At 47.2% G+C, this 55,206-nt stretch carries 62 protein-coding genes, 3 tRNA genes, 1 rRNA gene and 1 riboswitch (1 of these 67 only partly in view); of the genes, 25 read left to right on the top strand and 41 right to left on the bottom strand.

Features of this window, described 5'->3' with window-relative positions; translation table 11 throughout:
• Window positions 1-105 carry the start of a response regulator gene (locus KNP99_RS12885; RefSeq protein WP_088838000.1) on the bottom strand. Its footprint begins 270 nt before the window's first position, so only the first 105 of its 375 coding nucleotides appear in the window; its start codon is at window positions 103-105; its stop codon lies beyond the left edge, outside the window.
• A 94-nt stretch (window positions 106-199) separates the two neighbouring features.
• On the opposite strand from KNP99_RS12885, the gene KNP99_RS12880 reads away from it, so the two are divergent.
• Entirely contained in the window at window positions 200-709 is a 510-nt protein-coding gene (locus KNP99_RS12880; protein WP_088838001.1) for a DUF2529 family protein, read from the top strand.
• Between the two features lie 197 nt (window positions 710-906).
• Here the strand turns inward: KNP99_RS12880 and KNP99_RS12875 are convergent, their stop codons facing one another.
• The 7 genes from KNP99_RS12875 to rpoE all read right to left on the bottom strand — a co-directional run bounded on the left by KNP99_RS12875 (window position 907) and on the right by rpoE (window position 7,933).
• On the bottom strand, window positions 907-2,229 hold the full coding sequence (locus KNP99_RS12875) for a PTS sugar transporter subunit IIC (protein WP_088838002.1): 1,323 nt from the start codon (window positions 2,227-2,229) through the stop codon (window positions 907-909).
• Window positions 2,230-2,241: 12 nt separating this feature from the next.
• Window positions 2,242-3,648 carry a glycoside hydrolase family 1 protein gene (locus KNP99_RS12870; RefSeq protein ID WP_214767805.1) on the bottom strand — a complete coding sequence of 469 codons (1,407 nt, stop codon included), beginning with the start codon at window positions 3,646-3,648 and terminating at the stop codon, window positions 2,242-2,244.
• Between the two features lie 14 nt (window positions 3,649-3,662).
• Window positions 3,663-3,971 (bottom strand): PTS sugar transporter subunit IIB, encoded by a 309-nt coding sequence (locus tag KNP99_RS12865; RefSeq protein ID WP_029331810.1) that lies wholly within the window; start codon window positions 3,969-3,971, stop codon window positions 3,663-3,665.
• Window positions 3,968-4,315, bottom strand: coding sequence for a PTS lactose/cellobiose transporter subunit IIA (locus tag KNP99_RS12860; protein WP_029331812.1), 348 nt, complete (start codon window positions 4,313-4,315; stop codon window positions 3,968-3,970). The genes KNP99_RS12865 and KNP99_RS12860 overlap by 4 nt, the downstream gene beginning before the upstream one ends.
• A gap of 150 nt (window positions 4,316-4,465) precedes the next feature.
• Window positions 4,466-5,176, bottom strand: coding sequence for a GntR family transcriptional regulator (locus KNP99_RS12855; RefSeq protein ID WP_088838004.1), 711 nt, complete (start codon window positions 5,174-5,176; stop codon window positions 4,466-4,468).
• A 383-nt stretch (window positions 5,177-5,559) separates the two neighbouring features.
• Window positions 5,560-7,155 (bottom strand): CTP synthase, encoded by a 1,596-nt coding sequence (locus tag KNP99_RS12850; protein ID WP_029331814.1) that lies wholly within the window; start codon window positions 7,153-7,155, stop codon window positions 5,560-5,562.
• Window positions 7,156-7,408: 253 nt separating this feature from the next.
• Window positions 7,409-7,933, bottom strand: coding sequence for a DNA-directed RNA polymerase subunit delta (rpoE, locus tag KNP99_RS12845; RefSeq protein WP_029331815.1), 525 nt, complete (start codon window positions 7,931-7,933; stop codon window positions 7,409-7,411).
• A 169-nt stretch (window positions 7,934-8,102) separates the two neighbouring features.
• Between rpoE and KNP99_RS12840 the strand changes: the two genes are divergently transcribed.
• The gene (locus KNP99_RS12840; RefSeq protein ID WP_088838005.1) at window positions 8,103-8,549 is read left to right on the top strand and encodes a GNAT family N-acetyltransferase; all 447 of its coding nucleotides are present in this window, start codon (window positions 8,103-8,105) and stop codon (window positions 8,547-8,549) included.
• Between the two features lie 65 nt (window positions 8,550-8,614).
• Here KNP99_RS12840 and KNP99_RS12835 read toward each other — a convergent pair whose 3' ends face one another.
• Genes KNP99_RS12835 through KNP99_RS12825 form a run of 3 tightly spaced genes read right to left on the bottom strand, consistent with a single transcriptional unit; the run spans window position 8,615 to window position 10,871 of the window.
• Window positions 8,615-9,076: a heme-degrading domain-containing protein gene (locus KNP99_RS12835; RefSeq protein ID WP_214811528.1), complete on the bottom strand. Its 462-nt coding sequence runs from the start codon at window positions 9,074-9,076 to the stop codon at window positions 8,615-8,617.
• The gene (locus KNP99_RS12830; protein ID WP_214811525.1) at window positions 9,073-10,113 is read right to left on the bottom strand and encodes an oxidoreductase; all 1,041 of its coding nucleotides are present in this window, start codon (window positions 10,111-10,113) and stop codon (window positions 9,073-9,075) included. Before KNP99_RS12830 ends, KNP99_RS12835 begins: the two co-directional genes overlap by 4 nt.
• Window positions 10,110-10,871: a DeoR/GlpR family DNA-binding transcription regulator gene (locus tag KNP99_RS12825; protein ID WP_088838008.1), complete on the bottom strand. Its 762-nt coding sequence runs from the start codon at window positions 10,869-10,871 to the stop codon at window positions 10,110-10,112. Before KNP99_RS12825 ends, KNP99_RS12830 begins: the two co-directional genes overlap by 4 nt.
• 137 nt (window positions 10,872-11,008) lie before the next feature.
• On the opposite strand from KNP99_RS12825, the gene KNP99_RS12820 reads away from it, so the two are divergent.
• The 4 genes from KNP99_RS12820 to KNP99_RS12805 all read left to right on the top strand — a co-directional run bounded on the left by KNP99_RS12820 (window position 11,009) and on the right by KNP99_RS12805 (window position 14,510).
• Window positions 11,009-11,851 carry an SDR family NAD(P)-dependent oxidoreductase gene (locus KNP99_RS12820; RefSeq protein ID WP_214767814.1) on the top strand — a complete coding sequence of 281 codons (843 nt, stop codon included), beginning with the start codon at window positions 11,009-11,011 and terminating at the stop codon, window positions 11,849-11,851.
• 91 nt (window positions 11,852-11,942) lie between these two features.
• Complete coding sequence (locus tag KNP99_RS12815; RefSeq protein WP_214767817.1) at window positions 11,943-13,511, top strand: GGDEF domain-containing protein; 1,569 nt, start codon at window positions 11,943-11,945, stop codon at window positions 13,509-13,511.
• A gap of 10 nt (window positions 13,512-13,521) precedes the next feature.
• Window positions 13,522-13,851 carry a potassium channel family protein gene (locus KNP99_RS12810; RefSeq protein ID WP_029331830.1) on the top strand — a complete coding sequence of 110 codons (330 nt, stop codon included), beginning with the start codon at window positions 13,522-13,524 and terminating at the stop codon, window positions 13,849-13,851.
• A 17-nt stretch (window positions 13,852-13,868) separates the two neighbouring features.
• The gene (locus KNP99_RS12805) at window positions 13,869-14,510 is read left to right on the top strand and encodes a hypothetical protein (protein ID WP_088838011.1); all 642 of its coding nucleotides are present in this window, start codon (window positions 13,869-13,871) and stop codon (window positions 14,508-14,510) included.
• Window positions 14,511-14,730: 220 nt separating this feature from the next.
• Here the strand turns inward: KNP99_RS12805 and mgtE are convergent, their stop codons facing one another.
• Complete coding sequence (gene mgtE, locus KNP99_RS12800; RefSeq protein WP_088838012.1) at window positions 14,731-16,083, bottom strand: magnesium transporter; 1,353 nt, start codon at window positions 16,081-16,083, stop codon at window positions 14,731-14,733.
• A gap of 229 nt (window positions 16,084-16,312) precedes the next feature.
• On the opposite strand from mgtE, the gene KNP99_RS12795 reads away from it, so the two are divergent.
• The 6 genes from KNP99_RS12795 (at window position 16,313) to KNP99_RS12770 (ending at window position 23,300) form a co-directional block, all read left to right on the top strand.
• Window positions 16,313-17,053, top strand: a complete 741-nt coding sequence (locus KNP99_RS12795) for a metal ABC transporter ATP-binding protein (RefSeq protein ID WP_214808921.1) — start codon at window positions 16,313-16,315, stop codon at window positions 17,051-17,053.
• Complete coding sequence (locus KNP99_RS12790) at window positions 17,050-17,901, top strand: metal ABC transporter permease (RefSeq protein ID WP_029331835.1); 852 nt, start codon at window positions 17,050-17,052, stop codon at window positions 17,899-17,901. Before KNP99_RS12795 ends, KNP99_RS12790 begins: the two co-directional genes overlap by 4 nt.
• Window positions 17,898-18,812, top strand: a complete 915-nt coding sequence (locus KNP99_RS12785) for a metal ABC transporter substrate-binding protein (RefSeq protein WP_088838015.1) — start codon at window positions 17,898-17,900, stop codon at window positions 18,810-18,812. The genes KNP99_RS12790 and KNP99_RS12785 overlap by 4 nt, the downstream gene beginning before the upstream one ends.
• 92 nt (window positions 18,813-18,904) lie before the next feature.
• On the top strand, window positions 18,905-19,408 hold the full coding sequence (locus tag KNP99_RS12780) for a PCYCGC motif-containing (lipo)protein (RefSeq protein ID WP_088838016.1): 504 nt from the start codon (window positions 18,905-18,907) through the stop codon (window positions 19,406-19,408).
• 193 nt (window positions 19,409-19,601) lie between these two features.
• A complete protein-coding gene (locus tag KNP99_RS12775) occupies window positions 19,602-20,624 on the top strand; it encodes a zinc-binding alcohol dehydrogenase family protein (protein ID WP_214846132.1) in 1,023 nt (340 codons plus the stop codon).
• 240 nt (window positions 20,625-20,864) lie between these two features.
• Window positions 20,865-23,300 carry a HAMP domain-containing sensor histidine kinase gene (locus KNP99_RS12770; protein ID WP_214846133.1) on the top strand — a complete coding sequence of 812 codons (2,436 nt, stop codon included), beginning with the start codon at window positions 20,865-20,867 and terminating at the stop codon, window positions 23,298-23,300.
• Window positions 23,301-23,381: 81 nt separating this feature from the next.
• Here the strand turns inward: KNP99_RS12770 and wrbA are convergent, their stop codons facing one another.
• Entirely contained in the window at window positions 23,382-23,984 is a 603-nt protein-coding gene (wrbA, locus tag KNP99_RS12765) for an NAD(P)H:quinone oxidoreductase (protein ID WP_088838019.1), read from the bottom strand.
• Window positions 23,985-24,123: 139 nt separating this feature from the next.
• Window positions 24,124-25,170, bottom strand: a complete 1,047-nt coding sequence (locus tag KNP99_RS12760) for a DUF2332 domain-containing protein (RefSeq protein ID WP_214770940.1) — start codon at window positions 25,168-25,170, stop codon at window positions 24,124-24,126.
• A 188-nt stretch (window positions 25,171-25,358) separates the two neighbouring features.
• Here KNP99_RS12760 and KNP99_RS12755 point away from each other — a divergent pair, with 188 nt between their 5' ends.
• The gene (locus tag KNP99_RS12755; RefSeq protein ID WP_215193303.1) at window positions 25,359-27,158 is read left to right on the top strand and encodes an LTA synthase family protein; all 1,800 of its coding nucleotides are present in this window, start codon (window positions 25,359-25,361) and stop codon (window positions 27,156-27,158) included.
• A 241-nt stretch (window positions 27,159-27,399) separates the two neighbouring features.
• Here the strand turns inward: KNP99_RS12755 and KNP99_RS12750 are convergent, their stop codons facing one another.
• The 6 genes from KNP99_RS12750 to groES form a co-directional block, all read right to left on the bottom strand.
• Window positions 27,400-28,338 carry a HEAT repeat domain-containing protein gene (locus tag KNP99_RS12750; protein ID WP_215193302.1) on the bottom strand — a complete coding sequence of 313 codons (939 nt, stop codon included), beginning with the start codon at window positions 28,336-28,338 and terminating at the stop codon, window positions 27,400-27,402.
• The gene (locus KNP99_RS12745) at window positions 28,325-28,900 is read right to left on the bottom strand and encodes a GNAT family N-acetyltransferase (RefSeq protein ID WP_088838023.1); all 576 of its coding nucleotides are present in this window, start codon (window positions 28,898-28,900) and stop codon (window positions 28,325-28,327) included. The genes KNP99_RS12750 and KNP99_RS12745 overlap by 14 nt, the downstream gene beginning before the upstream one ends.
• A 428-nt stretch (window positions 28,901-29,328) precedes the next feature.
• Window positions 29,329-29,925 (bottom strand): hypothetical protein, encoded by a 597-nt coding sequence (locus KNP99_RS12740; RefSeq protein ID WP_214770934.1) that lies wholly within the window; start codon window positions 29,923-29,925, stop codon window positions 29,329-29,331.
• Between the two features lie 183 nt (window positions 29,926-30,108).
• A complete protein-coding gene (locus KNP99_RS12735) occupies window positions 30,109-30,729 on the bottom strand; it encodes a LysE/ArgO family amino acid transporter (protein WP_214770932.1) in 621 nt (206 codons plus the stop codon).
• Window positions 30,730-30,866: 137 nt separating this feature from the next.
• Window positions 30,867-32,507, bottom strand: coding sequence for a chaperonin GroEL (gene groL / locus KNP99_RS12730; protein WP_159173269.1), 1,641 nt, complete (start codon window positions 32,505-32,507; stop codon window positions 30,867-30,869).
• Window positions 32,508-32,526: 19 nt separating this feature from the next.
• Window positions 32,527-32,811 (bottom strand): co-chaperone GroES, encoded by a 285-nt coding sequence (gene groES, locus KNP99_RS12725; RefSeq protein WP_029331860.1) that lies wholly within the window; start codon window positions 32,809-32,811, stop codon window positions 32,527-32,529.
• A 220-nt stretch (window positions 32,812-33,031) separates the two neighbouring features.
• On the opposite strand from groES, the gene KNP99_RS12720 reads away from it, so the two are divergent.
• From KNP99_RS12720 to KNP99_RS12710, 3 genes are all read left to right on the top strand, one after another.
• Window positions 33,032-33,724 (top strand): CPBP family intramembrane glutamic endopeptidase, encoded by a 693-nt coding sequence (locus KNP99_RS12720; RefSeq protein WP_088838027.1) that lies wholly within the window; start codon window positions 33,032-33,034, stop codon window positions 33,722-33,724.
• 21 nt (window positions 33,725-33,745) lie between these two features.
• Complete coding sequence (locus KNP99_RS12715) at window positions 33,746-33,979, top strand: DUF4305 domain-containing protein (protein ID WP_029331862.1); 234 nt, start codon at window positions 33,746-33,748, stop codon at window positions 33,977-33,979.
• Window positions 33,980-34,402: 423 nt separating this feature from the next.
• Window positions 34,403-34,486, top strand: a riboswitch (cyclic di-GMP riboswitch).
• A 25-nt stretch (window positions 34,487-34,511) separates the two neighbouring features.
• A complete protein-coding gene (locus KNP99_RS12710) occupies window positions 34,512-35,303 on the top strand; it encodes a hypothetical protein (RefSeq protein ID WP_215193301.1) in 792 nt (263 codons plus the stop codon).
• A gap of 80 nt (window positions 35,304-35,383) precedes the next feature.
• Here KNP99_RS12710 and KNP99_RS12705 read toward each other — a convergent pair whose 3' ends face one another.
• Window positions 35,384-36,439, bottom strand: a complete 1,056-nt coding sequence (locus tag KNP99_RS12705; protein WP_088838031.1) for an NAD(P)/FAD-dependent oxidoreductase — start codon at window positions 36,437-36,439, stop codon at window positions 35,384-35,386.
• Window positions 36,440-36,622: 183 nt separating this feature from the next.
• On the opposite strand from KNP99_RS12705, the gene KNP99_RS12700 reads away from it, so the two are divergent.
• From KNP99_RS12700 to KNP99_RS12685, 4 genes are all read left to right on the top strand, one after another.
• The gene (locus KNP99_RS12700) at window positions 36,623-37,414 is read left to right on the top strand and encodes an ABC transporter ATP-binding protein (RefSeq protein ID WP_029331864.1); all 792 of its coding nucleotides are present in this window, start codon (window positions 36,623-36,625) and stop codon (window positions 37,412-37,414) included.
• A gap of 4 nt (window positions 37,415-37,418) precedes the next feature.
• A complete protein-coding gene (locus KNP99_RS12695) occupies window positions 37,419-38,330 on the top strand; it encodes an iron-hydroxamate ABC transporter substrate-binding protein (RefSeq protein WP_029331865.1) in 912 nt (303 codons plus the stop codon).
• Between the two features lie 70 nt (window positions 38,331-38,400).
• Window positions 38,401-39,402 carry a FecCD family ABC transporter permease gene (locus KNP99_RS12690; RefSeq protein WP_215193300.1) on the top strand — a complete coding sequence of 334 codons (1,002 nt, stop codon included), beginning with the start codon at window positions 38,401-38,403 and terminating at the stop codon, window positions 39,400-39,402.
• Complete coding sequence (locus KNP99_RS12685; protein WP_088838034.1) at window positions 39,399-40,406, top strand: FecCD family ABC transporter permease; 1,008 nt, start codon at window positions 39,399-39,401, stop codon at window positions 40,404-40,406. The genes KNP99_RS12690 and KNP99_RS12685 overlap by 4 nt, the downstream gene beginning before the upstream one ends.
• A 96-nt stretch (window positions 40,407-40,502) precedes the next feature.
• On the opposite strand, the gene KNP99_RS12680 is transcribed toward KNP99_RS12685, so the two are convergent.
• From KNP99_RS12680 to KNP99_RS12640, 9 genes are all read right to left on the bottom strand, one after another.
• A complete protein-coding gene (locus tag KNP99_RS12680; protein WP_088838035.1) occupies window positions 40,503-40,988 on the bottom strand; it encodes a hypothetical protein in 486 nt (161 codons plus the stop codon).
• 14 nt (window positions 40,989-41,002) lie between these two features.
• Window positions 41,003-41,479, bottom strand: coding sequence for a hypothetical protein (locus tag KNP99_RS12675; RefSeq protein WP_214811493.1), 477 nt, complete (start codon window positions 41,477-41,479; stop codon window positions 41,003-41,005).
• Window positions 41,480-41,505: 26 nt separating this feature from the next.
• On the bottom strand, window positions 41,506-41,973 hold the full coding sequence (locus KNP99_RS12670; RefSeq protein ID WP_214811491.1) for a hypothetical protein: 468 nt from the start codon (window positions 41,971-41,973) through the stop codon (window positions 41,506-41,508).
• A 4-nt stretch (window positions 41,974-41,977) separates the two neighbouring features.
• Entirely contained in the window at window positions 41,978-42,457 is a 480-nt protein-coding gene (locus tag KNP99_RS12665) for a hypothetical protein (RefSeq protein WP_214846154.1), read from the bottom strand.
• 101 nt (window positions 42,458-42,558) lie between these two features.
• Window positions 42,559-42,717 carry a hypothetical protein gene (locus tag KNP99_RS12660; protein WP_034801002.1) on the bottom strand — a complete coding sequence of 53 codons (159 nt, stop codon included), beginning with the start codon at window positions 42,715-42,717 and terminating at the stop codon, window positions 42,559-42,561.
• Window positions 42,718-42,888: 171 nt separating this feature from the next.
• A tRNA-Ala gene (locus KNP99_RS12655) sits at window positions 42,889-42,961 on the bottom strand.
• A gap of 107 nt (window positions 42,962-43,068) precedes the next feature.
• Entirely contained in the window at window positions 43,069-43,848 is a 780-nt protein-coding gene (gene tatC / locus KNP99_RS12650) for a twin-arginine translocase subunit TatC (RefSeq protein WP_029331875.1), read from the bottom strand.
• Window positions 43,849-43,855: 7 nt separating this feature from the next.
• Complete coding sequence (locus KNP99_RS12645; RefSeq protein ID WP_088838039.1) at window positions 43,856-44,059, bottom strand: twin-arginine translocase TatA/TatE family subunit; 204 nt, start codon at window positions 44,057-44,059, stop codon at window positions 43,856-43,858.
• Window positions 44,059-44,718, bottom strand: coding sequence for a redox-sensing transcriptional repressor Rex (locus KNP99_RS12640; RefSeq protein ID WP_088838040.1), 660 nt, complete (start codon window positions 44,716-44,718; stop codon window positions 44,059-44,061). The genes KNP99_RS12645 and KNP99_RS12640 overlap by 1 nt, the downstream gene beginning before the upstream one ends.
• A gap of 168 nt (window positions 44,719-44,886) precedes the next feature.
• Here KNP99_RS12640 and KNP99_RS12635 point away from each other — a divergent pair, with 168 nt between their 5' ends.
• Both KNP99_RS12635 and KNP99_RS12630 read left to right on the top strand, forming a co-directional pair.
• The gene (locus KNP99_RS12635) at window positions 44,887-46,788 is read left to right on the top strand and encodes an ABC-F family ATP-binding cassette domain-containing protein (protein ID WP_215193299.1); all 1,902 of its coding nucleotides are present in this window, start codon (window positions 44,887-44,889) and stop codon (window positions 46,786-46,788) included.
• Window positions 46,788-47,180 carry a hypothetical protein gene (locus KNP99_RS12630; RefSeq protein ID WP_029331882.1) on the top strand — a complete coding sequence of 131 codons (393 nt, stop codon included), beginning with the start codon at window positions 46,788-46,790 and terminating at the stop codon, window positions 47,178-47,180. The genes KNP99_RS12635 and KNP99_RS12630 overlap by 1 nt, the downstream gene beginning before the upstream one ends.
• Window positions 47,181-47,677: 497 nt before the next feature.
• Here the strand turns inward: KNP99_RS12630 and KNP99_RS12625 are convergent, their stop codons facing one another.
• Complete coding sequence (locus tag KNP99_RS12625) at window positions 47,678-48,271, bottom strand: flavin reductase family protein (RefSeq protein WP_088838043.1); 594 nt, start codon at window positions 48,269-48,271, stop codon at window positions 47,678-47,680.
• An 18-nt stretch (window positions 48,272-48,289) separates the two neighbouring features.
• Window positions 48,290-48,688, bottom strand: a complete 399-nt coding sequence (locus KNP99_RS12620; protein ID WP_029331885.1) for a DoxX family protein — start codon at window positions 48,686-48,688, stop codon at window positions 48,290-48,292.
• 181 nt (window positions 48,689-48,869) lie between these two features.
• Between KNP99_RS12620 and KNP99_RS12615 the strand changes: the two genes are divergently transcribed.
• A complete protein-coding gene (locus tag KNP99_RS12615) occupies window positions 48,870-49,190 on the top strand; it encodes a winged helix-turn-helix transcriptional regulator (protein WP_029331888.1) in 321 nt (106 codons plus the stop codon).
• Between the two features lie 116 nt (window positions 49,191-49,306).
• Complete coding sequence (locus KNP99_RS12610) at window positions 49,307-49,762, top strand: flavodoxin (protein ID WP_088838045.1); 456 nt, start codon at window positions 49,307-49,309, stop codon at window positions 49,760-49,762.
• 87 nt (window positions 49,763-49,849) lie between these two features.
• Here KNP99_RS12610 and KNP99_RS12605 read toward each other — a convergent pair whose 3' ends face one another.
• Complete coding sequence (locus KNP99_RS12605; RefSeq protein WP_088838046.1) at window positions 49,850-50,497, bottom strand: TVP38/TMEM64 family protein; 648 nt, start codon at window positions 50,495-50,497, stop codon at window positions 49,850-49,852.
• A 160-nt stretch (window positions 50,498-50,657) separates the two neighbouring features.
• Between KNP99_RS12605 and KNP99_RS12600 the strand changes: the two genes are divergently transcribed.
• Window positions 50,658-51,323: a haloacid dehalogenase type II gene (locus KNP99_RS12600; RefSeq protein WP_088838048.1), complete on the top strand. Its 666-nt coding sequence runs from the start codon at window positions 50,658-50,660 to the stop codon at window positions 51,321-51,323.
• Window positions 51,324-51,381: 58 nt separating this feature from the next.
• Here the strand turns inward: KNP99_RS12600 and KNP99_RS12595 are convergent, their stop codons facing one another.
• From KNP99_RS12595 to rrf, 8 genes are all read right to left on the bottom strand, one after another.
• A complete protein-coding gene (locus KNP99_RS12595) occupies window positions 51,382-51,951 on the bottom strand; it encodes a hypothetical protein (RefSeq protein WP_088838050.1) in 570 nt (189 codons plus the stop codon).
• Between the two features lie 28 nt (window positions 51,952-51,979).
• Entirely contained in the window at window positions 51,980-52,987 is a 1,008-nt protein-coding gene (gene tsaD, locus KNP99_RS12590; protein WP_088838051.1) for a tRNA (adenosine(37)-N6)-threonylcarbamoyltransferase complex transferase subunit TsaD, read from the bottom strand.
• Entirely contained in the window at window positions 52,984-53,442 is a 459-nt protein-coding gene (gene rimI / locus KNP99_RS12585) for a ribosomal protein S18-alanine N-acetyltransferase (protein ID WP_029331901.1), read from the bottom strand. The genes tsaD and rimI overlap by 4 nt, the downstream gene beginning before the upstream one ends.
• Window positions 53,435-54,088, bottom strand: a complete 654-nt coding sequence (tsaB, locus tag KNP99_RS12580; protein ID WP_214767870.1) for a tRNA (adenosine(37)-N6)-threonylcarbamoyltransferase complex dimerization subunit type 1 TsaB — start codon at window positions 54,086-54,088, stop codon at window positions 53,435-53,437. Before tsaB ends, rimI begins: the two co-directional genes overlap by 8 nt.
• Window positions 54,085-54,534, bottom strand: coding sequence for a tRNA (adenosine(37)-N6)-threonylcarbamoyltransferase complex ATPase subunit type 1 TsaE (gene tsaE, locus KNP99_RS12575; RefSeq protein WP_088838055.1), 450 nt, complete (start codon window positions 54,532-54,534; stop codon window positions 54,085-54,087). Before tsaE ends, tsaB begins: the two co-directional genes overlap by 4 nt.
• Window positions 54,535-54,651: 117 nt before the next feature.
• Window positions 54,652-54,728 (bottom strand) — tRNA-Met (locus KNP99_RS12570).
• A 35-nt stretch (window positions 54,729-54,763) separates the two neighbouring features.
• A tRNA-Met gene (locus KNP99_RS12565) sits at window positions 54,764-54,840 on the bottom strand.
• 281 nt (window positions 54,841-55,121) lie between these two features.
• A 5S ribosomal RNA gene (rrf, locus tag KNP99_RS15565) occupies window positions 55,122-55,206 on the bottom strand; the annotation flags it as partial.

Here is a 55,206-nt window from a genome sequence, read left to right as displayed (position 1 = left end):
TCCATCGACCGCTAAATCCGTGATGTACCCTTGCGCCTTGAATAACTGTGCCAATAAATTCCGTATGCCCGGCTCATCTTCCGCGATGAGTAGTCTCCCTTTCATCCTTCACACTCCCCCTCTAGTTATTTCCATTCTACATTAAAGTAAAACTTGCTATATACTGTCTGTGATAGAAATTTAGAGAGGATGTTCACCCATGATGAAAATTTTAGCGACTCAATTCAACGGAAAGCTTCAAAGTCTCGTCAAACAAGAGGACGAATTGTTCGATGTCGTCCGTTTGCTGGCTCAAGCGCTCGTCGGAGAGGGTACCGTTTATGTTGATGCTTACGGCGAATTCGAAGGTCTTTATCCGATGTTGTCCGAAGGTCCGGACCAAATGAAACGTGTCTCACAGATTAAAAATCATAAAACACTCCATGCCGTCGACCGGATTCTCATATTTACACCGGATACGGAACGCCCCGACTTCCAAGCATCACTCGCCCGCTATGACTCGTGGCATACACCGTATGCAATTGTCACGCTTGGAGATGTAACAGAGACGCTCGAGCGCTCCATCGCACCACTCGCCTTAAAATTCAATAAAGGGTTGCTCCCGGCTGAAGACGGCTCGCGTCACGGGTTGCCAAGTCTTGCCCTCGGAGCCTTTTTGCTGACACATATCTTGACGCAACTGCAAGAGATGACGGAAGAGTGGGCTTGACGCTTTTCTTCTATAATAATGACTGCTGAATCCTAGATACGATCTTTGCAAAAATTTAACCGAGTATCACTCTTTCATGTCGTCCTCTTTCGATGGGTGGCGCACAAAATACATGGTTCCATACAAAACAATTAAAACCGACCGACTCCCCTATTGTTTCAAAAGAGGAATCGATCGGTTTTTCTATGAGCACGGTTTTATGCCGAAGCTTGATCTTCCTGTGCTTTGACTTCTTCTCCATATGAGATTTGATCCTGCATTCGAACGAAAGGCAAGTAAATCGCAACGGACATAGCGATCGTCGCAATCTGTAAGAGTGCTGCCCGCCATCCTCCTATCAAGAACCCTGAGATGATTGGCGGAGTCGTCCACGGAACTTGCAAGGCATTAAACGGTTCGACCCATCCCCACAAAATCGTGAAATAGACCATGAATGATGCAATCGCCGGAACAATGACGAACGGGATAAACATGACCGGATTGAAGACGATCGGCATCCCAAAGATGACTGGCTCATTGATGTTAAACAGACTCGGTGCAAGTGACAATTTACCGAGCTGCTTCAAGTGAGCTGAACGCGCAACCATAAGCGTGGCGATGATGAAACCAATCGTAATTCCAGTACCTCCAAGTTTCGTAAATACATCAAGAAACTGAATCGTAACGATCTTTGCATTCTCTCCGACGACAAGTTCTTTCCCCGAGTCGATGAGCGCTTGGTTCTGCAATGCATTTGCTGTCAACAATGGTCCCATAATCCCCATGATGATTGCCGCACCATGAATGCCGCACCACCACATAACAGACATCAAGACCATGATGAGCACTGCTCCGGCAAGCGTATCTGTTAAGTTTTGAATCGGTGCTTGAAGCACGTCATAAATGACTTCCGTGAACGTCCGATCAGCGAACGCCTGGAATACCGCAAACGTCACAACTGACAGTGTGATGACAGCTAATCCCGGTACGAGCGCTGAAAACGAATTGGCCACACCTGGTGGGACGCCATCCGGCATTTTGATACTGATTCCACGCTTGATGAACTGCGAATAAACGAACCCGACAACTAATCCAACAAGAATCGCTGCCATGACCCCTTGTCCGCCTGTCCAAACTTTTGGCACGACCCCGTTTACGACTTCTCCTGATTCCGAAAGGACTGAAGCTTGAGTAATGATTAAAAACGAGATAATTGCAAGGATACCAGCCGGCACCCCCTCAATCTTTTCATTTTTGACGTAGGAATAGGCAATCCCGAATACACCAATCAAAGCGAGGATGTCGAATGTCGCTCCAACGACCTGCGTCAGCGGTAACGTCCAATCTGCCCCAAATAACCCTGACATGAAATTTGCCCACCCCGGAATCGGAAGTGCCAAAATCAGTAGGAAAAGTGATCCGATGATAGTCATCGGCATTGTCAAAATAAATCCATCTTTAATAGCGAGAACAGGTTTTGCATTCGCAAAACGAGCAAAAGCTGGTGTGACTTTTTCGAATGCGGTTTCTAGACGGCTCATTCGGAAACCTCCTTATAGGTCTGCAGCGCGCGTGGCGATGATTTCTTGATACCAATGGAACGACTGTTTCTTTTTACGAGCAAGACCATTTACATGATCGACATAGATGAAGCCGTACTGTTTTTTATAGCCGTTCAGCCAGCTCAGAAGATCAATGACCGACCACGCATAGTAACCCGAGACGTTGATCCCTTCTTGAACGGCATGCTTCACCGCACGTAAATGACCTTCAATGTATTCGATTCGTGGTGTATCTTTGATTTCTTCGCCGACGATTGGATCGACGTCACCAAGTCCGTTCTCTGTGATGTAGATTTTGATATCGCCATAACGGGCTTTTAGCATCCGCATTCCTTCGAGGAAAGCATCCGGTGCAATTTCCCAGCCCCACTTCGTATACACTTTATCATCCATCAAGACCGTCTTGTAAACACCATCGAACGACGGATTCCCAGGGCGACCTGTCGAATTTTCACGTCCGCCTGCCATGACGAGTGCTGTATCATTTTTCATGACACGTTGCGGGCAATAATAATTAAGACCAATGAAATCATTCATCGGAGCTGTCCGTTTGAGCAAGTCGAGCTCCTCTTCCGTCCAGTCAGGAAGAAGATTTTGTTGGTCCAATTGTTTGACGACATATTCCGGATATGTTCCTTTTAAAATTGGATCATAGAACCAGTGTGTCGAAAATTCATTCGCATGCATCTCAGCAAACTTATTATCCGCCTCATTATCGATGCTGAACGCTGGATTAAACACATGTGTGATGCCAATCTCACCTTCATAACCCGCCTGCTTAAAGCTTTCGATCGTGCGCGCATGTGCGACGAAGACGTTATGCGTCGTTTGGAAATACGCCTTTGCATCTCCTTCGATTCCTGGTGGGTGTGCACCTGACAAGTAGCCGAGCGAACAAAAGATGACCGTCTCGTTAAAGGTGATCCAGTTGCGGACGCGATCCCCAAAAGCCTCAAAACAAGTCTCGGCAAAACGGACGAACGCAGCGACCGTCTCCTGACTCCGCCAGCCGCCTCGTTCTTCAAGTACTTGCGGAAGATCCCAGTGGTATAGCGTCACGAATGGTACAATGTTGTGTTTTAAGCACTCGTCGATGACGTTGTTGTAAAACTCTAATCCCTTTTCATTCACTTCCCCCGTGCCATTCGGGAAGATGCGTGGCCAAGAGATGGAGAAACGATATGACTCGAGTCCCATTTCAGCCATCAGTCCGATATCTTCTTTGTAACGGTGATAGTGATCAATCGCGACATCACCGTTTGTATTTTCAAATGTCTTTCCTGGAATTTTCGAGAAGACATCCCAGTTCGAGACACCCTTCCCGTCCTCGTTCCATGCACCTTCGACTTGATAAGAGGCAGAAGCAGCACCAAACAAGAAATTTTTAGGCATTTTCAAAGTCGTCACCCCGTTTATTTATTTGCGAGTTTGATCGCATGGTCCAGTACTTTTGTTCCGTTCATCATGCCGTAGTCAACCGTATTGATGACATCAATCGGAACACCTTTTGGTTCACAGATTTGTTTACCTTTCGCAAGTAAATATTTGACTTGTGGTCCAAGGAGCGCAACATCGATTGTATCCACATACGTTTCCATTTCCGATTCCGGGTACGCTGCGATTTCCGTTTCAAGACCACGTTCAGTAGCAACCGCTTTCATTTTTTCCACTAACATACTTGTTGACATACCTGCTGCACAGAAAAGTCCGATTTTCATCATTTTTGATCCATTCCCTTCAGTTGGTTGATTTCGTTTTGCATATTCATCATGTATCCGAGCATTTCTTTTACAAGAATCGTATTCATCAAATGATCTTGAGCATGTACCATCAAGACACCTACTGTAGCTGTTTTCCCTTGCGCTTCAAGCGTGACGAATTTCGTTTGGATGCCGTGCGCTTCTTTTAATGTTGCATCCCCTGTCTTGACCGCTTCATTCGCTTCCGCGACTTTCCCTTCTTGCATGAGGAGCATTGCCTGGTGGTAACTGGCTTTCGCGTCTCCCGAGAGGGCGATGAGACCAAATATATCTTCCGGTGTAATGTCAATCGTTTCAGAAACCATTGTATCTCTCCTTTTTGTATGGATAACTAAAATTCATAGGTACAAATTCTACAAGTTGATAATAGCACGCGTTAAATTTTATGTAAACCCTTTCTTATTGAATAAAATGTGAACAAAAAAACGTAAGCGAGATGACTCTCTCGCCTACGTTCATGATTTAATATTGGAGACTTTAAGCATTTTGACATGTCGAAAATGATGTGTAGCACGTGATACGTCAAAGATTTGACCATTCGTTAAATACACAGTGTTGTCGACGAGCAAGGCTGGATCATCTTCTTTCAGCTCGAGTAATACTGCGTCATCTAATTTCAAAAAATCAGCATAGATGACGCGATCAGCAAAGCCAATCGCGAGTTTTTGATCATTACGTAAATAGTTATAAATTGATTTCTGAATGATGTTTTCATCAAGGTAAATGACTAAACTTTTACGAAAATAGGAATCCTCGACTGAAAAAGGATGATCGTCGACCAGACGAAGACGCTTGACGTAATAAACGGGGGTTCCGACCGGACACTTCATTCGTTCTGCAACTTCTTCGTTTGCTGTCGTCTGCTCAAACGCAAGGACACGCGTCTCGACTTTCCGTCCACTAAAGTCACTAGTCAATCCTTGGAGTTTTTCGAGATTCACATAATCGCTGTTGTAATGATCCCGAACGAACACCCCACTCCCTTGTACTTGATAGACATATCCTTTATTCACAAGAATCTCAATCGCTTTTCGGACAGTATTACGGCTGATTCCATATTTTGTCGCGTATTCGTCTTCTGTGAGCAACTTGTTTGTATGTTGATAGACGTGATTTACGATATCCGTCTCGATTTGTTCTGCAACTTGCTTATACTTGGCGGTCATCGCTATCTACACCTTCCACTTAAATTTGTAGGAATGAATTCGCTATCATTATAGCAGATAAATTTAAAAAGCGTCCTTAAACTACGGAATCATTGAAATTTTAGAGATATGTCCCCTTCACAATCATAGATTCGTAGCCTGTGACTCCTACAGGGAAAGATGCGATTTCGCGCTAGCAGCGGCAAAAACGAAAAAAAACGCTTTTTAGGCAATATCGTAGGGAAAGACAAGTGATGCAGACGTTTTGAAGACGAGTCGAGACAGGAAAGCTTGTCATGACAGCAAGCTCATGCAGACTCTTGACGCTTCATAAGAGTTTGTCTACACGCCAAAACCCCCTGTTTCCGCTTGGAGACAGGGGGTTGATTTGCTCGTCCTACTTCTTATTCTCCAAGTGACGCTCGGATGAAGTCATGGAAGAGTGCTTGCGGACGTTCTGGACGTGAAATCAATTCCGGGTGGAACTGACACGCGACGAACCATTTATGTTCTGGAATCTCGATGATTTCAACGAGACGGCCGTCCGGACTCGTACCCGAGAAAATCATGCCGTTCGCTTCGAACTGCTCACGGAACTCGTTCCCGAACTCGTAACGGTGACGGTGACGTTCGTAGACAAGCTCGCTCGAATACGCCGCACGTGCTTTTGAACCTTCTTCAAGCTTACACGGGTACAGACCGAGACGAAGCGTTCCACCGAGATCTTCGATGTCCTTTTGTTCAGGGAGCAAGTCGATGATCGGATATGGTGTCGACGGGTCAATTTCAGCCGAGTGTGCCCCTTCGAGGTTCAAGACGTTACGTGCGAATTCGACTGTTGCAAGCTGCATGCCGAGACAGATGCCGAAGAACGGAACGTTGTTTTCACGTGCGAAACGCGTCGCTTCGATTTTTCCTTCGATGCCGCGTTCTCCGAATCCGCCTGGAACGAGAATTCCATCTGCTGAACCAAGTAATTCGGCGACGTTTTCACGCGTCACGTCTTCTGCATTGATCCAGTCGATGTCGATGTCACTATTGAAGGCGAAACCGGCGTGTTTGAGCGATTCAGCAACTGAGATGTACGCGTCACGGAGCTCAACGTATTTTCCGACGAGTGCAATCTTCGTTTTCTTCTCAAGATGCGTCACCGTATGGACGAGTTGCTTCCACGCTGTCATGTCAGCTGACGGTGTATCGAACTTGAAGTAATCGCAAACGAGTTGATCCATGCCTTGACGTTGCAAGTTGAGCGGTACTTCGTATAATGTCGATGCATCTTGTGCTTCGATGACGGCTTCCGGACGTGTATCACAGAAGAGTGCGATTTTATCTTTCATTTCTTGCGGGACCGCATGCTCTGAACGAAGCACGATAATATCCGGCTGAATTCCGTAGCTGCGGAGTTCTTTGACACTGTGTTGTGTCGGTTTCGTTTTCAATTCACCTGCTGCTGCAAGATACGGGACGAGCGTACAGTGAACATACATGACGTTTTCTTTTCCGATATCGTTCTTGACTTGGCGAATGGCCTCGATGAACGGAAGCGACTCGATATCCCCTACTGTTCCACCAATCTCCGTGATGACGACATCTGCGCCTGTCTCTTTACCGGCACGGAAGACACGATCCTTGATTTCATTCGTGATGTGCGGAATGACCTGAACCGTTCCACCGTTGTAATCACCGCGACGCTCTTTTTTGAGAACTGTCGAATAGATGCGACCGGATGTCACGTTTGCGTTTTGGCTCAAGTTGATGTCGATGAAACGCTCGTAGTGACCTAAATCAAGATCGGTCTCAGCGCCATCATCCGTTACGAATACTTCACCGTGTTGATATGGGCTCATCGTACCTGGATCGATGTTGATGTATGGGTCAAATTTTTGAATCGTGACGTTCAGACCACGGTTTTTGAGCAACCGTGCGAGTGAAGCAGCCGTGATTCCTTTTCCAAGCGAAGATACTACCCCACCGGTTACGAAAATATACTTTGTCATGAATAAAATGCTCCCTTCTCAAGTCCAAAAATCTAGCAGAGGTCTAATAAAATAAAAAAAGCAAAAGTGCCCCCATTTGCAGGAGACACTTTTGCTGAAATTAAGCACGTTGCTTAAAGAAGCCCATGACTAACTTACGTCATTCCGAAAACTTCGTCAAGCAGATTTTTAACAAATAAAAATCTTTCGTCCTTAGTCAGCCGTCAATGAAAAAACTACGATTTCTTACTCGAAATCGCAGCTGTACGGTTGTTTATACTTCTTCTTCATCGTCCTCGAAGTCTTCGAGATCGTCTTCTTCTAAATCATCTTCAAGATCGTCGATTGCTGCAACTTTCTTGAAAGAATCGTCTTCTGTGTCGTCAGCTGAATCATAGTCCGCTGTCTTCGCAAATGTATCGAGGTCATCTTCGATCGTCTCGAATTCATCTTCTTCTGCGTCATAGTTGAACTCTTCTTCGAACTCATCGAGTTCACCACGTTGACGTGCTTCGATGACGAGATCCTCGTCTGATTTATCAAACGGATACCAAGCACGGAGTGACCAACGGTTTGCTCCGACGTTAACGAAGTTTCCGTCGATGTTCATGTCTGTATAGAGTTGAGCAAGTTTCTCGAACTTGTCTTCTTCACCTGTAAACGAATGATACTTTTCAATTTCTTTCGTGATGTCATCGAAAGTGATTGGCTGTTCGCCAGCTTCTTGAAGCATTTCATTGACGAATTCAATCAGTGAAAGTTCAGTAATTTTTTCTTTACTCAAACGGCTGAGGCTCATTGTGACGGCCACTTCCTTTCATTTGCGTTCAATCCATTACTTCTCATTATACGCAAAATGGCTTTTAAAAATCCAGTCTCTATTCGAAAAAAGATTAATTTGCTTCATTTTTGTGTTTCTGTCCTCACTAAAAAAGGAATAATGGAGGGAGAAGAAGGAGGAATTGACGATGGAGATGACAGTTGAACGAGTAAACGATTTTGACAGCTATAATTGGTTGCCTTTACTTGCGAAAAGCTCGCAGGAAGGATTTCAATTTATTGAGTACATGTTACGAAATCGTCGCGATGAAACCTTTCAAGAGACCGGTGAGGCGCTATTCATCGTTCTTTCGCCGATGGGGCAACCCATCGCCTGTGGTGGTTATACGAAACAACCGCACGAAGCTTCGACCGGCCGGATTCGCCACGTCTATGTTTTACCTGAAGCACGGTCCAAAGGAGTCGGAACGAGCTTACTCGAGAAAATGATTCGGGAAGCTTTCTTAAGTTACGACCGGCTCGTACTCTTCTCTGATGCCGCAGATGGTTTTTATCGGCGCCTCGGATTCGTACCTGCATCCGGTGAGAAAGTCACCCACGAACTAGTAAAATCGAACAATCGGAAACAGATATAAGAAACATTTTTTATTTTTAACAATCGAAAAGACCGTGTTCCCTGAATCGGGGACACGGTTTTTCCTTACGCCATTCGTTGTTTTAAAAAAGTCAACGCATCGATCGCTAATTGATGATCGGCCTCTTGCGACAACCCTGACACGGTCAGTGTACCGATGATCCCGACGCCTGCGACCCGAATCGGAAACGATCCCCCCGCATCCGCATAATCGCCTGGCGCAACGGCGTACATCGTATGGTAGGACCGTTGTTTCAGTTTATTGTAGACACGCATGTAGAGCGAGCTATGTCCGTGACGGGTGACGACGTTTGATTTACGGCGAATCCATTCTTCTTGATCGGGAGCCGTTCCTTCGAGTGCCGCGTAATAGAGACGTTGCCCATTGCGTTTGATTTCGACGGCAACCGCTAACTCTTCGCGCAGTGCCCGCTCAATGACGTATTGTCCGGCAGCAATCGCCTCTTGATTCGTCAAACTCGTCAAGACGAGCTGTTTTTCTTGTTCGAGTAAAGTTTCGATGTTCATCTGTCCCACTCCTTCCGACAGATCGTCCGTCCATCTTCACTGCTTTTGCGGACGGCTTCGATCAGCTTCATTGTCTTCAAAGCATCATGCAAGTCGACCGGCAGTCGCCCTGTCGCTAACCCGTCCGCTAAGTCGCGGTAATAGCCGAGGTAGTTTCCGGATAGCGTTTCCAGCCGTTCTGCTGCCTGTTCTGCCAGCTGCAGATGACCAAAGTCCTCCGGGTCGTCCTCACCTAATGTCCCGTCCGCTTCCCGCCCTGAAGCAAGTCGCGCTTCTTGCGGGTCCATCCCGTATTTCACATAGCTTCCCCGCGTACCGTGCAACTCAAAACGTGGTGTCGGTCCTTGAACGAACGATGTCGAGCGAAGAATCACCCGGCGTTTGCCATAGTGCAGCGTGATATGGAAGCCGTCATCCGTCTCTGCCCCGTCACGTTGTATCAAGACGTCACCCGTCAATTCGTCCGGTTCACCGAACAAGGCAAGCGCTTGGTCAATCAAATGGGAACCGAGATCAAACAAGATGCCGGAACCCGCTCCCTGCTTCTCCCGCCAGCGGTCACGGACGACCGGACGGTAACGGTCAAAACGTGACTCGAGAAGTTGCCAATCACCGATTTCATTGGCTTCTATCAATTGCTCGACCGTCAGGAAGTCACCGTCATAGCGACGGTTGTGATACACGGCGACATGCACCCGATGTTGTTCGGCAAGTGCCAGTAGCGCCTCCCCTTCCTCAATCGTAACAACGGCCGGTTTTTCGAGTAAGACATGTTTGTTTGCTTCGATTGCTTGCTTCGCCATCTCGAAATGAAGACCTGTCGGTGTCGTGATGACGATGAGCTCTGTCGCTTGATCGTGCAAGGCCTCGTCGAGCGTCTTAACGACACGCGCTTCCGGAAAGACACGGTGGACTTTTCCTGCGTCACGTGAGACGACTTGTCGCACATGGAATTCGGGTAACGCCTCGAGTAACGGGGCATGGAACGTTACAGCTGAAAAGCCGAATCCGACAATCGTGGTTTGAATCGGTGTCATGTCAATTCCTCCTTCGCCACTTCAATCGTGACGTCTGCTTGATGTAGTCGTTCTTCCCAATCCGCAGATGGGCGCTCGTTCGTAATCAGAACATCGAGTTGTTCTAAGCTACAGACTTTATGGAAAAAACGTTTGTCGAACTTCGTCCGGTCGGCTAAGACAATCACTTCTGCCCCGCTCCGAATCATCGCCTTTTTGACAATCGCTTCTTCTAAATTTTCTGCGAACACCCCTTCACTTGTCAGTCCGCACGCTCCGAGGAACACGCGGTCGACTTGATAATGCAGGATGTCATCCGCTGTTTTGATACCGACGAGACTCTTCGCATGCGGATCGAACTTGCCACCCGTGACATACAAGTCGACGTTTGCCCGTTCGCCGATCTGCTCCGCGATTTCAAGTGAATTGGTGATGACCTGTAAGGAATAGAACGGAATATACGCCGTCATCTTCGCGACCGTCGTCGCCGCATCGAGTACAATCCGGTCATCCTGCTTGATTCGCATCGAGGCCCGTTTTGCAATCCGTTCCTTCTCTGGTTGCTCCGTCCGTTGATCGTACTTCAAGGTGCGCTTCGCCCCCGCACGAACAAGCCCGTTTTTGATGCGAATGATATCGCCTTCACTTTCCAGTTGAATGATGTCACGCCGTGCTGTATCCCGCGAAATTTGATACGTTTCGACCAGTTGATCGAGCGTCAGCTCCGGCGTCGTCTTAATCCATTCACGCATCTTTTGTAATCGTTCTGCTTGACCCATAAAGCACCTTCCTTATATTCAATTCTTTCCTTTATTTTAATTTTTTTCATTAAAAATTGCAATTTTAATGCAAATAAAACGTATCCAGATTCGGGTAAAGGAAACTAATGCCACATTAGATAAGGAGGGACGACGATATGAAATCCATGTTAATTACGGGTGCCTCGTCAGGAATCGGATTAGCGACAGCTCGTCGCTTTGCTGAATCCGGATGGACAGTTTACGCGGGGGTACGCGAACGAACGGAAACACTTGAAGACTTTAGTTCTACTCACCTTCGCTTCATTACACTTGATGTCACGGATACGAAAAGTTTGAAAGCAGCTTCTCACCAAATCGAACAAGAGGTCGGTCATCTCGATGTCTTGTTTTGTAATGCCGGCCAAGGCTTACTGCGGGCAATCGGGCAGGCGACGAGTTATGAGATCAACCAACTGTTTGAGACGAACGTCTTTGGCGTGATGCGAACGATTGAACAGTGTCTGCCCCTGTTAAAAGCGGCACCGCACGGGAGTCACTTGCTCGCGACTTCAAGTACGAGCGGACTCGTCGGACAACCACTCAATGAAATTTATTGTGCGAGCAAATTTGCCGTCGAAGGTTTACTCGAAAGCCTCGCGACCTATTACAAACCGTTCTTTTCAATTGATGTGACACTGATTGAGCCCGGTGCCGTCGAGACGAACTTCACGGCAAACGTTCTTGACCAGCTCGAGCAGTCAGGCGGCTTGCATGAGGATGATTTTAAACCAATCGTCGAAAATTATTTACGTCTGTACCGGAAACACCATGCGACGCGCCAAGCATCGCGTGAAATCGCTGAGTTGGTTTATGCCCTCGTCCACATGAAAGAACCAAAACCGCTGCGCGTCCGCACGACACCGGTCGACGAGGCTTTCGTCGCGCATAAGACATCTGCCGATCCGTCCGGATTAATCGGTATCATGAAGACACGTCAATTGACATTAAATCTTGAATGATTTCCCTCTTGTAAAAAAAACGCCGTCACCCTCTCGTCAGACGTCCTATACTGAGACTATATACCTACAGCTTAGAAAGGGCGGTCTTGTCATGACGACATTATTTTTGTTTACCGCGGTTTATCTACTACCCACGTTCATCATGTTTTATATGTCCGTCGACATTTTCTTACGCAATCCGAAACGAGCGGAACACCGCCTGTTAAGTCTGTTCACATTTGCTTACGGGATGATGTTCTTAGGCGAATTTTTCCGAAATGCTTCGCCGATTGAAATGAGTCCAGCTTTCGTGACGTACTGGTTCGGAAATGCCGGATTACTTGTATTTAGTACGTCTCTTCACTTTATCTTTCGTGTCTCAAATCTTCGAAAAAAAATCCCCCGTTTTTTGTATCCCGGGATTTTTTATGCACCGATGCTCATCGTCCTCGTAACTTATCTCTTTCAAACGAATGTCATCAACAGCCAACGTTTTGAACAAGTCGGTCTGTTCATCTACCCAGAATTCAATTCATCTTATTTAATTACAATCACCGTCGGAAACGTGTTTCACACCTTGGTCTTCACGTTACTTGTTTATACACGCAAACAATTAAACGATGCGCGGCGGGGGATTATCACCTTACTGATTTTCGCTGCTTCGTTCACACTCATCTGGAACATTTTGTTCGGTTACTTTTCGTTTTACGGCAAGATCCCACCGTATGCGTATATGTATGGCGGACTCTTTTGGGCGGCTGCCATCACGATGTCAATGCGTCGATTTGATTTCTTGGCTTCTTATCAAACACGCTTCGCGACACTCTACAACTTGAACCCATCAGCCATCGTTCTTCTAGACCGCAGTGGCGTCATCGAAAGTGCTAATCCGGCCGCCTATCAACTGCTCGAAGAAACGGAACTCGTCGGACAGTCGTTCCTTGATTACTTGCCGCAAAACAAGCGAACGGACTGGCTCGAACATTACACACACCACTTTGACTCTTCTAATCAATTCATCGAATACGAAACGAAAGTCGCGACGATTCAAAAACAGGAACGGTATGTCGTCATGGATGGGGATTTCGTTTTCATCGAACAAGAACTGCATGGGATGTTGCTCATTCGTGACATTCAAGCTTCGAAAGAGGCGGAACAAGCGATTCGTTTCTTCGCCTATAACGATCCCTTGACGAAGATTCCGAACCGACGCAGCTTTTACGAAACAGCCGCGGCGGAACTCTTACAACACGCGAGTTGCTCGATTGCCGTCGTCGATCTCGACGGATTCAAAGCGATCAACGATACGTTCGGTCATCAAATCGGTGATGAATATTTAATTCACATCGCACAGCTGCTAGAAGAACATGTTGCAGAAATCGGATTTGCGGCACGTGTCGGAGGCGATGAATTTTTCTTATTGCTCTATGACCAGACACCAGAACAGCTGCACCACTTCGCGACGTCCTTGCTCGAGCGGTTCCAAGTCAATCCTTTCACGCTAGCTGAAGAATTAATCGACATCCGAACGAGTATCGGGATCAGTTTTTCACCTGACCACGGGATCAACCTTGATACATTGATTCACCATGCAGACCAGGCGATGTATGACGTCAAAAACAACGGTAAAAATGATTACCGGATTCATGATACGATGGACAAAACATTGCGTCAGCATTAAGGAGATTTGTATGATTTCATTTTTAGCGATTTTTTCACGGTTGTTCAAAGGCATTCGACGAGCGTTTCAGATTTCTTATTTCCAGGGACTCCTGTTCCTCTGTTTGTTGACGTTAGTTTCCGGAACAATTTTCTATAGCACCGAAGAAAATTTATCGATCGTCGATGCTCTCTATTTCTGCATCACGACGCTCAGTACGATCGGTCACCCGACGTTCGTTCCGACGACGACACTTAGTAAAATCTTCACGATGGCCTACATTACGATTGGATGCGGTCTGTTCCTGACCTTGATTGCTACCCTCTCGTACGTATTGATTAAGCAACCCGACGAAGATTGATGAAGGGAGAACGTCCGATGCGACAAGCCGCGATTCAAAACAACTTCGACTGGTGTCGGCTCATCTGTGAGCTCCACGGCTGTACCGTAAAGGAAACGGACGATCAATGGATTGCGACCGGAGACGTGCCTGCACTGTATCCAGAAGTGATGATTCGGACGCCCCATCAACACTTGACGTTCGATACAGCAAGCAGTATCAAAGATTGTACGGCGAGCTATGATTTTTCAAAAGACGGTCTGACTCATCTCTTTACAGCAGAGTGGATTGCACGCCAACCGATTTATGATCGTCTGGCCCTGCCGCCTGACTGGACGGTCGTGACAAACGTGCGGCTTGCAGAACAGTTTTTCAAACTCGTCGACGTCCATGACTTACCACGTGACCTATTCAATCGAAAAGAGGTCCGCCTGTTTTTCTCCGATCAACAACAAGCTGCCTTTATCGCTTTTTCGAACGGACAGACGACGGGACTTTCGCATTTAACATCGGATTATCTAGACGAGCGCTTATGGGACGATGTCATTCGGCTCAGTTCAGCCCATTTTCCCGGGCAACGAATCGTTGGCTACGAGTATGGCGATCAACTGATCACAGCACTCGAAGCCGGATTTGATGATATCGGTCCGCTCGCTGTTTGGACACGGATGACGCCTTGATTCAGGCGATGTATCGCTTATCGAGGTCGAAGAGTTCATGTAGGTATACTGCCTTATAGCGCTTTCTCGTCTTCAAAGCGACACGCCTAAAAAGCATCATGTTTCGTTGACTCCTGCGGGGAAAGCAACGAAATGAACGACGCTCTCCTTTCACGACTACAACTTTGTCTACACGAAAGAAGCACGCCTGACAAATCGTCAGGCGTGCTTCTTCAATGTTTCACATCAAATGATTGATAAAGGCAGTCGCAATCCCGAAATAAACGAGTAACGACAAGATGTCATTGAGCGTCGTAATGAGTGGACCCGAGGCAATCGCCGGGTCAATCTTCAACCGGTGCAAAATCAGCGGAATGATTGTCCCGGCGAGCGTTCCGAAAATCAACGTGATGATTAACGAACTACCGACGACGAGACCAAGAATCGGATTTCCCTGCCAGACATAGGCAATGATGGCGATTAAAATTCCACACGTCACCCCGATGATTAAACCGACGCGGAATTCCCGTAAAATCAAACGCGTAACGACCTTTTTGTCGACTTCCCGTGTAATCAACCCCCGGACAACGACCGCAAGTGATTGCGTTCCTGTGTTTCCGGTCATCCCGGCAATCATCGGCATGAAGAAGGCGAGCGCAACGACTTTCGATAGTGTCTCCTCAAACTGACTGATGATCGAACCGGAAACGAGGCCGATGAACAGTAATAAAATCAACCAAGGCAACCGACGTGTTGCGGCAATCAGTGGTTTCGTCTCAAAATCAATCGACTTACCGGACGCTGCCAGCTTCTCGATGTCCTCATTCGCTTCTTCCCGTAAAACATCTAACGCATCATCGACCGTAATCAGACCGACGAGTACATCGCCTTCGACGACAGGTAACGAAACGAGGTCATAGCGTTCGAACATCTTCGCGACATCTTCCTGATCGGTTTCAGCCGATACACGGATGACTTTTTGATCCATGACGTCACCAATCTGCTCGGCATTATTCGCAAGAATTAAATTCCGGTATGAGATGACACCGACGAGTTCACTCAACTGATTGACGACGTAGACATAATTAATCGTTTCCGAATACTCGATATAGTCACGCATCTTTTCGACGGTCTCTCCGACCGTGAAGTCTTCCGGGACCCAAATAAAACGGTTTGTCATCAAGCGACCGGCTGTCTCGACTGGATAGGTCAGCAGGTTTCGGACGACGAGCGCTTCATCCTGACGCATACCGGACAGAAGGCGGTCGACTTCCTCTTCTTGCAGCTCTTCTAAGAGGTCAACTAAATCATCGTTTTCCATCAAGTCCATTACGTGACCTGCATGTTCGACATCGAGTCGACGCAAGACTTCTAATTGTTGTTCAAGCTCAAGTTCCTCAATGACATCTGCTAAACGCTCGTGATCGAGATAACGAAGCAGCCGTTCTTGCTCGACTGGTTCTAGCTCAACATAAAGCTTTGCTAAGTCATATGGATAGACTTCCTCAATCGCTTGTTGTGCTTGTTCACGACGCTCTTTTAACAGCGCATCCAGCAACAATAACTTCCACTGTTGTTCATTCGACTGACTCACGTTACCACCCCCACGTTTTCTCCTTCTATATCTTAGCATGAGATGTTCAAAAGCTCCCCCCTTTGAATCCAGTTGACATTTGCAGACAAACCCGTTAAAGTTTGCCCTAAGGAAACATTTATAGTTTAACGAATGATACATGACTTTATGCAATCTAATTTTTTTAGTTCTTTTTTTGCCCTAAGGAAACTTTTTATACCTTCATTAAAATTTGAAAGGAGCATGTACGATGTACGCCATAGAAGTAGAACAATTATCTGTCTCCTATTTTGAGACGACGGCACTTGAAGATGTGTCGTTAAACATTTTATCCGGTCAGCTCGTCGGCATCATCGGTCCGAACGGGGCCGGGAAATCAACGTTCATCAAAGCCTTAATGGAGTTGATTCCTGCGCAAGCTAAAAAAATCACCCTGCTCGGACAAACGATTGATGCGACGCGAACTCAAATCGCCTATGTCCCACAACGGAGTGCCATCGATTGGGATTTTCCGATTCGTGTCCTCGATGCCGTACTGATCGGTTGTTATCCGAAGCTCGGGTTGTTCAAACGACCGAACAAACACCACCGCGCTTTTGCGAGTGCTTGTCTCGAACGCGTCGGCATGAGCGAGTTCGCCGACCGCCAAATCGGTGAACTGTCTGGTGGACAGCAACAACGGGTCTTCTTAGCTCGTGCGCTTGCCCAGGAAGCTGAACTTTTATTACTCGACGAACCGTTCGTCGGTGTCGATGTCGTCAGTGAACGTGTCATCATCGATCTCCTGCGCACGTTGCGTGACGAAGGCAAAACGATCATCGTCGTCCATCACGATTTGAGTAAGGCAGCTGATTATTTTGACGAATTATTACTCCTTAACAAGACGGCAATCGCGTACGGTCGACCGGAAGAGGTCTTGCAAGCAGATACGATTGAAGGGGCTTACGGGAATCCACTTGCCTTCTTGAAGAAAGCGGAGGTCTCCTCATGAATTTCATCGAAGCGATTTTTCAATACGATTTTTTACAAAAAGCACTCATCACGTCCATCATGGTCGGTGTGATTTGCGGCGTGATCGGATGTTTCATCATTCTGCGCGGCATGTCTTTGATGGGCGACGCGATTTCGCACGCCGTCTTACCCGGTGTCGCGATTTCCTACTTGCTTGGAATCAACTTCTTCATCGGAGCGGTCGCAACGGGTCTGCTGACGGCACTCGGGATTGGATTCGTCAGCCAAAACAGTCGTATCAAGAATGATACAGCGATCGGCATTCTCTTCACGTCCGCCTTCGCTCTCGGGATTATCCTGATTTCATTTTTACGCAGTAGCAGCGACCTGTACCACATCCTGTTCGGTAACGTGCTCGCCGTCCGTCCGAGTGATATGTGGATGACCCTCATCATCGGTATCATCGTCCTCGGTGGCATTTATCTCTTTTACAAGGAATTACTCGTGACCTCGTTCGACCCGACGATGGCAGCTGCCTACGGTCTTTCGACACGATTCATCCATTATTTACTGATGATGATGTTGACGCTCGTCACGGTCGCCTCCTTACAGACCGTCGGCATCATTCTCGTCGTCGCGATGCTGATTACGCCTGCTGCGACAGCCTATCTGTTGACGAACCGGCTCTCACGGATGATTTTCCTGTCGGCCAGCTTCGGAACGATTTCCGCCATCATCGGTCTTTACTTGAGCTTCACGTACAATCTGTCTTCCGGTGCGTCGATTGTTCTCGTCGCAACCGCATTGTTTGCGCTCGTCTTCATTTTTTCCCCGCGCCACGGTTTGATGCGGAAATGGAAAACATCAACAAAGGAGGTTGCTTCATGAAATTAAAAACGCTCATTCCACTCGTCGGTCTCAGCGCGCTACTCGCTGGATGTTCAAGTGAATCAACAGACAACGATAAACTTCAGGTCGTCACGACCTATTCGATTTTAGAGGACATGGCCCGCGTCGTCGGCGGTGAACACGTCGAGGTCCATAGTATGGTCAAAATCGGAGCAAACCCGCATGAATATGACCCACTTCCGACGGATGTTCGAAAAATGGCAGATGCCGATGTCGTCTTTTACAACGGACTCAACCTTGAAGCTGGAGGTTCATGGTTCAACAAATTACGTTCAAGTACGAACAAAGACGATAAAGATGCTCCTGTCTATGAACTGAGTCAAGGTGTCGATCCGAAGTACCTGACATCTAAAGGGAAAGAACAGGAAACCGATCCCCATGCATGGCTCGATCTTCAAAACGGAATTCAGTATGTCGAAAATGTCAAAGACGGTCTCATTAAAGAAGACCCGGAACATAAAGCTGATTATGAAAAAAATGCATCGTCCTATATTCAAGAACTTGAAACACTCGATACGCGAGCAAAAGAACGCTTTGCCCGGATACCGGAAGAACAACGTCACCTGATTACGAGCGAAGGTGCTTTTAAATACTTTAGCGATGCTTACGATTTTAAAGCCGATTACATTTGGGAAATCAATTCAGATAACCAAGGGACGCCGGATCAAGTTCGCCGCGTCGTCGACTTGATTAAACAACAAGAGATTCCCGTCCTGTTCGTCGAAACGAGCGTCGATCGTCGGAGCATGGAAACTGTCTCGCGTGAAACCGGCGTCCCGATCGGTGGTACGCTCTACACCGATTCACTCGGTGCCGAAGGAAAAGACGGATCGACCTATTTGACGATGATGGAAGCGAACTTCGATACGATTGAACAACAATTGAAATGAGCTAGTCATTAAATCGTCATCATCCCCCTCTCAAATCGATTAAACGACACGGTATACTGACTGATAGAGGAAATCGATTTGGAGGGAAGTTCATGAAACGACAAGTACGTTGGTTTACACTAACGTTGACGGCAAGTCTAGCGCTCGGCGCTTGTGCCCCAGCGGAACAACATACAGACAAGCAGATGAGCACAGAACATGCAGAGCACGAGACGCACGGTGCAGGGGATCAACTCGAAAAAACGAGTGCCAAGACGATTGCACCCGCTTTCTTAAAAGAAACCGATGAATCGATCCAAACGATTTATCTTGCCGTCGCCAAGCATCAAGACTTACTTGAAAAAATGCCGTGTTACTGTGGATGCGGTGAGACAGCCGGTCATACGAGTAACTATGACTGTTTCATCGCCGATCAGACAGCAGCAGGTGAAACGACGTGGACAACACACGGCATCACATGCGGGACATGTCTCGATATCGCGGCACAATCCATCGTCGCCTACCAACAAGGAACACCGATCAAAAAAATCCGCCAAGACATCGATGCAACTTACGCAACTACTGGAGTCGCCCCGACAAAAACACCTGCATTATAATACTCATTCAAAAAGCCCCTTACTCACACGGCTGCGCATCTTTAAATGCGTCGTCTGATCGATGGGGCTTTTTTTGTTGACGCACAATTAGCATTCAAAGCGTTAGTGTTTCCTTCTTTCTGTAGACGTTTCATTTCAGCTACACGGTGGAACATTTTGAAGAGATACCTGAAACAGGAAAGGATGACGACAGATGACACAGATGAAAGCCGTTGGATTTCACCAACACTTGCCGATTACAGAAGAGAATAGTTTGATTAATCTTGAACTGCCACGTCCGGAAGCGACTGGTCATGATGTACTCGTCGAAGTCAAAGCCGTTTCCGTCAATCCGGTCGATACGAAAGTCCGGGCACACGGTCAAGATGAAACGGAACCGAAAGTCATCGGGTATGATGCTGCCGGAATCATCGTCGAAGTCGGGAATGACGTCGGACGGTTTGAAGTCGGTGACGAAGTCTATTATGCCGGTGCCATCGATCGTCCGGGATCAAACAGTACGTTCCAACTCGTCGACGAGCGAATCGTCGCGAAAAAACCGGAACGGTTGACGTTTGCTGAAGCAGCAGCCTTACCACTGACGACACTAACGGCATACGAAGCATTAACCGATCGCCTCCATATCTCGTTTGACGCCAAGTCGAACCTCGACAAGACGATTTTAATCGTCGGTGCAGCCGGAGGTGTCGGTTCCATCGCGACGCAACTCGCGAACAAAGCCGGACTGACCGTCATCGGGACGGCTTCGCGCAGTGAAACTATTGACTGGGCGAAAGCACACGGGGCACACCATACGATCAACCACCATGAGGACTTCCGCCCGCAACTGGAAGCACTCGGCTATTCGTACGTCGACTACATTTTTTGTTTGAATGCGACCGATCAGCATTTTGAAGCGATGGTCGATGTCATTGCGCCGCAAGGAAGTATTTGCAGCATCGTCGAGACCGACAAATTGCTTGATTTAAGTGCCTTGCAACAGAAGAGTGCGAACTTCGTCTGGGAATTCATGTTCACCCGGTCCCTGTTCCAAACGCCTGACATGATGCGCCAACACGATATCTTGACGCAAGTCGCGGCGTGGATCGATGCAGAGGAGTTAGAAACGACGGTCACCAAAACCTTGACCGACATCAATGCAGCAAACTTAAAAGAAGCCCATCGTCTCGTCGAAAGTGGGAAGACGATCGGGAAGGTCGTCGTCGCAGAAGCATGATCCGGTCACTTCACCCAAGCCATTCAAGTAAAACACTAACTTAACTAAGGTCAATTCTACGCTCAGGCATACTGTCAATCAGTATGTCTTTTCTAATGTTAATTTCTCATATTAAAGATATTTTAACTTTTCTTCTATATTTTTAAGTCTAAAAAATGTACGATTATGATAAGAAAAATATGTACACAAGTTACATCTAATGCATATATACGCTGACGTAAAGGAGCATTTAAAAATTATATGAATAAATGGTTAAATAAAAAAATCAGTCGGCAAATCATGTTCGCTTTTTATCTTATCTTACTTGTACTTTCAACGACCTCGATTGCTGCTTACTTTTATACAAATCATCAAGTCGCTAATGCCGAAAGTAGGATTGACGATATCAGCACCAGAGAAGACCGCGCGACGAAGCTCTGGGATACATGGCAGTCGCTTCAGTATGAAGTCAGGGGCTATGTCGTCTTCGGAGATGACGCCGTCATGGATGTGATCGAGTCGAAACAAGCATCACTCGAGCGCCAGACGAAATGGTTCGAACAAAATCGGATTTATGAAGCTGATCAAATTTATGCGACTGACATCCGATCGCTCTATACGTCGTATACGAAATTCGTCATGCCGAGTCTCATCCGTTACGTCCAAGCGAAACAGTCAGGAGCGATTGATGAAACGTTTCTTGAGATGCCGAGTTTAAAAGCAATGATGCCAGACATTCCGTCAGACCCTGACCGGAAATTTAAAATGGATGCTTCCGATAGCGAAACGATGCGCACGAGTGTCAACACGATGGAAAGTGTCTTTACGAGTTACCGAAACAGCTTAAACGCAAAGGAAGCAACAGCAAAAGACCAACTCGTTCAACAGACGAAATACGCCGGTTGGATTTGGTTAATCAACCTAGCAGTCCTGTTTCTCGTCGTGTTACTCCTCGTTCGTCCTTTCATCGAACGGACGACGCGTCAAATCCAACTGCTGAGTAAAGAAAGTAAATTGCTCGCGCAAGGACAACATACAGCACCACTGATTCCGATTGAACGCTCTGACGAAATCGGCGAACTTAGTAAATCGTTTCATCAGATGGCATCCGCCCTGATTGATAACAAGCATCGCCTGATGTCGACGAACGATAACTTGGAACAAGCACTCAAAGTGACGTTACGCAATGAAGCATTACTAAAAATACGGAACCAACTGACAGAGACGCTTGCTTCCCGTGACTCCGTGACGGCTTATCCTGCTGTCATCGAAAAAATGGTTGAAATTACAGGGTCGACGCATGGATCACTTATCTTTAAAGAAGGAACGACTGTAACCAATATCATCTCGCACGCGATGACAGATCAAGAACAGGACACCTTGATCGCGACGATTGAACCATTAATCCGTCAAGCGCGCCGTGATAAGATACCGCATACGGCACAAAATGCTGAATGCGCCTTAGCCGTTACTCCGGTTCTTGATCCGAGTACGGATGAAATCATTGCCTATATCTATTTAATGCGTCTAGACATGGCCTTCAACAAACAAGAACAAGAAGAACTTGCGACCTTCTCACGTCAACTCGCCCTATCCCTGCTTCGGATGCGAACGTTTGATGAGATCGACCGTGAACGTGAGAAGACATCCCGTCTTCTAAACTCAATCCGTGAGTCCGTCGTCTACATTGAACCGGACGGCTCCAATCAGTTAATTAACCGGCCGTTACTTGATCTATTCAACCATTCAATCGAACAAGATTCGGAAGTCGACTGGTTGCTTGATATTGATGAATCGATCGTCAATTTAAAATACCGGGTTGACCAACTGCCTGAGTTTGAGCGTTATTTGCATCAAACCTTTATTGAGCACGAAACCGGTGAAGGTATCCTGTTCTCGATCGATCAGGAAAAACGTTTCATCAAAACGTATTCTGAAAAAATCCACTACGGTGGTCAGTTCCGTGGCATCATGCTCGTTATGCGTGACGTCACGAACGAAGTCGAAATCGATCGTTTAAAAAATGAACTCGTTTCAACGATTTCGCACGAATTACGGACACCCTTGTCATCGATTTACGGATTTACCGAATTGATGATTGAACGTGAGCTGTCACCGAAGCGGCAAAAGACTTACCTCGAAGCCGTTCACTCAGAGACAAAACGCTTATCTCTACTGATTAACGATTTCCTGGATTTACAACGGATGGAAGCAGACCGTCAGGAATATGAGTTTGAATCGTTTGATTTAGTCGAACTGATTGAAGACCTGAAACAATTCCACGGTCTCTCTTCGACGACTCATGTGATTACCGTCTCACACGATGTAACGCATCTGTTAATCGAAGGCGATGCGAAAAAAATCCGTCAATTGTTCGGGAACCTAATCAACAATGCCATCAAATATTCACCGGCCGGCGGAGCCATCGATATCGAATTAGCGGTTCGCGATACGCAGGCTTCCGTCGCGATTCGTGACCACGGAATCGGGATTCCGACTTCTGCGATGGGTGAATTATTCCAAAAATTCTACCGGGTCGATAACTCGGATACACGCAAAATCGGCGGGACTGGACTGGGTCTATCGATTTGTCGCGAAATCGCCCGTGCTCATGACGGTGAAATCCACGTCGAATCCATCGAAGGTGAAGGATCGACTTTCACCGTCGACTTGCCATTGCGCCATCCGAATGCTTGATTTCAACTACACACTTCATACAAAAAGGACAATCGATAAACGCTATCGATCGTCCTTTTTTGATTGCTTGAATTTGCGCTCTTACTTCAGGAGACGGCTCGCCACTTCGACTGTCCGTTTTGCTTGATGACGGACGGCAGGTTCAACTGACTCAACCATCTTCCCTTCCTGGTCGACGGTGACCGTCGTTCCGTACGGGTTCCCTCCTGCTGCAAACAGCACCGGATCCGAATAGCCAGGTGCCGCAACGATTGCACCCCAGTGGAACATCGTCGCATAGACGGCAAGGACGGTCGTTTCCTGACCACCATGCGGGTTTTGTGCAGAAGACATTGCACTGACGACTTTATCGACAAGTTTTCCTTGTCCCCAAAGTCCTCCCGTCGTATCAAGGAATTGTTGGAATTGACCCGGGACATGTCCATAACGCGTCGGCACACTAAAGATGATTGCGTCCGCCCAGTCGAGTAAGTCGACGGTTGCTTCTTCGACGTCACGTGTCGCGTCCGTATGTTTTTGCCAAAGTGGATTCGAGGCAATCGCTTCCGCCGGTGCGGTTTCTTTAACTTTTGCAAGGCGGACTTCTGCTCCGGCAGCTTCCCCTGCCTCTTTCGCCCACGTGGCGAGTTGATGATTGGTACCGGTCGAACTGTAGTAAATGACTGCTAATTTCACATTAGACATGGAATCGCTCCTTTTCTACGACAGTGACGGACAATGGATGTACAGGTTATCTTTTCCCATTTTGTCTGTAAAAAAACGCCTTTATCTTGATCCTAAGATTTTTTGTGACTGAACTTCGATGCCTGCTTCTCTTTTTTTCTTAGTTCGGAAGAACGGATGCAGTCGGCAACAACCATTTGAACCAACGTCCGTGCCCGTCCGTTTCAGCAATCGTCTGTTCCTGGAGTGCCCCGTCCCGGTACAGATCAAGGTGCAAATAACGGTCCTGAACGTTATTGTACAGGTGATAGACGTCACGCGTTTGTCCAATCCGCTCGACGACGTGGAGCAGTTCTTTTTTCAGTGCAAGCGGTAACTGGTTTGCGACATGGGTATGGAAAATACAGAGGATATGCGCTGTCGGAATTCGCTCGGCACATGGTTCAAGGAGTTGAATCCCATCCCCTTCAATCAGTTCGAGTGGATGTTCGGCGACGTAACGTGCCGCCTGTTCAAACAGTTCAAGCCGCTCACGGTGTTCCGTCCAAATCAAGGCCTTTAACCATAATCGTTCGTCGTCATCCGTCAAATCAACGGTGTTCAAGTCAAGCCCGATTCGCTCGGCAATCGGTGGTGCTGTCCGTGCAAGCGGTGGGACATGCTCACCTTCAATCGTCGACGTCAAACGAAGACGCGACGCCGGATTTCCGAACGTCTCCCCCGTTCCGTAGTCATATGCGTACTGGTCGAACAGCAACTGCAGACCGGCACTCGTACCGATCTCAAGTAACGCGAGCGGACGCTGTTCGGCTTGATGAATCATCCCGAAGACCGGATAGAGATAGGTACAGCGCCGGACTTCGTTCGTTTGGACGAGACGCGTCGTCAGCAACTCAATCAATTCCGTTTCGTAGACCCGGCAAAAATCCTGAAAAGCCGGAAATGACTCATCGAACGGTGCGGCGTCCGTCGTCACACTCGGATAATACCGGGCTAACGGATGCTCGACCCCTTTTAGTAACAGATAATGGACGGCACCAAACAAGAGGTTCGGTACCGGTTGTCCGTCCCGTGCCTGTTGGCATATTGTCAAGATCGCTGTGTCACACGCGACGTGACGGGATAAGTACTCATAAAAAGGGCTCGAGTCCTTACACTCGCGTTCCGCGAACGTCTGAAACCGTACCGCTAATTCTTTGTTCGTCATCGCTATTCCCCCTACTAAATCGTTCTTTTGAATAAATTCACCAAATTATTCCAAACCCCTTTTTTATATTTTATAAAATAAACGAATATACCATTTCACAATTTTTAGCACATCGTGATGTTCCTTCGCTTTTGTTATAGGGTAAATAGCATCATACAACGATGATACAGACAAGGAGGTTGGCTTTGATGATCGGATTCGGTTACGCATTTTATTTACTGTTAGGTATGCTGAAATTTTCACTCTTCAGCTTTTATACGAACACAGAAGTTTCATTTAAGCTCGTCCTGTTGAACCTGGCCGGGATGTTGCTGTTATCGAGCTGGACCTTGCTCATCCAGTGGAAGAAACGGCGCTGGATTTGGCTTGGTCTGTTAGTGCTACATAGTTTCCTGTTAGTCTCAGATCTTTGGTATTACCGCTACTTTGACGATTTACTGTCCGTTTCCCTGATGTCGCAAATGCTGCAGATGAGTGATGTCGGCAGTGGTTTCATGGCACTGATCGTCCCGACCGATTTTTTCCTGTTCGCAGATAGCATCATCTTCGGACTCGTTTTAATCTTCTTACGGAAGAAACGGTTTACTGTTGCGAAGCGACAACAACGTCGTTCGGCGGTTGCCGCTTTTCTCGCCGGCATCGTGCTGTTCGCAGCACCGCTCACCTATGCCGTCGTCAAACAGGAGCAGCGGCTCGACCAGTCGATCTCCGACATGCGGGACTATTACCAGCTCGGGTTTTGGGGATATCACGGTGTCGATCTCGCCGGTGGAATCACGCGGGCCATCAGTCCGGACGAATCATTGACGGAAGCGGAGCGGCGACGGCTCGAACAATCCGCATCGGATGAAACGGCTGGTGCTGTCAACACACCGAACATCATCATGGTCCAGCTGGAATCCTTCCAAGGGTCCGTCATCGGACAGATGATTAACGGGCAGGAGCTGACGCCGCACTTAAACGAACTCAAACAGGAGTCGCTCTACTTCGAGTCGTTTTATCACCAAACGCACGAAGGACGGACGTCGGATGCGGAATTCATTACGAATACGTCGCTGTACCCGTTGAAGTCGGGCTCGGTCTACACCCGTTTCCCGGACAATGAGTTCGGCGCCTTACCGCAACTGTTAAAAGACAGCGGCTATGACACAGCCGCAATGCACGCCTACGACAAAGGGTTTTGGAACCGGGACAAAGTTTACGACAACCTCGGATTCAATCACTTTTTCAGTAATAAAGATTATCCGGACAACAAAGAAATCGGAATGGCCTTAAATGATAAACAGTTTTTGACGAAGTCGATCGAACATATGGAGACGTTACAAGAGCCGTTCTTCTCGTTCCTCGTCGCCTTGACGAGTCATACGCCGTATGAGATTCCAAAAGACGAACGCGAACTCGACTTAACAGGGTACGACGATCCGATGCTGAAACGGTATTACCAGACCGTTCATTATGTCGATCAAGGCGTCGGACTGATGATTGACGAATTGAAAGCGAAAAACATGTGGGATGATACCCTCGTGATCTTTTACGGTGACCACGACAGCGGCTTGACGAACGAAGGCAGCGAACTGCGGGAGAAAGCCGGAATCGACAACCCGGTCGACCTGTTCGAACTTGACCGGCAAGTTCCGCTGTTCATCAAGAAACCGAATCAACAGGACGGAAAGATCATCAAAGAAAACGGCGGACAAATCGATATCGCTCCGACGATCGTCGACTTGCTCAACCTCGAGTCATCCTACATGATGGGCAACTCGCTCGTCGATGATGAACCGAACGTGACGGCGTTCCGTGATGGTTCGTTCCGTTATCAAAACTATTATTATGAAGCGGACTTAACGGAAAAAGCCGGCAACGGTGTCTGTTATGACGTCTCGACGACAAGCGAAGTCGACCTTGATTTATGTAAAAAACAAGCGGATGTCCGGAAGGATTTACGCCTATCGGATGCCATCATTGAGAAGAACGGCTTGGAACAATAAACGAATTAAGAAATCACTTTTTCTTCACGCGCTTTCCTCAGGCGAGACACAAGCCAGTTTTCCTGTCCTCTCTGGACAGGAAAGCGGGTCTTGTTTGTCTCTGACAGCGCAAGTCACCTTGCGCTTTTTCCTGCAGGAGTCGCGTGATTCAAATGATTTCTGCAACACTAAAGGAGGAGCAGGACTCAACATCCGGCTCCTCTTTTTATGTGCTTTAGTCAATCCATCTTGAACGGATCATTTAGTGAGATGTCCGATATTTATTCAACCACTGTCGTTCCTCGTCAAACAGGACATCCCATCTTTTCGTGATGATCCAGTCAAACAACACCGGAATCGTCTTATCCGATTGTCGATAGCGATTCAAAAAACGCAGTGCAACCAGACCATCGTCGCTTTGAATCTGCCGCTTTCGCTTCAACATAGTCTTCAGCCGTTTGACGACCGGCTGAATGGAGGATGCATCCCCGTGTTTCGCAATTCCGAGCAACGCATATGCTTTGACGTCGACCGACCGATCCTCCAAACCTTTTATAAACATTGGCAGGAACGAGTCGTCTCCTAGTTCACTGATGGCATTGAGTGCCGAGTGCCGGACATCACCTTTCGGATGATCGAGGAGCGGTAACAGATGCGGAATCACCCGCTCCGTCCCGATCGTTGCCAACACAAAATTCGCACTCATGATCTCAAACGAATCGGTGGAGGTCGTAATAAATCGAATTAACGCCTCTTCTGCTAAAGCCCCCCGACAGGAGCCGAGTGCATCAATCGCCGAATTTCGAATAGCCGAACGGGAATCCTCGACATACTGGATGATATCCGTCGCGTCATGTACCCGTTCCTGTTTCGCCGGTTCATCGAGGATGCTGACAATTAGTGTCGGCTTCGTCTCTTGCGCCAGCCGTTCTAACAGAAAATCAGCAACACGTACGTCACCTGTATTCATCCCAATTGTCCCAAGCATAAAGTAGTAATACTGTTTCATTTCTAGTCGCTTAGTCTGTTCAAGCAGGTCCATTAACACAGGAAGCATTTGAATATCCTGAAAACGCCGTGCTGTTTCATAAGCCAAGTCAGACGGCGGCCCTTCACTCGTAGAATAACCCCATTCTTCATCGTACACATATTCATCAATCGACATCTGCCCCGCTAATGCGATCAATTCATCTTTGTTCATCGGCAGTTCCTTTAGTCTTCTCAAACAGTTTATACCAGTACAACGTGATATCAATTTCCGGATTAGCAGACTGTTTCAGCGTATCTACCCCACCAAGCACAAATCCTTCTTTGGCATAAAAACGGCAGGCAATCAAATTATCGTTTTGCGCTTCAAGCGATAAGCCGATCAACGACTGTTCCTTCGCCCAGGTTTCGGCTGCTTCAAGCAACAAATGGCCGACGCCACTTTTCCGAAAACTGCTTCGGACAGCGATATTTTCAATGTAGGCTAAACGATTCCAGTCTTTGACGAGACGGATTTGCCCAATGCATTCGTTCTCATGAAAAGCTAACAAAACAATTTTTTCACTGCTGTCGATATAAGTAGACCAATCCAGTGTGTCATCCGGGAAACGGATTTCTGATAGGGTATCGTATAACTGTTCTTCGTAAGACCAAATGCCATCAGAAAAACGAGGAAGGACTTTACCAATGATAGGGAACGATTCATTTGTGTCGTTGATGATAGTTATGGATTGTTCCGTTAAAGGTTGAATTGTGATTTCTGCGTTTTTCTTCATAGATTTCCACCTTTCACAACCTGTCTTATAATTTCTTAAAATTAATCTTTTTTTGGCACATAAAGAAAGACAGAAGTACTTAAAAATCATGTAATCATTGCAATTTGCAATAGGTGGAAAACTTCAATACTTATATTTTTAACCTTAGGAGGTTATCAAGATAAACCCTTAAAAATATGAATCGACCTATATGAATCAGATGCCAAACTTGAAGCAAAATTTTTACAGAATGACAACGATGCATGCGTCTAAAAAAGGGTTCTGAAATCAAAATGATATCTACAAGAACATCGATTTTAAGTACTTATTCAGCCAAAAAGATTATTCGAAAAAGAAAAAATCGGTATGGAGCTGAACGATTACTAGTTCTTCCTCGAATCGATTGATCATATGTATCCCCTGCAGGAACTGGTTATATTTCTTAAAATTCACTCTATTATCATGAAGTCTTTTTTGATTTTTTCAATGTCTCGACCAGTTGTTTTTTCCAAATACTTTAGGAAAGCATCATTTTCTTTAGTACCAATATACGTTTTAAATTTCTCAACATGCCCTTCAAACCCTTTGAAATAATTACTTTGATAATGTGGATCGTTGTAAATTTTAATGAATTCAAGATAATCTTTAGTACTCATTTTGTTTCGAATTTGCATTAAAAGAGAGTCCCATTTTTTTATTTTTTTCTCGTATAAAGGCTTTTTAAGTTTATTTTCTCTTTTTTCTTCTTCTTTTAATTGTTGAACATATTGTTCGATGTCGTCTATGTATTGAAAAAGTTCAAGTCGATTTTGACTATCTAATTTTGGCAGTATTTCATTCTCGTACTTCTTATACATTTGTTCTCTATAAGATAACTTCTTTTTTATTATTTGATTTTCTTTTTTATTTCCCGTATTCTCTTTTAATAATTTGATTCCCGTTTTGGCTACACCCATCCCAGCTAAGATCTCTTTTTGATTATCTTTAATTAACTTTCCAACTTTTTTCCCGCCTTCAACAATTGATGTAATTTCAATTTTCGCCATATAATCCACCTTTAATAAAATTAGTATTTATACCATTAAAGTAATTAAACAGTTTATTTTTCAACCTTTAAACTCTATACATAAAAAAATCAAAATAAGTTTCACTTTTCTATTCTAAAGTATTTTTAAATAGAAGTATTAAATCATTATACTTGTTAAAAGTAGTCGATAAAATATCAATTTTCAGAGAGTTTCTAGCGCAAACTGAATCAATTGATACGAGAGCCAAAACATCAAGCAACCTATTCCAAAATCTAAAACCTTCCATGCTATTGGTTTTTTAAATACAGGAATTAGCCATCTCGCCCCATAACCCAGACCCAAAAACCATACAAACGATGCAATCAAGGCCCCGATTAAGAAATTAACTTTTTGATCCAATGTCAAAGTCCCAGCTATTCCCCCTATCACGACGACTGTATCTAAATATACATGTGGATTTAAAAGTGTAATCGCTAATGTGAGTAAGATCGTCTTGTGAATAGGGATAATTTTGGCATCAGTTGAAATGTCGATTGCACTTGATGAAGACAACGCATTACGCAAAGATTTGAATCCGTATAAGAGCAGAAATAGTCCTCCGACAATCGCAAGACCGACATTCGCAAAAGTATTATTTTTAATAGCAGTACCGACTCCTAGTACGCCGGTACACATCAGTAACACATCGCATAAGAAACATACTAGGACTACCCAGAAAATATTGTTTTTCAATAAACCTTGTTTTAGAACAAACGCATTTTGAGCTCCGATTGCTACAATGAGCGTACCTGACGTCAACATCCCCTTTAAAATTTCATTCACTTGATGGCCTCCTCTCTTCTCACCTAAAAAAATGATACATACTGTTTATGTAGTTCTTTCAAATATTAAGTATACTATTGCAAATAAAAAGTACCGAACCCTATTTGCTAGGATTCGGTACTTAAAGATGAAATGTCTTACATCATGCCGCCCATTCCACCCATGCCGCCCATATCAGGCATTGCAGGAGCAGATCCGGCTGGTTCTGGTTTATCGGCGATGACGGCTTCCGTCGTCAGGAACATCGCTGAAACAGACGCTGCGTTTTGAAGTGCTGAACGCGTCACTTTCGCCGGGTCGACGATTCCCGCTTCAATCATGTCAACGTACTCGTCTGTCGCGGCGTTGTAGCCCATGCCTTGCGCTTCATGTTTGAGACGCTCGACGATGACTGAACCTTCTTGACCGGCGTTTTCCGCGATTTGACGGAGTGGTGCTTCGAGCGCACGAAGGACGATGTTGACGCCTGTCGCTTCGTCGCCTGTTGAGACAGCAAGAATCGATTCGACGGCTTTCGTCACGTGAATAAAGGCTGTTCCCCCACCGGCAACGATTCCTTCTTCGACGGCTGCACGTGTCGCATTCAGTGCATCTTCAATCCGGAGCTTGCGTTCTTTCAGTTCCGTTTCTGTTGCTGCTCCGACTTTGACGACAGCTACGCCGCCCGCGAGTTTCGCAAGACGCTCTTGCAGTTTTTCACGGTCGAAGTCGCTTGACGTTTCTTCGATTTGCGCACGGATGGCGCCGACACGTGCTTCGATTGAATCACTGTGTCCGTGTCCTTCGACGATCGTCGTGTTGTCTTTTGAGACGACGACTTTCGACGCACGGCCGAGTTGCATGATTTGTGTTTCTTTCAAATCAAGACCGAGCTCTTCTGTGATCAACTCTGCCCCTGTGACGATCGAGATGTCTTCGAGCATCGCTTTACGGCGGTCACCGAAGCCTGGTGCTTTCACCGCAACCGCGTTGAACGTACCACGGAGTTTGTTGACGACGAGTGTCGCGAGTGCTTCGCCTTCGACGTCTTCCGCGATGATTAAGAGCGGTTTATTTTGTTGGACGACTTGCTCGAGGACCGGCAAGATTTCCTGGATGTTCGAGATTTTTTTATCTGTGACTAAGATGTACGGGTTCTCAAGCACCGCTTCCATCTTGTCGGAATCCGTGATCATGTATGGTGACGCGTATCCACGGTCGAACTGCATCCCTTCAACGACGTCGAGTTCTGTCGTGAAGCCGCGTGACTCTTCGATCGTGATGACACCGTCCTGACCGACACGTTCCATTGCTTCTGCGATCAATTGACCGACTTCTTCGTCAGCAGCTGAAATCGCCGCAACTTGTGCGATCGCTTCTTTGCCTTCGATCGGTTTTGCGATGGCGTGGAGCTCTTCGACGGCACGGCGGACCGCTTTTTCGATTCCTTTACGGATGACCATCGGGTTCGCACCCGCTGTGACGTTTTTGAGTCCTTCACGGATCATCGCTTGTGCGAGGACTGTCGCTGTTGTCGTACCATCCCCTGCGATTTCGTTCGTTTTCGACGCAACTTCTGCGACGAGTTTCGCACCCATATTTTCAAAGTGGTCTTCGAGTTCGATTTCTTTTGCGATCGTCACACCATCGTTCGTGATGAGTGGTGAACCGAATTTACGTTCGAGGACGACGTTGCGTCCTTTTGGTCCGATCGTCACTTTGACTGCGTCTGCTAATGCGTCGACACCGCGGAGCATCGCGCGGCGTGCTTCTTCACTGAATAAGATATCTTTTGCCATGACTGAAATCCCCCTTTTATTATTGTGCTACTGCTAAAATATCGCTTTCGCGTAAGATTAAGTATTCATTGCCATCGACTTTGACTTCTGACCCGGCATACTGTGCGTAGATGACATGGTCGCCGACGTTCACTTCAAGTGGTACACGTACACCCTGCTCTGTCACACGGCCTGTACCGACAGCGATGACTTTACCCTCTTGTGGCTTTTCTTTCGCTGACCCAGGAAGAACGATTCCTCCGAGTGTTGTTTCTTCTTTTTTAACGACTTCGATCACGATGCGATCACCAAGTGGTTTTAACATGCGAAACATCCTCCTTGAAAATGACTGTTTTTTAGCACTCACTTTAATGGAGTGCTAACATATTTTTATCTTAAACGGTTTTCAATCGAAATTCAACCCTGAACCCTTATCCGTTTTCCCGAAATCGCCATCTTTGAACCATCACCATTCGTGCGCCCGGCCTGTTTGTTTGTTACAATCGGGACAGTACCTTCAATACAAAGGAGTTGTGTCCCGACCGATGAAAAATTCCGTCAATCTGCCGTTCAACATGGCTGATAAGTGGCAAATCCGTCACATCATTCCGATTGTGATTTATTTGATCGTCCAGCTCGTACCGGCAACATTCCCGAGCTTTCTCTCAAAAAGCCAAATTCCGGGTGTCCTCGGCTGGTGGCTTGCGATTGGCTTTACCGTTGCCGTCATCGTCTCGTTCTTCTGTCTTCGTCCTGACTGGCAGAAGTGGAAAGCAGAGGGCAATCAGACGGATCCGATCGACACATTAAAGTGGATTGGGATCGGAATCGTGTTGCTTTACGCCTTACTGATTAGCGTCAACCTTCTTGATGCCTGGATGTCTGGTGGACTCGAAAACGTCGCGAAATCACAAAATACGGATGACATCATGAAAGCAATCCAAGTCATCCCGATTTTACAGCTGATGGTCGTCTTACTCGGACCGATCATGGAAGAATTTTTATTCCGCCACATTATGTTCGGGAACTTGTCGACAAAACTGAACTTCGTCTTCAGCTTCGTTCTCAGTGGTGTTATCTTCGGGTTCATCCACGGAGACAACAAGTTTTTGATTTATGTCGCAATGAGTTTTGTTTTCTCACTCGTCTTCGTCAAAACGCGCCGCATCATAGCACCGATTGCGATTCACGTTTTCAATAACGGAATTGTCGTACTCGCACTCTATGCAATGACTTAACTTAGGAAAGGTAGTGTTTTCATGCGCCAAGGCTCAAACTTCATGGCATTATTTTATGCCCTGTTCGGTATTCTCTTCATGTACCTCGCGTACAGCAACTCGATCGAGGCAGGAACCGTCTTTAACTTTTGGACGATTCTGTTGACACTGTTCGCAGCGATCGACTTTTACCGTCTTTACTTGATTTTCCGCTTCCGGATGGCTGCGAAGAAGATGATTGAGAAGGAACAAAACAAAAAAAATGATAAAGAATAAGTAACCTGTCCGCCTCTTGACCGATTCAGTTCGTGAAAGGGCGGATTTTTTTGTCTCTTGCTCACTGTATCCTTATGGAAAATCAGGCGAACAGTTTTTTAGACGCGCTATCGTCAGCTTGTTCCCGTTTCGAAATAATCGAAGTGACAAAAAAGAGTTACTTCTCGTGACTCCTACGGGAAAAAGCGCAAGACCACTTGCGCTGTCAGAGGCAAGTAAGACCCTGCTTCTTGTTCGCTAGAATCAAGAAGCAACGGCTTACGCCTCGCCCGAGGAAAGCACGGGAAAAAAACTCGTTTCGAAAAACCGCTCTTTCGAATGTTACCCCCGCGAATGGAACATATATTTTACTGACTCATTATCAAAAACCCTTATCTATCCATAGAAACAAATCACTTATACTGAAGATACGGTTCTTCACCGGAATCGAACGGGCAAACCCACAGAAATGTGGTGACGCAAAACTATAGGGGCTACCGCTTCAAGCTATGCTTGCCAGTTACCGAAGTTCACAAAAGGAGACTACGTTCACATGAAAAAAATCAATTATGTCGTTACTGCCGGTCTTGCTTATGCGTTGATGCTGACGCCGCTCGGCTCAATCGATGCCAAGAGTAAAACATCGAAGCATGACCGCAACAAGAACGGAATCCATGACAGCTGGGAAAAGAAGTACAAGCTTAAAGGGAAAAAACTTGCGCAGCAAGATACGGATCATGACGGCTTAAGCAACTACACCGAATATAAGCTCAAACTCAATCCACGGAAGAAAGACAGCGACCGCGATAAGATCAGCGACGCACATGAAGATACGGACCGTGATGGCTTAACTAACGACATCGAACTCGAGCTTGGGACAAAACCATATAAACGGGATTCTGATGGTGATGGAATTCTCGATGGCAAAGAACGCAACAAGGCCGGTCACCGCTATGAAGATATGCTGAAAAAAATGAAGATTGCTCTCGCGACAGAGACGACGCAAAGTCAGATTAAATACCAGTTTAAAAAGAAGAAGAGTCAGCTGCGTGTCAAAACGAATGACGCAACGGTCGATGAAACCCGTGTCCGCCAATTGATTCAGTTCATCGAGTCACATCCGAAGATGACGGAAGAGGAATTACGGGCACAACTCGTCAGCTTATTCGCTCTCTCTGGTTCTTACGAGTTGGAGATTGAACTCGAGTACTTCGATCACGAAGAAACGAAATCAGAGCACCGTCACGTTGAAGAAGACGAGCAAGACGATGATCAAGGTCAGGACGAAGATGATGATTCAGATGATGACTCGGACGACGAGCATGAAGATGAAGATGAAGATTAATCCTTAAACAAAAAAAACACCTGCTCTAAAGACGACCGACGTCCATGTGACGAGGGGCGATCTTTAAGACAGGTGTTTTTTTACTTTTCGTTGACCATTTCTTGAATCAATTCACGGTTCCGTTTTTTGAAAACTTCATTGTGGGATGAGACCATCGCGACTTTGGCAGCATCCGGTTCAATGAACTGCTTCGCCCGGTTGACGGCGTTTGCCGCGTCCTGGAATGTACCCGAAATCAAGTTCACCTTGCCGTCATGCGTCAAAATATCTCCTGCTGCATACAATCCCGGTACACTTGATTCGCTCGACGCGTTACCGGCGATGTAAAAGTCGTCGACTTGTTTGATGTCGAGTTCCGAGTTCGCGAGCAACTCTGCTTCCCGTTCGTAGCCATGGTTGATGATGACTTCATCGACGTCAACGATGTTTGTCACGTCCGTCGCACAATCAATCAATTCGACGGACGCAATCCGGTGGTGATCGTCGCTTGCGATCAACTTATGAATCGTCGTGTTGAGGAGACAGACGGCTGAGCTTCGGACGAGTTGGTCGACTTGTGCCTCGTGACCTGTGAAACAGTCTTTCCGGTATGTGACGTAAACTTTTTTCGCAATCGGTTCGAGCTCGTTCGCCCAGTCGATCGCTGAGTTACCGCCACCTGAAATCAGGACCGTCTTATCTTTAAACCGCTCAATCGATTTGACGGTATAGTTCAAGTTCGACACTTCGTACCGTTCGGCCCCTTCAATCTTCAGTTTTTGGGGATTGAGTATCCCGCCGCCGACAGCGACGATGACTGTCTTCGAATAATGAATTTCTCCCGACTCCGCTTCGAGGACGAAGTTTCCGAAGACGTCTTTTGCGATTGAAATGATTTTTTCATTCAGGTGCACGGACGGATTAAACGTTAAGCCTTGTTCGACGAGTTGCTCGATCAGCTTCGCTCCGGTAATGGGTGGCTGTCCCCCGACATCCCAAATCATCTTCTCCGGATAAACATGAATCTTGCCACCAAGCTCTGCCTGGTATTCAATGATTTTCGTCTTCATCCCGCGTAATCCGCTATAGAAAGTCGAGTATAACCCGGCCGGGCCTCCACCAATTACCGTTACATCAAACAATTCCTGCTGTTCCATCTCACTCACTCCTCGCTCTCGACTACGACTGATTATCATTCTCATTCCCAATGATAACGTGAACATCTCTTGAAGACAAGAAAAAATGTTGACAGCGTTTTTATGAGACTGGTATGGTTAGGGAGACGATAGTGATAATCATTATCAATGAAAACAGCTTTAAACGAGAAGGAGCCTCTGCGTATGGTACGTCTAGCAACAGAAGAAATCAGTATCGGATACGGAGATCGTACCATCGTCAAAGACTTGACGGTTCAGATTCCGGATCGGCAAATCACGACAATCATCGGTGCGAATGGTTGCGGTAAATCGACCTTATTGAAAGCGATGACCCGGATCATCCCCCATCAGTCTGGTCGTGCCCTGCTTGACGGTCTCGATATTGCGAAGGAAAGTACAAAGCTGCTTGCCCGGAAAATGGCGATCCTGCCTCAGACACCGGAAAGTGCAAGCGGTCTAACGGTCGCAGAGCTCGTCTCATACGGTCGTTTTCCTTATCAAAAAGGATTTGGTCGTTTAACGAAACATGATTACGAGATCATTGACTGGGCGTTAGAGGCAACGGATACGACGGCATTCAAACACCGTCCGGTCGACGCCTTGTCCGGTGGTCAACGGCAACGCGTCTGGATTGCGATGGCGCTGGCGCAGGAGACGGATATCATCTTCCTCGATGAGCCGACGACTTACCTTGATCTCGCCCACCAGCTCGAAGTCCTCGAGCTGCTCGAGCATCTCAACCGGACGGAAGGCCGGACGATCGTCATGGTGTTACATGATTTAAATCAGGCCGCCCGTTTCGCCGACTACATCATCGCGATGAAAGAAGGCGAAGTCGTCAAAGCCGGAACGTGCGAGGAAGTCATTTCGCATGACGTCTTAAAAGAAGTATTTCATATCGATGCCGAAATCGGTCGTGATCCACGGACGAATAAGCCGATGTGTGTCACTTACAACTTAATCAAGGGAGATTAACCACATGAAGAAACTAGTACTCTTACCGATTTTATTACTCTTAGCACTCGTCATCGCCGCCTGCGGCAATACAGATAAAACAGAAGATACGTCTTCCGATACGAAAAAAGAAACGATCACCTATAAATCGGAAGAAGGTGACGTCGAAGTCCCGGCTGATCCGAAACGCGTCGTCGTCCTTGCCGGTTTCGCCGGAAACGTCATGGCACTCGACGTCCCACTCGTCGGTGTCGATTCGTGGTCAAAATCGAATCCGAAGTTTGATTTGAAAGACGTCCAGGAAGTATCAGAAGAAAACGTCGAAAAAGTCATCGAACTCGAACCCGATCTCATCATCGGCTACAATACAACGAAAAACATCGATAAATTTAAAGAAATCGCTCCAACCGTCACGTACACGTACGGCAAAGTTGACTATTTGACACAACATATCGAAATCGGTAAATTGCTCAATAAAGAACAAGAAGCACGCGATTGGGTCAAAGACTTCCAAACACGCGCAGCGGACGCCGGAACAGAGATTAAAGCTAAAATCGGTGACGATGCGACGGTCTCTGTCATCGAAAGCTTCGATAAACAGCTTTACGTCTTCGGCGACAACTGGGGACGTGGTACAGAAATCCTCTACCAGGAAATGAAATTGAAGATGCCGGAAAAAGTTACGGAAATGGCCTTAAAAGACGGCTATTACGCGCTATCACCGGAAGTCTTACCTGAATATGCAGGGGATTACCTCATCTTCAGTAAGACGGCAGAAGCAGATAACTCGTTTACAGAAACAGACACATACAAAAATATTCCTGCTGTTAAAAACAACCACGTCTTCGAAGTCGATTCGAAAGAATTTTACTTCAATGATCCATTGACGCTCGAACGTCAGCTCGAGTTCTTCAAGAAAAGTTTCCTTGGCGCGTAACAAAAATAAGGAGGGAACCGATTTTTCGGTCCCTCCTTTTTGACTATCTAATGAAAGTGAGACGATAACTATGTCATCCGGTCGATTCCCGTTCGGACTGAAAATCACGTTCGGTTTACTCCTGTTCGTCGTCATGTTCTGGATCTCGATGACGTTCGGTGCCGCCGACACGACGATACGTGAGGTCTGGAACGCTTTGACGTTCGGTCCCTTGAACGGTAAAGCAAAAATCATTCAGGAAATCCGGTTACCGCGCGAAGTCGCTGCGATGCTGGTCGGGGCTGCACTCGGTGTCTCCGGTGCGATCATGCAGGCGATGACACGTAATCCCCTTGCCGATCCCGGACTGCTTGGGCTGACAGCAGGCGCGAACGCGGCCCTTGCTCTTGCGCTCGTCTTCATTCCCGGTATCAATTACTACGGCATCATGCTCGCGTGTTTCCTTGGAGCAGCAGCCGGTGCCCTACTTGTCTTCGGGATCGGTGCCTCAAAACGTGGCGGGTTTTCACCACTTCGAATCGTCCTCGCCGGGGCCGCGATTTCTGCTTTTTTATACGCAATCGCAGAAGGGGTCGGCATTTACTTCAAAATCGCTCAAGACGTCTCGCAATGGACATCCGGCGGGCTGATTGGAACGACCTGGGGGCAACTGCAAATCATCACCCCCGTCATCTTGATCGGCATCGCGATTGCGATGATCTACTCACGTCAATTAACGATTTTAAGCTTATCAGAAGAAGTCGCACTCGGGCTCGGGCAAAACATCACCCGGATTAAAGGTGTACTCTACGTCGTCGTCATCCTGCTCGCCGGGGCCGCCGTTGCTTTAGTCGGTAACATGGCATTCATCGGCTTGATGATTCCGCACATCGTCCGCGCAATCGTCGGCACCGATTACCGCTTCATCCTCCCGATGACCGCCGTCTTCGGTGCAACGTTCATGTTACTCGCGGACACGATTGGCCGGACGCTGTATGCTCCATACGAAACACCGGTCGTTGCGATCGTCTCGATGCTCGGGCTGCCGTTCTTCTTACTCATCGTCCGCAAAGGAGGTCGTGCGTTCTCATGATTGAAACATCGCTCCGCCGCCGTCAGCGGTTGATCTTTATCGTCTTTAGTCTGTTATTGCTCGGAACGATCATCATCAGTATCGGGCTTGGGCCCGCCTCCCTCTCGTACGACCGGCTTCTGCCGACACTGTTCGGTCAAGGCTCGTTCAAAGAAGAGTTTGTTTTGTTCTCACTCCGCCTGCCGCGGATTTTAATCACGGTACTCGCCGGCATGGCACTCGCCTTATCCGGTGCGATTCTTCAGGGCATCACCCGCAACGAACTCGCAGATCCCGGCATCATCGGTATCAATACAGGTGCTGGTGTCGCCATCGCCGCCTTCTTCCTTTACTTCCCGGTCGATGTCGGTGCGTTCATCTATGGGTTACCGGTTGCTGCCTTCATCGGGGCATTGATCACAGCGATTGCCATTTATGCCTTATCGTATGACCGTGTCCGTGGTCTGCAACCGATTCGTCTGATTTTGACCGGGGTCGGATTCTCGATGGCGTTATCCGGCATCATGGTCGTCCTGATTTCATCCGCGCGCCGTGAGAAGGTCGACTTCATCGCCAAATGGCTCGCCGGGAACATCTGGGGAACGGACTGGACATTCGTCTACGCGTTATTGCCTTGGCTGCTTATTCTCGTACCGTTTACGTTTTATAAGGCAAACAAACTCAATCTGCTGGCGCTGAATGAACCGGTTGCGATCGGCGTCGGCGTCGCGATTGAAAAGGAGCGCATCCAACTGTTACTCGCCGCTGTCGCACTCGCTGCATCCGCCGTTTCTGTAACAGGCGGGATCGCCTTCATCGGTTTGATGGCGCCCCATATCGCGCGCGCCCTCGTCGGTCCAAGGCATCAACTGTTCTTACCGATCGCCGTTTTGATTGGCGGATGGTTACTCGTCCTCGCCGATACGATTGGTCGGAACGTCGCTGACCCGCAAGGCATCCCGGCAGGAATCGTCGTTGCGATCATCGGTGCTCCTTACTTCATTTATTTGCTGTCAAAAAAATAACCTCTACATGATGCGGTCACAACTAAAAACGCAAGAAGTAGGCGAATCCGGAATCCGCCGCCTTCTTGCGTTTTTTTGTTGCTCTAAGATGACCAGTCAATATTTGATTCGTTTTTCTTCCCGTTCCGCCCGGATCAATTCCTGTTCTGATAAGTGTGTCGGATCGAGTCGTTTAATCCGTTTATCGACAATTCGGTCCAATGACAGCACCGTTAGGAAAAAGACAAGGAACGGTCCGATGTATTCGGGACGCGCTACGTAGGGCGTGATGATTTGCCCCAGGACGACGACCAGTACTTCGATGATACTGATCAATATATACGGTAGTCCGAGATGATCCCAGGCCTCAAGCCCGTCAAACCGCTTCTTGAAATAGCGGTACTTCAGGAATCGGACGATCCATTGATAGGACAACAAAGGGACTAACAAAAAATACTGAAACGATGATTCTGTCAGATGCCAATCGTCTGTTAAAAAGAGAAATACAAACAATACCAGTCCAAACAAGACCGTTTGAATGTAACGTGCCTGTTTTGAAAATCGGATATAATCCATTTTCCGCTCGCGTTGCATGCTCTCCATCGTCTGCCTCCTCGTTACATCCCGATTCCTTCGCCCGTCGGATGACGGTGTTCGATTCCTTTTCGGTCCGGTGTCTCAAGCAAATCCATTTTATCGAGCTTCGTTACCGTCCGGTCCGTCCAATTTTGAAATTGCAGCATCCCTGAAATCCACAACATTAGCGGAAACAGATAGCCCCACTGTCCAAGGTGCGGGGCGACAACTGCGGCACCCGCAATAAAGACCGCTTCGAGTAAAGTGATCCCACCAAACATTAGACTGACTGATCGCGCCTGTACCTTCGACCGAACTAACAGAACGGATTGGATCACTCGCTGCATGCCATTATAGGCGAGTAACGGCGTAAGAATCAAAAATCCAACTGCTGAATCCGTCAGGTGCCCGCTTCCGGAGAAGAACAGCACCGCAAAAAATACGCCCGCAATTACATACGTCCGGATTTGCCGGCTGATTTTTGTCCATTTTTGATACGTGCTTAAAGTGTTTCTCATCCGTTCACTCCTCTTGTGTGTTTCGCTTACTTACGGTAACGCTCAATCTCACGCATCGTGACGAATGCCGGATCCAGTTGTTTCGCTTGTTTGTTCAATTGGGACACAATCAAATAGGCGACGATGATCGACACAAGAAAGACCGTAAAAGAAATACCGGCGTATTGTGGAAAAACAGTCCCCACATAAAGTGTAAGGATCGGGATGAACGAACCGATCATCGACACACGTGCCACTTTCAAGACCGTCTTTTTATAGACGTCCTTCGCGAGGCGTTGCTTTAAAATCCGCAGACGAATGATTTCTCTAAGTGCGTTAGCCAAACAGAATACCGTAATCGCAAATAAGGAGAACAGCCCTGTTTCCCGAAAACCCGGGATGAACCAACCAGCAAGCGCAAGCAGCAGAACCGGAACCGGCACCAGATGCTGAATCCTTTTTAATGGCGGTCCCAGTAATTTCAACCGTGTATTTTTTTCAATCAATGTACTCACCCTGTCACTCCTCCACTTCTTTAACATTCGCATGAATTTCTTTATCACTGACGAAGTCGGGATCGCCTGACCGGGCAATCTTTTTAAACAACCAGTCCGTTATGTAATAGACCGGTGCGAGGATGATCAGCATCCAAAGGGCAATTTTCCAGATCGACATCTCTTTCGTCTCAAGTATCACGGTGTACAGCGAACCGTACAGGACGAATTGAGTCCCGAGCCACAGCAACGATTGGTTCGTCACTTGGTCGCTTGAGAGATAGCGCGCCAGGATTTTTCGTTTTTCGAGTCGAAACGGGAGATCAAACACGAGAAAGACAAGCGGTAACAGACTCAAATACATGGTCGTGCTGAAGATTTCCGTGAATGTGCCGATTGTCGCCATCAAGGCAGCGATGACCCAACTCTTATTCTGCAATTGATTTTTTTCGATATAAGCAACCGTCAACGCCTGTAATCGTTCCTCTCGGAGCGTTTGTTCCATCCTGAAATGCCCTCCCTCGTTTCAACTGTCTATACTGTCATATACTTACAGTTTACCAGTTATGTTTCAAAAAAAAAGAAACTTCCTTAAAAAAGGAGTTTCTAGGCTGAAACTTGAATGATGAGATAGATGACGCTATACGCAACAATTGCTAACGGAATCAGTGCCACACCAATCAACCAACCGTTCTTATCACGGATTCCGAGATACAGAACAAGACAGCCGACGATGAAGGCAATTAACGTCGTAAATGGATTCATAATGCTTCCCCCTCTTGATTACCTATTAAGAAATTTCCCATTCCCTCAAAAGGATAAACACAGAAAACGACTTCAATCGGTTCATCAACATTATCCAGGCTGTAAGCTTCTGTTTTGCCGCCACCACTATAACAAAAAACACCACTCGGCAAATGCCAAGTGATGTACATATGGAGACTATCGGGCTCGAACCGACGACCTTTTGGCTGCCAGCCAAACGCTCTCCCAGCTGAGCTAAGCCCCCTCATATTCTTGTAATCAGTATAAACCATATCGATTCACTTTTTCAATATAAAAAGAGCGCTTCCAAACAAAAACCTCTCCGTCGCCGAAACGACCGAGAGGAGACTGTTACTTATTCAACTCACGCATCAAATCCGCTTGCCGTTCAAGCTCCGCCTGTTGCTCAAGAATCAGTACTTTTTTGTACGTCCGGGCTGAAATCATGATGCTGATTTCATAGAGGACGAACAACGGTACCGAAATCATCAGATGTGACGTCACATCCGGTGGTGAGATTAAAGCCGCGATGACAAACAGCGCAAAGTACGCATATTTCCGATTTTTCCGCATGAACAATGGCGTCACGAGTCCAAGACGAGTCAAGAACATCGTCACGACCGGCAATTGGAACAAGATACCGAACGGAATCGTCAGCCGGATTAAGAAACTGAAATAGTTTTCGACCCCGATGACTTGCTCGATGCCGAGCTCTTGCCCAAGTTCCGTCGATACTTTGAGTAGAAACGGAAGTAACCAAAAATAAGAGAACGCGATTCCGGACAAAAATAAGAAAAACGTGACCGGAATATACGTCAAGGTCGCTTTCTGTTCCTGTTCGAATAAACCGGGTCGGATGAACGCCCATAGCTGGTACATCCAAAATGGTGAAGCCAGGACGACCGCGATGATGAACGCTAAATTCAAGTACAACATCAGGGGATCGGCCACATTAAAGGCATTCAATCCGATGCCGAGCTCTTTCAAGTCTGACTGCAGAAAACGCACGAGCGGTCGGACGAGCGGAAAGGCCGCGGCGAACAAGACGACGACGATGATGAGTGACCAGACGATCCGCTTGCGCAACTCGTCTAGATGCGATGTCACACTCTGTTCTTGATCAATCGCCATAATTTAATCACTTCTCTTTCGATTCATCCTTTTTGTCTTTATCATCGTCCATGATGCCGTTTGTCGCACTCTTGAACTCTTTTAACGTCTGACCGGCAGCACGACCGAGCTCCGGTAACTTTTTCGGCCCGAAGATGATTAAGGCGACGGCACCGATTAAGGCGATGCTTCCTGGTCCAATACCGAGTGTGAACGGGATTAAGTTTTCCATTATGATTTCACTCCTTCAGCTGATTGCGAATAATGCTTCATGAAATAAACTAGTGACTGCAACTCGATCGACAAATCGATGTGATGGACCCGAACATGGGCCGGTACGTTCAACCGCGCCGGTGTAAAGTTCAGAATTCCGGTCACACCATACTCAACTAACTCATCCGCTACTGACTGTGCGAACTGGGATGGGACCGTCAAGATGGCGACATCAACCTTGTTCGCTTCGATTTGCTCTTTCATGTCAGAGACATGATAGATAGGAACGTCTTGCGTCGTTGTTCCGACCTTGTTTTCGTCCGCATCAAACGCAACGACTATCCGAGTACTATTATTCTTTAAAAAGTTATAATTTGCAAACGCCGTTCCGAGATGTCCGACCCCGACAAGTGCCACATTCGTGACTTCATCCTGATTCAGTGTCTTTCGGAAAAACGTCAATAGATGTTGTACGTTGTAACCGTATCCTTTTTTCCCTAACGCCCCAAAGTAGGAAAAATCGCGGCGGATCGTCGCTGAATCGACTTTGACCGCTTCACTGAGCTCTGCTGAAGAGACGCGCAGCTTGCCTGAGTTATAAAGACTCTGAATGAAACGATAATATAACGGCAGTCGTTTCGCCGTCGCTTGTGGTATTTTTGTGTCTGGCCCATTCATACTGCAGTTCCCCCTTCGACCACGTTCTGACGTGGCACCCAAATCAATGCAAAGAATTCTATTCTCTTTGATTGTAAACCACTTCACATAGACTAACAAATAATATATTCCACGGGACTCCTGCGTTTTTTTCATGATAGACTAAAGGGTGGAAGGATGGATGTTTTTATGATTCTCTTACAAGTGAACCAACTATCAAAATCATTCGGTGTTGAGCCGATTTTAGACAATATTAAACTCGAAGTGCAGGAGCGGGACCGGATTGCGCTCGTCGGACGAAATGGTGCCGGAAAATCAACACTTTTAAAAATCATCGCCGGAGAGCTCAGTCATGACTCTGGTGAGATCATGAAGAGTAAGGAAGTGAAAATCGGTTACCTCGCCCAGGACAGTGGTCTTGAGTCGAATGAAACGATTTGGAATGAAATGTTGACCGTGTTCGAGCATCTGCAAGAGCAGGAACGTTCGCTCCGTCGGATGGAGATTGAGATGGGGATGGACCATATCTTGAATGATGCTGTTGCTTACGACCGTCTGTTGAAAACATACGATCAGGCACAACATGACTTCTCGGACGCCGGCGGTTACCAGTTCGAAGCCAACATCCGCTCCGTCCTGCACGGGATGCGTTTTTATCCGGACGATTATTCACGCCGGATCCAGACGCTATCCGGTGGACAACGGACGCGACTCGCACTGGCGAAGATGTTGCTCCAGGCACCTGAGCTGTTGATTCTTGACGAGCCGACGAACCACCTCGACATCGATACACTCTCTTGGCTCGAAAGTTATCTGGCTGGTTACCGTGGAGCGGTCTTGATCGTCTCCCATGACCGTTACTTCCTCGACCAGGTCGTCAACGTCGTCTATGAATTGTCACGGAACGTCTGCCGGAAGTTTACCGGCAACTACACGAAGTACTTGGAACAAAAGGCAGCACTGTATGAACAAGAGATGAAGCAGTTCGAACAGCAACAGGAAGACATCGCGAAGATGCAAGACTTCATCCAGCGTAACATCGCACGGGCGACGACGACGAAACGCGCACAAAGCGTCCGCAAACGTCTTGAAAAAGTCGACCGGATTGATCGTCCGGATGGGGATGAACGCAGCACCGTTCTGTCGTTCCCGATTGAAAAACAAAGTGGGAACGATGTGTTACAAGTCACGCAACTCGCGGTCGGCTATGAAGAAGCCGTCTCAAAAGGCATCACGTTCCGCTTACAACGCGGCGAATCCCTCGCCCTCGTTGGTCCGAACGGAATCGGAAAATCAACGTTACTGAAAGTTCTTGTCAACCGGATTAAACCGTTATTCGGTGAACATCGTTTCGGGACCGGCGTTTCCGTCGGCTACTACGATCAGGAGCAGGCCGAGCTCAACGACCGCAACCGGGTCATCGATGAAATTTGGAACGAGTGGCCGTTGATGCGGGAACAACAAGTCCGGTCCGTCCTCGGTCAATTCCTGTTCAGTGGTGATGATGTCTTTAAACTTGTCCACGAATTATCCGGCGGCGAGCGCGGACGCCTCGCCCTCGCGAAGTTAAAATTACGCAAAACGAACGTCCTCATTCTCGATGAGCCGACCAATCACCTCGATCTTGATTCGAAGATGGTGCTTGAGAACGCACTTGTCGACTATGAAGGCACGCTCCTGTTCGTCTCCCACGACCGTTACTTCATCGACCGGGTTGCGACACGCGTCATCGAGATGAATCCGGACGGTGTGACGGATTATCTCGGCGACTACTCTTACTATATGGAGAAGAAGGCCGAGAAAGAAGAAATCGCCCGCCTCGAAGCAGAGGAAGAAAAAGCAATCAAAGTCGCTGCTTCGAAAAGCATCGACAAAGATGCGCAAAAAGAAGAACGAAAAAAGAAACAACAGCTCGAACAACTCGAACAAGACATCGAACGGTTGGAAACACGATCAACTGAAATCGAACAACTGCTTTGCGAACCGGAAGTCTTCAACGATATTCCGAAGGCGACGGCGCTGTCGGCAGAACGGGATCAGATTGATACGGACCTCCTCGAACTGATGGAACGATGGGAGAATTTCCACTAATGCGCTCGAAAAGTTATGTCATCAACCTCGTTCAAGGGTTATTGTCCGGGGTGCTCTATTTCGTTCCGATGTATGCCGACTACGTGTCGGCCTTCATCCGGCCGGATGCCTTTAATGCCGTCGTCCTGTTGTTCATCCTCATCTCGTGCATGATCGGCCTCGTGATTAAGACGTGGAGTGGTCTCTTCATCAGCCTCTTATCCGGATTAATCTGTACGTTGCTGACGACCCAGATGTTCGTTGAACTGAATGACCCGTTAATCATCAGCTATTACGGAGCCGTTTCACCGCTCGTCGCCTTTTTGATCAGCTGTCTCGGGATTTGGGCACTGGCGATTCTCTTTTTTCTACTCGATGGTTTCCAGTACGAAAAACGTCACCATGCAGAGTAACTTCTTCAGTTGTCCGACATAAAAAGGCACGTCCCGCGTTCGGGACGTGCCTTTAGACTGTAGACAAGGTACTATCACAATCAAGCGTCTGTTTTCGTTGATTACCTCGGGCGAGGCGCAAGCCGTTGCTCCTTGATCCTAGCGGACAACGAGCAGGGTCTTGCCTGCCTATGGCAAGTCGCGTTAAAAACGCACTTTTTCCCGTAGGAGTCAACGAAACGTGACGCTTTTTAGACTGTAGACGGTTTAGAGCGCAATCCGTCTCGAATCGCTTTTAAAGCGAAAAGCAATCGGTCGCGACCCTGCAGCTCTGCTGTAGCGGCGCGGAAGATTGCCGCTTTGAAGACGAGGCGAGACAGGGAAGCGTGAACTGACAGCATCCTCATGTAAAATTTTCGTGATTTATAAGAGTTTGGCTATACGCTGAAGGCACGTCCCGCGTTCGGGACGTGCCTTTTTGCTTCTAAAAAATACTAGTCCTACTCGTCGATCCGCCTTCAGCTCGTCGGTCGGGCAATCGTAAAGATGTCTCCGACTTTCGCATAGTCGTTACCCGCGAGACGGGCGATCGCTTTTAAACCATCCGGATCAATCCGGAACGACTCGACGAGTTCATCCGCGACGTGATACCGGACGATCTCCCCAATCAAGAGGTTGGCCCCTTCGAGTTCGAGATGATTCGTCAGCTTCAATTCAAAGCGGATCTTCGCTTCTGCGACAGCCGGAACATCGATCAAATCACTATCGACTAACGTCAAATTCGTCCGTTCGAGTTCACTTTCACCATATGCGAGTGGTGCCGCGGTTTCATTGACTGCCTCGACGATTTCTTCACTGACGATATGGATGACGTATTCCTGATTCAGCAAGATGTTTTTTGCGGTATCCTTTTGCCCTTGCTCCGTCTGCTGGACGGCGATGACCAGTTGCGGCGGGTTGCTTGAAGCGACCGTGAAAAAGGAAAATGGCGCCGCATTGACGACTCCATCTGCACCTTTGGTCGTCACGAACGCGATGGGTCGAGGAATGATGCTGCCGATCAACAATTTATAGTTTTCTTTTGGACTTAAGTCTGCTGCATCAAATTTCATAAAAACCGTCCTTTTCGATCACCCGATAAGTGCTGCGAGTGAATAGTCTCCAGCTCCGATCATCGCAACGCCTAAGGCGATGACGATCAGTGCCATGTTGTATTCGTACCCGTTTTGCGTCACCCAGTAACCATTCGTCCCATGCACTTTGACGATTGCGACGATCATCGAACCGATGATCAGGAGGGCTGCAATCCACAGGAATAATCCACCGGCGAATAATAATCCTCCGACCAGTTCAGCAATCCCTGCCATCAGTGCAAGTGTTTTCCCTGGCTTCATCCCGATGGACTCAAACCAACCGCCTGTCCCTGCGATACCATGTCCACCGAACCATCCAAATAATTTTTGTGTTCCGTGTGCCGCAAATGTTAAGCCGATAATCAACCGAATCAGAAATAATCCTAAATCCATCATGTATAAAACTCCTTTTACTTAATGTTTTTTAATTACTATTAGTAACTTAATATCGATACTAAACTATCACTTACTAAAAGTAAATAGATTTGTTTTCGTTATTTTTATTACTATAAGTAAAATAATTCGTATTTTAGCGTCAAAGTGGGTATACTACATATATAAGAAAGGATGAGCGCTGATGGAGAATACACTAATTCCGACGGCCCTTTGTCCGAAAGTCGAACATGCCTTTGAAATATTGGGCAAGAAGTGGACGGGTTTGATTTTACGTCATCTCTTGACGAAGACCTGTCGTTTCAATGAAATTCAAGATGCGATTCCCGAGCTCTCTGGTCGTATGTTAACGGAACGCATGAAGGAACTTGAGGCGGAAGGTATCGTAGCCCGGACCGTCATTCCGGAACGTCCGATAAAAATTCAATACAGTTTGACAGACAAAGGTCGTCAGCTTGAGCCTGTAATTCGTTCGATCGAAGAATGGGCTGAGTTACAAGATTGACTGAAAAGAAGACATCCATGCTGGGCATGTGGTGTCTTTTTTTATTCTTTTTTGCATTGAGAATCCTTTTCATTTAGAATGAAGTCGTGTCCCACCATGAAAGGATGTGTCACGTCATGAAAATCATGATCGGTTTCGTCAGCATGTCTGGCAACACGGAAGACATCATGCACTTACTTAAATCAGAACTCGAGCAAAACGGCTGCCAGGTGCAGACGGAAGAACTCGATCAACTATATCCAAGCGACTTAGCGCAGTATGATGCCGTCCTGCTTGGTTCTTACACGTGGGGCGACGGTGATCTCCCCTATGAAGCAGAAGACTTCGTCGATGAGCTCGCTGCCAGTTCAATCGCGATTCCGGCTGCTGCCTTTGGTTCCGGTGACCGCGATTATCCGAAATATTGTGCGGCCGTCGATCTGCTTGAACAAGCTCTGACGTCAGCTGGTGCACAAGTCGTCTTACCTGGTCTAAAGATTGAATTTGACCCGGATACGGCCGACAAACAACAGGCTTGCCGGTCATTTGCACAAGAATTTTTCAAGCACGTCGAACAGCTTGTCATGAACTAACGCTTTAACAAAGAACGCATTCAAGAAGCAATCGCTATACAGACAAGAGGACTCTTCCGATGTCGGAAGAGTCCCGTGATGTAATGCTTAACCAAGATTCTTTTTCGCTTTCCAGCGTTTTTGAAGATACCACGGCACGATTGTCAAAATTAAAAAGACAATGATTGCACCAATGATGATTCGTGGGTCTTTCGAGACGATACTGCTCCCTAAAAAGTTATAGGCGAACGTTCCGGGAATGATTCCGATCAGCGTAGCTAAGAAGAACGGCAATAAACGAACTTTCGAGAGTCCAGCTGCGTAACTGATCAAGTCAAAATTAAAAATCGGCAACAACCGAAAAATTAAGACATAGATGAACCCATTTTTTTCGAGCTGTTGCTGGATTTGATCGACTTTTCCGGCACCGTTCTTAATAAATCCCTTACCCAGTTTTTTTGCGACTAAGAAGGCGACGACTGCTCCTAGTGTAGCACCGATGACGGTATAGACCGTCCCCATCAAGGCGCCGAAGGCGAGTCCGCCTGTGATTGACAGGACAGACGCCGGAAAGAAAATCAACGGACGTACGGTATAGAGGACGATATAAAGAATCGGTGCCCACATCCCGAACGATAAAATCCATTCCTTGATGTCTGTCGGACTAACATTTAAATACGATCGACTGAACCAAATCAGACCGATGATGACGAGTAACACGAATGCAAGACGTACTCCTTTTTGTTGGCGTGACATAATTTCCTCCATTTCATTGAGCATATATGAACGCGGTATATATAGAATTCCCAACAATCGATTTTCTTATACCTGATGCAATTTATTGAATATGCGTTTCAGCCGCTCACGATTTTGGGAACTACTAAAAGATAACATGGAAAATAGAAAGGTGATAACTATGACACAATCAATAAAAGCACTCGTCTTTGATGTCTATGGTACATTATTTGACGTTCATGCTGTTAAAGTCAAAGCAGAAGAACTCTATCCGGAGCATGGCGCAGACATCAGCCAAGTCTGGCGTCAAAAACAACTTGAATATTCCTTTTTACGTCAACTGAATGGACAATACGTTCCGTTCAGTCAAGTGACGCGTGATGCACTCCGTTATGCCCTCTTACAATTGAAGTTGCATGTGACGGAAGAAAACATTGCTGCCTTAATGGAGGCCTATCTCGAGCTGTCGCATTACGACGAAGTCGAAGCAGTCTTACAAGAGATGAGCGGCAAACAATTGGCCGTCTTTTCAAACGGCTCCCACGATATGCTTGACCCGTTAATCGAACAGTCCGGACTCGGATCACTGTTTGATCACATCATCAGCGTTGATGACATCAAACAATACAAACCGACGCCTGCTGCTTATATGCATGCGCTGAACACACTCGGTCTGAAACGCGAAGAAGTCTTGTTCATGTCCTCGAACGGATGGGACATCACCGGAGCGAAGAGCTTCGGTTTCCGGACGGCCTGGATCAACCGGTCCGGCTTACCGGTCGAAGAACTGAACCTCGACCCCGACAGCATCTATGACGACTTGAACGGTTTGCTCGAATGGAAATGAAGTTAACTAAAAAGACAGCCGATATTCCTCCGTTACATCGAGGAAAATCGGCTGTCTTTTAGTAATTCGCAAGACGCGAATATCCTTTTTTGAAGAGATCTAGCTTCAGTCCACCGTCTTTTTCGATAAAGAAGAGGTACTCTTTTTGATCTGTATCTTTATAAAAAACTTTATAGAGCGTCAGTGTGCGTTTCTTATTGTTCTCGACTGCGATTACTTCGTGCTTTGAGATGACTTCTGCTTGTACTTGCTCCGCGTCAAGACGGTCGACCATCGGCTGGAAGGATTCCTTTTCCGCATCGGTCGCCGGTTTCCCCGGTGCGATCGTGAAGTAATCGTCACTTGCCTTGTTCGTCAATCCGTACTTCCGGTCGACGAGAACGACATTTTTTAGTTCACCGTTTACCGTCCGGTCAAACGCATACAGCTTCTCGATCCGCGTTTGCTCTCCTTCAGCACGACCGATTTCATACAACGGTTCTTGTTTCGTATTCGTTTCGACTGCTTTCTTATCCGGGACAAGTTCCTCTTTGTAAGCGACTTGATAGGCATCGACGATTTCGCGAATCTGTAGTCCGATCGCAACCACGACGAGTATACCAAGTACGACGATAATGACTTTTTTCATGTTGGTTCCCCCATGTCTCTCGTATTCCTTACTTTAAATCTAGCCCAGGTTCTGCATTCATGGCAAGTGTCGATTGGCGTTGCGCCCGATAGGGATGAATCGCGGCGGCTCCGATCATCGCTGCGTTATCGCCACATAAGTGCATCGGTGGGATGACGAGGGTGATCCCTTCACGCTGACAAGCTTCCGTCAATCCGTGGCGTAACCCTTTGTTCGCTGCGACACCACCTGCGAGTAAGAGTTGTTTTCCACCCTTCTCTTTGACGGCACGAATCGCTTTAGCGACGAGCACTTCAACGACACTCGCTTGAAAACTTGCTGCCAAATCTTCCGGGATGATCACTTCACCCCGTTGCTCTGCATTATGCACCGCATTGATGACAGACGATTTTAAGCCGCTGAAGCTAAAATCATACGAATCTTTTTCGAGCCAAATCCGTGGGAAGTGGAATGTGTCTTGTCCTGTTTGTGCCAATTGGTCAATCCGGGGTCCACCGGGATACGGTAATTTCAATGTCCGTGCGACTTTGTCGTATGCCTCGCCTGCTGCGTCATCACGTGTTTCACCAATCACTTCATACACACCATCTTCCGGCATATAAATCAATTCCGTATGACCGCCTGAAGCAATCAGGCAGACGAGCGGAAATTCGAGTTCCTGGACGAGGCGGTTCGCATAGATGTGTCCAGCGATATGATGGACGCCGAGCAATGGTTTACCGTGCGCGAAAGCGAGTGCCTTCGCTGCACTGACCCCAACGAGAAGTGCACCGACAAGACCTGGCCCTTCCGTAACCGCAATCGCATCGATGTCGTCAATCGTTACGTTCGCTTCCGTCAAAGCATCATCGATGACATAAGTGATCCGCTCGACGTGATGACGTGATGCGACTTCCGGGACGACTCCGCCAAAGCGTTTATGGCTCTCGATTTGAGACGAGACGACGTTCGATAAGACGTCCGTTCCTCCCCGGACGACGGCAGCTGCCGTCTCATCACAGCTTGATTCAATAGCAAGTATCAATGGTTGTGTCATGTCTCGTCTCCTTCTAGTTCCAACCAGTAGATGGCTGCATCTTCATTATTGTCTTGATAGTAACGTTTGCGTGTTCCGGCATATAAAAAACCGAGTTTTTCATACAAGGTACGTGCCGGTGTATTCGAGACGCGGACTTCAAGCGTCATTGCCCGCAGACCGAGTTCCCGTGCGACTTCAATCAATTCCTCTAGCAACCCTTCACCAAGCCCGAGCCCACGTGCCGTACGTTTCACAGCGACGTTCGTGATATGACCTTCATCCGCGATATGCCAAAGTCCGGCAAAGCCAATGATTTCGTCCGTTTCTGCGACAAGGTAATAGGCATTCGGATTTTGCGTCATTTCCGCGATGAAGGCTGTGAGCGTCCAAGGTGTCGCAAAGGACTCCAGTTCGACCGCATGCACACCGGGTGCATCGGCGACTGTCATTTTACGAATACGCGCGTCAGTCATGTCGTTGCGCCTCAATCCACTTCGCTTCTGCCTCGGCAAGGCGTAAATAGCGTGGTTCAAATGCATGCACATCGACCGGGACACGTGTCGCGCCTAGTAAAGCCAATACACCTGCGCGTGGCGTCCGAAACGCAGGCCCAACGATTTCAAACGGTTGCAGCGCTTTAACGAATTTTTCCGTATCACCTGTCATCAACGTATCTGTCGGTAACGTCGCAACAAAGTCAGCGACTGTCGTGTGTTGTTCGTCGCCAACGCGCTCACCGTTTTCGTACATACCAACAAAGCCCGTTCCGCGGCGTGCATCTTGAATCGCGACGACCCGTCCCGTCCGTCCTGTTGATGCTGCCATCAGCTCGAGCGTCGAGACGGCAACCAGTTCGATGCCAAGTGTATAGGCAAGTGTTTTGGCCGTCGTCGCTCCGATTCTCAGTCCCGTATACGAACCCGGACCATCTGCGACGACAATGCGTGTTAATTCTTTAGGTGACCAGTTCGCTTCTTGCATCAATCGTTCGAGTAACGGCATTAACTTCGTTGCATGGTTCAAGGACGTCACATACGATGCTTCCGCAATGATTTGTGTTCCGTCCGACAGCGCAACAGAAAGTTGTTTTGTTGATGTATCGATCGCTACGATTTTCATAAGCTTAATCCCTCACATATCTTAATGTACGCCTCACCGATTGGCTGAAGACGGAAACGTCGTGCATGGTCTCCTGTCCGTTCGATTGTGATGACGAGCCGTTCCGGAGGCAAGACGTCTGCAATCAACTCTGACCACTCAACGACTGCGACCCCGTCGCCGTTCAAGTATTCTTCAAGACCAATGTCGTCACCCGATCCTTCTAGACGGTAGACATCCATATGGTATAACGGCAAACGACCATTATAGACCTTCATGATTGTAAAGGTCGGACTGTTGACATTACGCGTCACACCAAGTCCTTTTGCGAAACCTTGCGTAAACGCTGTTTTTCCCGCTCCAAGATCGCCATCTAATGTAATGACCATCCCCGCGAAGGCACGGTGTCCGAGTGTTACTGCGAGAGCCGTCGTCTCTTCTAGATTTGCCATTTCAAGTTCTATCATCCTGCGTCCCTCCTCTTGTCATCTTTCTCTATTGTATCTATTGTACCGAACAAAAAAGACAAAAAAAAATACGAAACGCTGAACGTTTCGTAGTAAAGTTGAAGTTAAGTTTAAAATTGGTTGCGGGGGCTGGATTTGAACCAACGACCTTTGGGTTATGAGCCCAACGAGCTACCAGACTGCTCCACCCCGCGACGATAAACGTTTCGGATTTGAATTATTTAAAAATTGGTTGCGGGGGCTGGATTTGAACCAACGACCTTTGGGTTATGAGCCCAACGAGCTACCAGACTGCTCCACCCCGCGATGATATAACGTTTCGACAGATATTAATATAACATGTCGTTTCGTAAATTACAAGGAATTCATTAATTTTATTTAAATATTTTCTTGAAATAACTCAGAAAATGCTCTTTTTGCTTTTAATTAAGCAGCTGTCAGCTTGATTCAGCATGTAGACAACATAGTAATCTTTTTCTTTTTTCCTTCCTATCGACTTTGTCCTAGCAGACAATGAGTAGCGAATTGCCTGTCTGTTAAAGAGAAAAAGGACCGACCTGCAAGATGCAGATCGGTCTTTTTCAATTGCCTGGCAACGTCCTATCCTCACAGGGGGAAGCCCCCAACTACTTTCGGCGTTCAAGTGCTTAACTTCCGTGTTCGGCATGGGAA

This window comes from Exiguobacterium sp. s95 (genome assembly GCF_018618655.1).
In the GTDB taxonomy this organism is placed as follows: Bacteria; Bacillota; Bacilli; order Exiguobacteriales; family Exiguobacteriaceae; genus Exiguobacterium_A; species Exiguobacterium_A oxidotolerans.
Note: the sequence above shows the minus strand (reverse complement) of the source record. Positions and strands in the feature narration are given on the sequence as shown.

What these genes read in the sequence shown, in the direction of transcription:
- KNP99_RS12880 (WP_088838001.1), top strand. Translation starts at nt 200, where the DNA reads ATGATGAAAATTTTAGCGACTCAATTCAACGGAAAGCTTCAAAGTCTC.
- KNP99_RS12875 (WP_088838002.1), bottom strand. Translation starts at nt 2,229, where the DNA reads ATGAGCCGTCTAGAAACCGCATTCGAAAAAGTCACACCAGCTTTTGCT.
- KNP99_RS12865 (WP_029331810.1), bottom strand. Translation starts at nt 3,971, where the DNA reads ATGATGAAAATCGGACTTTTCTGTGCAGCAGGTATGTCAACAAGTATG.
- KNP99_RS12860 (WP_029331812.1), bottom strand. Translation starts at nt 4,315, where the DNA reads ATGGTTTCTGAAACGATTGACATTACACCGGAAGATATATTTGGTCTC.
- KNP99_RS12855 (WP_088838004.1), bottom strand. Translation starts at nt 5,176, where the DNA reads ATGACCGCCAAGTATAAGCAAGTTGCAGAACAAATCGAGACGGATATC.
- KNP99_RS12850 (WP_029331814.1), bottom strand. Translation starts at nt 7,155, where the DNA reads ATGACAAAGTATATTTTCGTAACCGGTGGGGTAGTATCTTCGCTTGGA.
- rpoE (WP_029331815.1), bottom strand. Translation starts at nt 7,933, where the DNA reads ATGAGCCTCAGCCGTTTGAGTAAAGAAAAAATTACTGAACTTTCACTG.
- KNP99_RS12840 (WP_088838005.1), top strand. Translation starts at nt 8,103, where the DNA reads ATGGAGATGACAGTTGAACGAGTAAACGATTTTGACAGCTATAATTGG.
- KNP99_RS12835 (WP_214811528.1), bottom strand. Translation starts at nt 9,076, where the DNA reads ATGAACATCGAAACTTTACTCGAACAAGAAAAACAGCTCGTCTTGACG.
- KNP99_RS12830 (WP_214811525.1), bottom strand. Translation starts at nt 10,113, where the DNA reads ATGACACCGATTCAAACCACGATTGTCGGATTCGGCTTTTCAGCTGTA.
- KNP99_RS12825 (WP_088838008.1), bottom strand. Translation starts at nt 10,871, where the DNA reads ATGGGTCAAGCAGAACGATTACAAAAGATGCGTGAATGGATTAAGACG.
- KNP99_RS12820 (WP_214767814.1), top strand. Translation starts at nt 11,009, where the DNA reads ATGAAATCCATGTTAATTACGGGTGCCTCGTCAGGAATCGGATTAGCG.
- KNP99_RS12815 (WP_214767817.1), top strand. Translation starts at nt 11,943, where the DNA reads ATGACGACATTATTTTTGTTTACCGCGGTTTATCTACTACCCACGTTC.
- KNP99_RS12810 (WP_029331830.1), top strand. Translation starts at nt 13,522, where the DNA reads ATGATTTCATTTTTAGCGATTTTTTCACGGTTGTTCAAAGGCATTCGA.
- KNP99_RS12805 (WP_088838011.1), top strand. Translation starts at nt 13,869, where the DNA reads ATGCGACAAGCCGCGATTCAAAACAACTTCGACTGGTGTCGGCTCATC.
- KNP99_RS12795 (WP_214808921.1), top strand. Translation starts at nt 16,313, where the DNA reads ATGTACGCCATAGAAGTAGAACAATTATCTGTCTCCTATTTTGAGACG.
- KNP99_RS12790 (WP_029331835.1), top strand. Translation starts at nt 17,050, where the DNA reads ATGAATTTCATCGAAGCGATTTTTCAATACGATTTTTTACAAAAAGCA.
- KNP99_RS12785 (WP_088838015.1), top strand. Translation starts at nt 17,898, where the DNA reads ATGAAATTAAAAACGCTCATTCCACTCGTCGGTCTCAGCGCGCTACTC.
- KNP99_RS12780 (WP_088838016.1), top strand. Translation starts at nt 18,905, where the DNA reads ATGAAACGACAAGTACGTTGGTTTACACTAACGTTGACGGCAAGTCTA.
- KNP99_RS12775 (WP_214846132.1), top strand. Translation starts at nt 19,602, where the DNA reads ATGACACAGATGAAAGCCGTTGGATTTCACCAACACTTGCCGATTACA.
- KNP99_RS12770 (WP_214846133.1), top strand. Translation starts at nt 20,865, where the DNA reads ATGAATAAATGGTTAAATAAAAAAATCAGTCGGCAAATCATGTTCGCT.
- wrbA (WP_088838019.1), bottom strand. Translation starts at nt 23,984, where the DNA reads ATGTCTAATGTGAAATTAGCAGTCATTTACTACAGTTCGACCGGTACC.
- KNP99_RS12760 (WP_214770940.1), bottom strand. Translation starts at nt 25,170, where the DNA reads ATGACGAACAAAGAATTAGCGGTACGGTTTCAGACGTTCGCGGAACGC.
- KNP99_RS12755 (WP_215193303.1), top strand. Translation starts at nt 25,359, where the DNA reads ATGATCGGATTCGGTTACGCATTTTATTTACTGTTAGGTATGCTGAAA.
- KNP99_RS12750 (WP_215193302.1), bottom strand. Translation starts at nt 28,338, where the DNA reads ATGAACAAAGATGAATTGATCGCATTAGCGGGGCAGATGTCGATTGAT.
- KNP99_RS12745 (WP_088838023.1), bottom strand. Translation starts at nt 28,900, where the DNA reads ATGAAGAAAAACGCAGAAATCACAATTCAACCTTTAACGGAACAATCC.
- KNP99_RS12740 (WP_214770934.1), bottom strand. Translation starts at nt 29,925, where the DNA reads ATGGCGAAAATTGAAATTACATCAATTGTTGAAGGCGGGAAAAAAGTT.
- groL (WP_159173269.1), bottom strand. Translation starts at nt 32,507, where the DNA reads ATGGCAAAAGATATCTTATTCAGTGAAGAAGCACGCCGCGCGATGCTC.
- groES (WP_029331860.1), bottom strand. Translation starts at nt 32,811, where the DNA reads ATGTTAAAACCACTTGGTGATCGCATCGTGATCGAAGTCGTTAAAAAA.
- KNP99_RS12720 (WP_088838027.1), top strand. Translation starts at nt 33,032, where the DNA reads ATGAAAAATTCCGTCAATCTGCCGTTCAACATGGCTGATAAGTGGCAA.
- KNP99_RS12715 (WP_029331862.1), top strand. Translation starts at nt 33,746, where the DNA reads ATGCGCCAAGGCTCAAACTTCATGGCATTATTTTATGCCCTGTTCGGT.
- KNP99_RS12710 (WP_215193301.1), top strand. Translation starts at nt 34,512, where the DNA reads ATGAAAAAAATCAATTATGTCGTTACTGCCGGTCTTGCTTATGCGTTG.
- KNP99_RS12705 (WP_088838031.1), bottom strand. Translation starts at nt 36,439, where the DNA reads ATGGAACAGCAGGAATTGTTTGATGTAACGGTAATTGGTGGAGGCCCG.
- KNP99_RS12700 (WP_029331864.1), top strand. Translation starts at nt 36,623, where the DNA reads ATGGTACGTCTAGCAACAGAAGAAATCAGTATCGGATACGGAGATCGT.
- KNP99_RS12695 (WP_029331865.1), top strand. Translation starts at nt 37,419, where the DNA reads ATGAAGAAACTAGTACTCTTACCGATTTTATTACTCTTAGCACTCGTC.
- KNP99_RS12690 (WP_215193300.1), top strand. Translation starts at nt 38,401, where the DNA reads ATGTCATCCGGTCGATTCCCGTTCGGACTGAAAATCACGTTCGGTTTA.
- KNP99_RS12685 (WP_088838034.1), top strand. Translation starts at nt 39,399, where the DNA reads ATGATTGAAACATCGCTCCGCCGCCGTCAGCGGTTGATCTTTATCGTC.
- KNP99_RS12680 (WP_088838035.1), bottom strand. Translation starts at nt 40,988, where the DNA reads ATGGAGAGCATGCAACGCGAGCGGAAAATGGATTATATCCGATTTTCA.
- KNP99_RS12675 (WP_214811493.1), bottom strand. Translation starts at nt 41,479, where the DNA reads ATGAGAAACACTTTAAGCACGTATCAAAAATGGACAAAAATCAGCCGG.
- KNP99_RS12665 (WP_214846154.1), bottom strand. Translation starts at nt 42,457, where the DNA reads ATGGAACAAACGCTCCGAGAGGAACGATTACAGGCGTTGACGGTTGCT.
- KNP99_RS12660 (WP_034801002.1), bottom strand. Translation starts at nt 42,717, where the DNA reads ATGAATCCATTTACGACGTTAATTGCCTTCATCGTCGGCTGTCTTGTT.
- tatC (WP_029331875.1), bottom strand. Translation starts at nt 43,848, where the DNA reads ATGGCGATTGATCAAGAACAGAGTGTGACATCGCATCTAGACGAGTTG.
- KNP99_RS12645 (WP_088838039.1), bottom strand. Translation starts at nt 44,059, where the DNA reads ATGGAAAACTTAATCCCGTTCACACTCGGTATTGGACCAGGAAGCATC.
- KNP99_RS12640 (WP_088838040.1), bottom strand. Translation starts at nt 44,718, where the DNA reads ATGAATGGGCCAGACACAAAAATACCACAAGCGACGGCGAAACGACTG.
- KNP99_RS12635 (WP_215193299.1), top strand. Translation starts at nt 44,887, where the DNA reads ATGATTCTCTTACAAGTGAACCAACTATCAAAATCATTCGGTGTTGAG.
- KNP99_RS12630 (WP_029331882.1), top strand. Translation starts at nt 46,788, where the DNA reads ATGCGCTCGAAAAGTTATGTCATCAACCTCGTTCAAGGGTTATTGTCC.
- KNP99_RS12625 (WP_088838043.1), bottom strand. Translation starts at nt 48,271, where the DNA reads ATGAAATTTGATGCAGCAGACTTAAGTCCAAAAGAAAACTATAAATTG.
- KNP99_RS12620 (WP_029331885.1), bottom strand. Translation starts at nt 48,688, where the DNA reads ATGATGGATTTAGGATTATTTCTGATTCGGTTGATTATCGGCTTAACA.
- KNP99_RS12615 (WP_029331888.1), top strand. Translation starts at nt 48,870, where the DNA reads ATGGAGAATACACTAATTCCGACGGCCCTTTGTCCGAAAGTCGAACAT.
- KNP99_RS12610 (WP_088838045.1), top strand. Translation starts at nt 49,307, where the DNA reads ATGAAAATCATGATCGGTTTCGTCAGCATGTCTGGCAACACGGAAGAC.
- KNP99_RS12605 (WP_088838046.1), bottom strand. Translation starts at nt 50,497, where the DNA reads ATGTCACGCCAACAAAAAGGAGTACGTCTTGCATTCGTGTTACTCGTC.
- KNP99_RS12600 (WP_088838048.1), top strand. Translation starts at nt 50,658, where the DNA reads ATGACACAATCAATAAAAGCACTCGTCTTTGATGTCTATGGTACATTA.
- KNP99_RS12595 (WP_088838050.1), bottom strand. Translation starts at nt 51,951, where the DNA reads ATGAAAAAAGTCATTATCGTCGTACTTGGTATACTCGTCGTGGTTGCG.
- tsaD (WP_088838051.1), bottom strand. Translation starts at nt 52,987, where the DNA reads ATGACACAACCATTGATACTTGCTATTGAATCAAGCTGTGATGAGACG.
- rimI (WP_029331901.1), bottom strand. Translation starts at nt 53,442, where the DNA reads ATGACTGACGCGCGTATTCGTAAAATGACAGTCGCCGATGCACCCGGT.
- tsaB (WP_214767870.1), bottom strand. Translation starts at nt 54,088, where the DNA reads ATGAAAATCGTAGCGATCGATACATCAACAAAACAACTTTCTGTTGCG.
- tsaE (WP_088838055.1), bottom strand. Translation starts at nt 54,534, where the DNA reads ATGATAGAACTTGAAATGGCAAATCTAGAAGAGACGACGGCTCTCGCA.